Here is a 56,387-nt window from a genome sequence, read left to right as displayed (position 1 = left end):
ACGAGATACGCCCGCGCCGAATAGCGGAAGCCGGACGCCCGCTCGGCGTCGACCGCCAGCGGCCCGGTGCCCTCGCTCAGCGCGGCCGCGGCCTTCGCGACACCCTCCGCGGTGGTCACCACGTCGGGTACGCCGTCCCGGGGTGCGAGCAGGGGTACTACCTGCCTGCCGGGTTCTTCGGCGGGGACGGGTGACGAGGCGTCGTCGGTGACTTCGGACATGACAGCTGACTCTACGTCGCTTCGGGATTCCCGCAGCGCACCGGCGGGTTCACGGCCGGTTCCCCGCTGCTTCGACGAGCTCGTCCAAGGCCGCCGGAAACGCGTCGACGAGGTCCCAGAGGTGGGGCGCGAGTTCGGGGCAGCTCATCAGGCCGACGTCGAGTTGACCGTTCAGCGACATCACCGTCACGTTGAGCCCCGCGCCGTGGAAGATTGGGCCCAGCGGATACATCGCCCGGATCAGGGCGCCCAGGAAGTACAGCGGGACCGCAGGCCCCGGCACATTCGAGATCACCAGGTTGTGGACCACCGGATGCCGTTCCGCCAGGCCGAGGGTCGAATAGAGGCGCATCGCCGTGCCGAACACGGCCTGGCCGGCGAACTGCGACCAGTCCTGCAGCAGGCTCGGGCCGAGCGTCTCGTTATGTTCCTTGGACGTCGAGTTGTGCTCGCCGATCGCCAGCAGGCGTTCGGCGGGATCCTCGATCTGCGTGCCGAGTTGGGTGAACATCCCGGACACCTGGTTGGTGCCGGGCCGGTCCGATTTTCCGTGGACCGACACCGGGACGATCGCGACCAGCGACTTGTCGGGCAGTTCCCTGCGGCTGTGCAGGTACTTCCGCAGTGCGCCCGAGCACAGGGCGAGAACGACGTCGTTGACCTTGACGTCGAACGCGTTCTTGACCGTCTTGACCTTGTCGAGGTCGAGCTGGGTGAACGCGAGATTGCGGTGGCTGGTCAGCGTGCCGTTGAGGGACGTGCGCGGTGCGGTGAACGGCGCAGGCATCGCCTCGCCGCGCCGGGCCCGGCCGATCCAGCGGGGCAGCAGCGTCAGGCTCTGCGGGACGATCCGCAGCAGTTTCGCGGGCCGGGACGCGACGGCGAGCAGCCCGCCCACGGCGATGTCGAGCGTGCTCGCCTGCCCCGCGCTCTCGGCGGAGTCGTCGCGGTCGGGCCGCGGGGCGTCCGGTTCGAGGCCGCACAGCTGGGCCATCATGTTGGCGCCGGTGATCCCGTCGACGCCGGCGTGGTGCATCTTCGACATCACGGCGACGGAACCGTCCTCGAGGCCCTCGATCACCCACATCTCCCACAGCGGCCGGGCGCGGTCGAGGGGGATGCCCGCGATGTTGCCGCACAGTTCGGCCAGCTCGTCGCGGCCGCCGGGGGCGGGAAGGGCGACGCGGTGGCAGTGCCGGTCGATGTCGAAGTCGGTGTCCTCGACCCACACCGGGTGGTCGAGGTTGAACCTGGAGTCCTGCAGCTTGCGCCGGAACGCGGGAATCGCCTCGGTGCGGGCGCCGAGTTCGGCCTTGAGTCCGGCGAACGTGTAGCCGCCGGGAATCGTCGAGACGTCGAGAACGATGACTCCGCAGACGTGGAGGAGTTGCGTCGACGTTTCGAGATAGAGGAAGGACGCGTCGAGACCGCTGAGTCGCTGCATGAACCGATACTAGAACACGTTCTAGAATCTGGTCCAACGAATCGCGGAACCGCGAGGTCCGCGCGACGGTGGGCCGACGAGGCGGCGCTCGGTGCCGTTCTCGATCCGCCCGCGCAGGGGTGTGGGGCGCGCAACCGCCCGATTAGAACATGTTCTACGGTGGGAGGTATGACCCGAGGCTTCGTTCTCCGGCAGGCCGTCGGCGCCGCACTCGCCGCCAACGCCCTGCGTCCCCTGCCCGGTGCGCCCACCTCGGTGGTCGCGTTCTTCTCGGGGTGGCTGACCACCGAACTCGCACCCCACCTCCTCGCCGTGACCGCCGCCGACGCCGCCCAGCACGCGGCCCGTCACGGAACGCGGACCCGCAGCGACCGTGTCGGTCTCGCACTGGCCGCCGCCTCCGCCGCCGGGCTCGCCGCCGTCATCGCGACCGGCCGGGGCGCCGGAGCCGAAGCCGAATCCGCGCTCGTCGAGACGCTCGGCGAGAACTACACCGACCGCGACCACGCCATCGACCATCCCGGGCGACCCGTGTGGCGGCAACTCCTCAACCCGTTCTGGATGCGGAACAAGGCCGTCACCCGGGTCCGCAACCTCGCGTACGGGCCGGGCGGGCGCCGGGCCCGCCTCGACATCTACCACCGGCAGGACCTGCCGTCGAAGAGCCCGGTCCTCCTCCAGATCCACGGCGGAGGCTGGGTGATCGGGAACAAGGACCAGCAGGGTCTGCCGCTGATGCTCGAGATGGCCTCGCGGGGGTGGGTGTGCGCGGCCGTCAACTACCCGCTGTCGCCGAAGGCGAAATGGCCGGAACACCTGATCGCGATCAAGCAGGCCCTGGCCTGGCTCCGGGAGCACGTCGAGGAGTACGGCGGCAACCCCGACTTCATCGCCGTCACCGGCGGTTCCGCGGGCGGCCACCTCGCCGCCATGGTCGGCCTCACCGCGAACGACAGCCGGCTGCAGCCCGGATTCGAGGACGTCGACACGTCGGTCCAGGCGTGTGTGCCCTACTACGGCGTCTACGACTTCGCCGGCGACACCGGAATCAAGGCCGTCCTCCAGCGCGTGCACTCCGGACTGATGCCGATGGTGCTCGGCAAGAACGCCGCGTTCCCCGACGACTACCGGGCCGCGTCGCCGCTCGCGCACCTCCGGGCGGACGCACCGCCGTTCTTCGTGATCCACGGGACGAGTGATTCGCTCATTCCCGTCGCCGAGGCGCGGATCTTCGTCGACGAACTCCGGCAGGTGTCCGGCAACCCCGTCGTCTACGCGGAACTGAAGGGCGCGCAGCACGCGTTCGACGTGTTCCCCTCGATCCGCAGCATCTCGGTCACGCAGGCGGTCGGGCGGTTCCTGGAATGGTCGCGCAGCGCCACCACCGACGTCCCCGCGGCGGGCACGGAATCGGCATGACTACTTGCCGCCGAGCGTCTTCAGCTGCGCCACCCCGGCGGGCGGCAGACCGGCCGCGTACGCCAGCACCTCGCAGAACGCCTCGACGTGCGCGGCCAGTTCGACCGACGTCGCCGTCCACGACGCGCGCAGCTCCAGCTGATGCGCATGCGGGGGACCGGCGATGTCGCCGTACCGCACCGACGTCGTCGCGGTCACGGTCCCGCCGAGCGCGTTGAGGGGTTCGTGGCGCGACTCCAGCGCGTCGACGAGCCAGCTCCACGCCACCTCGGGAAGCAGGGGGTCGGACGCCACGGCGGCGTCCAGGTCGGCCTGAATGTAGGCGACCAGCCGCATCGTGCCGTTCCAGGCCTCGTCGCCCTCGGGGTCGAACAGGAGGATCAATCTGCCGAACGCGTCACCCTCGCTCTGCTCGGCGACGACCCCGGTGTCCTCGTGCACGACCTCGGCGCCGACGGCGTAGCTGAACGGCGCGAGTCGTTGCGGGGGCCGGATGGGACCCAGCTCGATGTCCGCGCGGACCTGCGCGGAATTCATCGCTTCGACGGCGGCGCGGAACTCGGCCGGTTCGGCGGGCGATCCCGAAGTCGTCACAGCCCGGGACGTTAGACCCGGACCCACGCATCTCGTCGGAGGCGCGCCGAGCAGGGCCGATCGGCGGCGGAGCCGCGGCATGGCAGCATGAGAGCTGCCGAAATTCGAGCAGGCAGAGAGCGCGAGGACCGATGAGCGGGTTGGAAAGCACCAATGCAGGCATGAGCGAACGGGCGACGTACGCCGCGAGGCGGGTGCTCCCCGACGCACCCCTCCTGGCGGCCGCGGGAGGCCGCGCTCCCGGCCGACGCCCGGTGTGGTTCATGCGGCAGGCGGGCCGCTCGCTTCCCGAGTACCGCGAGATCCGGTCGGGGATCGGCATGCTCGAGTCGTGCTTCGATCCGGCACTGGTCTGCGAGATCACCATGCAGCCCGTGCGCAGGCACGGGGTCGACGCCGCGATCCTGTTCTCCGACATCGTGGTGCCGCTGAAGGCGGCCGGCATCGATCTCGACATCGTGGCCGGCACCGGTCCCGTCGTCGCGAATCCGGTCCGGTCGATCGCGGACGTCGCAGCCCTGCCCCGGCTCGTGCCCGAGGAGGTCGGTGCCGTCGCGCAGGCCGTGCAGCTGCTCACCGCGGAACTCGGGTCGACGCCGCTGATCGGCTTCGCCGGCGCCCCGTTCACCCTCGCGTCGTACCTGGTCGAGGGCGGACCGAGCCGCAATCACGAGCGCACGAAGGCGCTGATGCACTCCGACCCGAAGACGTGGCACGCGCTGCTCGGCACGCTCGCCGACACCACCATCACGTTCCTGCAGACCCAGCTGCGCGCCGGCGTCGACGCGATCCAGCTGTTCGACTCGTGGGCGGGTGCGCTGTCGCTGGCCGAGTACCGCGAATTCGTGCTGCCGCACTCCGAGCGGGTGTTCGCCGAGGTGGCGAGCGCGAAGGTGCCGCGGATCCACTTCGGTGTCGGAACCGGTGAACTGCTCGGCGCGATGGGCGAGGCGGGCGCCGACGTGGTCGGCGTCGACTGGCGCATCCCCCTGGACGTCGCGGCGCGCCGGGTCGGCCCGGGCAAGGCGCTGCAGGGCAACCTCGACCCCGCGGTGCTGTTCGCGGGACCGGCGGCCGTCGAGAAGCAGGTCCGCCGCATCACCGCGGAGGCCGACGCCGCCCTCGCCGCAGGCGCGACGGGACACATCTTCAACCTCGGGCACGGCGTCCTGCCCGATACCGACCCGGGCGCGCTGACCGCGCTGGTCGAGTTGGTGCATTCCCTGTGACCGGGTCGTCGCCGAACGTACTCGTCGTCGGCGGCGGCATCTCCGGGCTCGTTGCCGCGTACCGCCTGCGGCAACGGCTCGGCGCCGGTGCCCGGATCGTCGTCGCCGACGGCGCGCAGCGGCTCGGGGGCAAGCTGCGCACGGTGGATCTGGCCGGGGAACCCGTCGACGTCGGGGCGGAAGCCTTCATCGCGCGGCGCCCGGAACTGCCTGCCCTGCTCGGCGAACTCGGTCTCGCCGACCAGCTCGTGTATCCGGCGGGGCTGCGTCCGCTCATCTGGTCCGAGAACGCTCTGCACCCGCTGCCCGCCGACACCCTCATGGGGATCCCCGCGGACGAGAACAGCCTCCGGGGCCTCGTCGACGAACGGACCCTCGCGCGGGTGGCGGGGGAGCGGACGGTGCCCCTCGACTGGACGCCGGGTGACGACGTCTCCGTCGGTGCGCTGGTCGGCGACCGGTTCGGTGCGCAGGTGGTCCGGCGGTCGGTGGATCCGCTTCTCGGAGGGGTCTATTCGGGGCTGGCGGACACCATCGGTGTCCGCGCCGCCCTCCCCACCCTCGCGGCCGCCCTCGACCGCGGTGCCACGAGCCTGTCCGCGGCCGTGGCGGAGGCACTTCCCCCTCGCGCTGCAGGACCGGTGTTCGGGGCGCTGCGCGACGGCTACGGCGTCCTGCTGCGCGCCCTGACGGACGCCGCGGGCGCAGAGATCGTGCACGAGCGAATAGAAGCGCTCGACCGCGACGGCGACGGCTGGTCGGCGGACCCGGTGGGCCGGGTGGACGGTGTCGTGCTCGCCGTGCCCGCTCCGCAGCTCGCCGAACTGCTCGCCGGCGTCGCCCCCCGCGCGTCGGCGGCCGCCGCCGACATCCCGCTGGCCTCCTCGGCCGTCGTCGCGCTGGCCCTGCCTGCCGGCACCGACATCCCGCAGAACTCCGGGATCCTGGTCGCCACCGACACGTCGCTCGGCGCGAAGGCGTTCACGCTGTCGAGCCGCAAGTGGCCGCACCTCGCCGAGCGGGAGGTCACCCTCGTGCGGGCATCGTTCGGACGGTTCGGCGACGCCGCCGTCGTCGACGCACCCGACGACGAGCTGATCGCCGCGGCCCGGCGCGACCTCGCGACCGTCACCGGGGTGTCCGCGGAGCCCGTCGCCGCGCACGTCCAGCGCTGGCACGGCGGACTGCCGCAGTACGGTCCCGGCCACCTCGAGCGGGTGGCGGTGATCGAGCAGGAAATCGCAGGTCTGGACGGTGTCGAGGTGTCCGGGGCGCTCCTGCGGGGGGTGGGTGTACCCGCGTGCGTGGCCGCTGCGACGACGGCGGCTGCACGGCTCTCCGGGCGAGTGGCACGATAGACCCATGGCACGCCTCGACTTCGACGCATTGAATTCTGAAATCCGCTACCTCATGTTCTCGGTGTTCCAGGTGGAACCCGGTGTACTCGGGGACGACCGGGAAGCTGTGATCAAGGAGGCACGGATCTTCTTCGAAGCTCAGGCCGAGAAGGGTGTCGTGGTGCGCGGGCTCTACGACGTGGCGGGACTGCGCGCCGACGCCGACTTCATGATCTGGACGCACTCGGCGAGTATCGAGGCCCTGCAGGCGACGTACGCCGACTTCCGCCGCACCACCGCCCTGGGCCGCGTGAGCAAGCCCGTGTGGAGCAACGTCGCGTGCCACCGTCCGGCCGAATTCAACAAGAGCCACATCCCGGCGTTCCTGGCAGGCGAGGATCCGGGCAACTACATCTGCGTGTACCCGTTCGTCCGCTCCTACGAGTGGTACCTGCTGCCCGACGACGAGCGCCGGAAGATGCTCGCCGACCACGGCATGGCGGCCCGCACCTACAAGGACGTGCGCGCCAACACCGTGCCGGCGTTCGCGCTCGGCGACTACGAGTGGATTCTCGCGTTCGAGGCGCCCGAGCTGTACCGCATCGTGGACCTCATGCGCGACCTGCGCGCCACCGAGGCCCGGCTGCACGTCCGCGAGGAGGTGCCGTTCTTCACCGGCCCGCGGGTGGATGTGGAGAAGCTCGTCGCGGCTCTGCCGTGATCTGACGCACGAGAAATGAGTGACGCCGACGGGGCCCACAGGGCGCCCCGCTACCAGCACATGTCGCACTGGGGCATGTTCGAGGCCGAGGTCGCCGACGGCGACGTCGTGGCCGCGCACCCGTACACCGGTGACGCCGACCCGTCACCGGTGCTGGGCAACCTCGCCGGGTCGGTCCGAACCAAGGCGCGGATCACCGGTCCGGTCGTGCGCCGGGGGTGGCTCGAGAACGGCCCGGGACCGAGCACCTCCCGCGGCTCCGACGAGTTCGTGCCGGTCGACTGGGAGGAGCTGACCCAGCGGCTGGCGAACGAACTGCGCAGGGTGGTCGACACCCACGGCAACAGCGCGATCTACGGCGGTTCGTACGGGTGGGCCAGCGCGGGCCGGTTCCACCACGCGCAGAGCCAGGTGCACCGGTTCCTGAACACCCTCGGCGGCTACACCCGTTCGGTGCACAGCTACTCGCTGGGCGCGACGGGCGTCGTCATGCCCCGGGTGGTGGGCACGCACTGGAAGATGTTCGCCCGCTCCACGTCCTGGAGGCTCATCGCCGAGCACACCGACGTCATGGTGTGCTTCGGCGGCGTCCCCCTCAAGAACACCGGCGTCAATCACGGCGGCACCAGCGACCACCCCACCCGTGACGCCCTCGATGCCCTGCGGCGGCGCGGCGGATCCGTCGTGTCGTTCAGTCCGTTGAGCGACGACGTGCACGGCGTCGCCGAACGGCATGCGCCGGTGCCCGGCACCGATGTCGCGATCATGCTGGCCCTCGCATATGTTCTCGCGTCGGAAGGCCTGCACGACACGGCGTTCCTCGCCAGCCACTGCGTCGGCTACGACCGCTTCGAGGACTACCTGCTCGGACGCTCCGACGGTGTCCCGAAGTCGCCGGCCTGGGCGGAGCAGATCTCCGGCATCGCCGCCCCGGACCTGGTGGCCCTCGCCCGGCGGATGGCGGCGGGCCGGACGATGGTGACCGTCACCTGGTCGCTGCAGCGGGTCCGGCACGGCGAGCAGGCCCCGTGGATGGGGGTCACCCTCGCGGCGATGCTGGGCCAGATCGGCCTTCCCGGTGGAGGTTTCGGTCACGGCTACGGTTCCATGAACGAGCCCGGGCTCGCCCCGGTCCCGTACCCGCTGCCCACGCTTCCTCAGGGTCTGAACCCGGTCCGCGACTTCATCCCCGTGGCCGCGGTCTCGGACATGCTCCTGAACCCGGGCGCCCCGTTCGACTACGACGGTCAGCGTCTGACGTACCCGGACATCAAGATGCTGTACTGGGCGGGCGGCAACCCGTTCCACCACCATCAGGACATTCCGCGTCTGCGCCGCGCACTGGCCCGGCCCGACACGATCGTCGTCCACGACCCCTACTGGACGCCGATGGCCCGGCACGCGGACATCGTCGTCCCGTCCACCACGTCGCTCGAGCGGGCCGACATCAGCTGCACCCGCAACGATCCGCTGCTCGTCGCCATGCACGCCGCGGTGACGCCGTACGCCGACGCGCAGGACGACTACGACACGTTCGCCGCCGTCGCCCGGAAACTGGGTGTCGGCGAGAAGTTCACCGAGGGCCGCACGTCCGGGCAGTGGCTCGAGCACTTGTACGGGCAGTGGCGGGACTTCGTCCGGGCGGACGGCGGACCGGCGCCGAGTTTCGACGACTTCTGGACGCAGGGCCACGTGCGGATGCGGACCGAGGACGACCTGATTCTGTTCGGCGACTTCCGGGCGGATCCGGTGAAGTTCCCGCTCGGCACCCCGAGCGGGCGGATCGAGATCTTCTCCGAGGACATCGACGGATTCGGCTACGACGACTGCGCCGGCCACCCCCGCTGGTACGAGCCGGAGGAGTGGCTCGGCGGCCCGCGGGCCCGGCAGTTCCCGCTGCATCTGATCGCCAACCAGCCACGCACCCGCCTGCACAGCCAACTCGATCACGGCGGCACCAGCCAGAAGTCGAAGATCCGGGGCCGCGAACCGCTGCGCATCCATCCGGACGACGCCGCCGACCGCGGACTGACCGGCGGCGACGTCGTCCGCGTGTTCAACGACCGGGGCGCGTGCCTCGCCGGTGTGGTGGTGGACGAGGGTGTCCGCCGCGCGGTGGTGCAGCTGTCGACGGGGGCCTGGTACGACCCGCTGGACGCGACCGACCCGGATTCGCTCTGCGTGCACGGGAACCCGAACGTGCTGACCCCGGACGTGGGGACGTCGTCACTCGCCCACGGCTGCACGGGCCAGCACGTGCTCGTGCAGATCGAACGCTACGACGGCGAGCTGCCGCCGATCCGGGCGTTCGATCCGCCCGCGATCATTCGCCGGCCGGTTCCAGAACCAGCGAGATCGAATTGATGCAGTACCGCTGATCGGTGGGGGTGGGGTAGCCCTCGCCCTCGAAGACGTGGCCGAGGTGGCTGTGGCACGTCGCGCAGACCACCTCGACGCGGCGCATGCCCAGCGAGGTGTCCTCGCGGAGGATGACGGCGTCCGAGTCGGACGGGTCGAAGAACGACGGCCACCCGCAGTGCGATTCGAACTTCTCGGTGCTGCGGAACAGTTCGGCGCCACAGGCCCGGCAGTGGTAGACGCCTTCCGTCTTGGTGTCGGTGTATTCGCCGACGAAGGGGCGCTCGGTGCCGGCCTGGCGCAGCACCGCGTACTCCTCGGGAGTCAGTTTCTCGCGCCACTCGCTGTCGGAGAGAGCAACCTTCGGGGCGGACTGCGTGGGATCCTGCTGCTGCGAACTCATGGCTCCACGCTAATACGTTTCGCCGGTTCCGGCCGTGAGGCCCCGGCGTGTGACAGAGCTACGTCTTGGCGGCGGCCGACTCGATGTGCGGCTGCCGGTCCGGTTCCGGCTCCCGCGGAGTCTCGGGGGCCTTCTCGCCCGGTTCGAGGAGGAACGCCGGATCGATGCCCCGGTCGAGGCGGCCTTCGCGTCGCGCCGTGACGTAGCGGACGGTGAGCACACCGAAGATCACGAGGAGCATCAGACTCCACCCCAGCGTGGTCTTCATGTACTCGGCGGTCCGGCCGGCCTCGATGAACCGGCTCGACAGCCAGCTGTCGTAGCTCATGAAGCCGTACACGGCCAGCCACGCCGGCCAGTTCCGCATCACCGAATTCTTCAGCACCACGGACATCAGGAGCGGGAACAGCATCATCGAGTAGTACATCTGGCCCAGCGAGCCGAGCAGCCACGACGCGGTCAGCAGAACCCCGGACGTGGTGACCACGAAGAACAGTTCGTCGTGGCGGTAGAAGCGGTGGAGCAGCCACAGCGACGAGAGCACGATGGCGGCGAAGACGCCGCGCAGCGCCCAGATCATGCCGGTGGGCAGACCGTAATACTTGCCGTTGCCGACGATCGCGCTGTTGAAGTAGTCGCGCGACTCCATCAGGTACGGCACCGTGTGGTGCACGAAGTCCATCGGGTCCGCGGACAGCGGCCACGCGACGGCGGTGAGGATCAGGGGGATGCCGATCGCGGTGACGAACACCTTCCACTGTCCGCGCACCAGAGGCAGCAGCAGAAGTGGGGCGAGGATCGGTTTGACCGCGAACGTCAACCCGATGGCGACGCCGGACCACATGTCCTTGCGCTTCATGAGCAACACCAGGAACGCGATCTCGCCCAGCAGGACGAGACCGTTGATGTTGGTGAAGACCAGGGTATTGGTGACGGTCTCGGACGAGAACGTGGCGAGCAGCAGGATCGGGGCCGCGATGGAGTTCAATCCCAGGCCGAACAGCCGCAGCAGCAGGTACAGCGCGATCACGATGGCGATCGCGTTCGCGATGATGAACAACCAGCGGGACTTCTCGGGGTCGATCACCGCGATCGGCGCCATCAGCAGCGTCCCGGACGGCGGATACAGGTAGTGCGGATCGACCCAGTTGAAGTTGGCGGTGTAGACGGGACGCCCGTTGAGGAAGGCCAGCGCTGCGTTGTAGACCGGCCGGAAGTCGTCGGTGATGTACCCGTTGACCGCCTTGACGACCACTCGATGCAGCACGGTCATGACGGCGATCGGCCACAGCGCGAAGTTGATTACCTCGTTGGCAGTCCGCCCGGTGCGCGGTTCGAGTTGTCGAAGGAACACCACGGCACGGTACACCGAGATGCCCTGACGTGCGGTCACGCACCCCCTGTGGGTGTCGGGCGGAACACCTCCGCTAAGCGGGGCAGGCGCTGCCGTCCGGCGGCAGCTTCCCGTCCGTGACGTAGGTGACGATCGACTTCTGCGCGCAGTCCGAATGGGTGGCGGGGTGGCCGCTGCCGTGCCACGTCAGCGTCGCCGTCGCGGCGCCGGCACTCGACACGGCCCCCGTCACCGTCCCCACCCCGGCGTTCCCGACGACCGGGTCGGCGGTGCCGCTGAGCACCAGGACCGGCAGTGTCAGCTCGCCGGGCAGGGCGGGGGGCGCGGTCGCGGGCCAGGACGTGCACGTGAGCAGGCCGACGGCGGCGTTCGGGCCGAACAGCGGGAACCGTTCGCCCCACAGCTTCTGCAGTTCCCGGACCCGGTCGGGTGCGGGCCACTGCTGGCCGTCCGTGCAGCGGGTGATGAACTGGCCGTCGCTCTCGTAGGCGGCCTCGGCCTGCGCGATCGCCGCGAGGATCGGCGCCGTGTTCCCGGCGAGGGCGGCGGACACCGCATCCGACAGGGCGCGGACACGGCCCTGCTGGTCGCCGCCTGCCGCGGCGAGCGACCCGGACACCGCGGTGAGGAGGGCGTTCGCGGAGACCCGCGGGATCTGGCCGTTCGCGGCGCGGGTGACGGCGTCTGTCACCGCGGCGCGGGGATCGGCGCCGAGAGAGCAGTTCAGGGCGGTGCACTGGCGGGCGAACGCGTCGAACGCCGCCTCCTGACCCGCCACCTGCTGCTCCGTGACGGTCGCGGCGTCCACCGTGGTGACGGCGGGGGAGTCGAGGACGAGCCGGCCGACCCGGCCGGGGTACTTGGCGGCGTAGCTGAGCGCGACGGCGCTGCCGTTGCCGGTGGCGAGGATCCCGAGCGCGTCGACGTCCCAGGTGCGGCGCAGTTCCTCGATGTCGTCGGCGGCGTGGGTGCTGTCGAACGCGAGTTCCTGCGGCTGCAGGTAGTCGGTGCACGCGATGGTGGCGTCGCGGCCCAGCGCGGTCACCTTGTCGACCTGGTCACCCGTCCCCGGGTCGAACTGCCCGAGATTCGCCAGGCTGCTGCGGAGTTCCGGGGTGAGGCACTCGATCTCCTGCGAGGCGGCGATCCCGCGGCGGTCCACCGCGACCACCGGACGCGTCGACAGCAGCGACGTCAGACCACCGGTGCTCAGCGCCGCGAGCGTCGCGGTCGACGACCGGTCCGATCCCGACGTGAGCACGAGCGGGGCCGCGTTCTCGGGGGTGTCCGCGAGCCGCGCCCGCATCGCGCCCATCGTGAAGGTCCCGGGCAGGGTGCCGCTCTCGTCGACGGCCGCCTCGTAGGAGCCGCATTCGAAGATGAGCCCGGCAGGGGGTGTCGTGCCCGGGCCCAGGGCGCCGAGCGTGCTCTGCGTGCAGTCCGTCCACGCCACGTCGTTCTTCGGGGTCTGCAGCACGGGCGGGGCAGCGTCGGGGTTCTCGCTCTCGGTCGCGGTGGGTTCGCTGCCGCCGCCCTCGCGCTCGACTGCCACGTGCGGACGGTTGGACGGTCCGGCTCCGCACGCGGTGCACACCACGAGAACCATTGCGAGCAACACCGATCTGCGCATGGCGACCACCCTGCCAGGTTCCCCTACGGGCGGGGCATCCGCACCCATCGGGTGAGGACGGTGCCATCGGTGTCGGTGAGGATGTGCGCGGGAGTCATCGAGGTGATCCGGGCATTCGGTGCGGTCGCGACGCGACCGGCGGTTCCCCCGGCGAGCACCGGCGCCGTGGTCAGGCAGACCTCGTCGACGGCGTCGTCCGCGATCAGCTGCCCGAACAGGCTCGGGCCGCCCTCACAGAGCACCCGCCGGAGTCCGAGGTCGTCCAGCGCCGCGAGCAGTCCTTCACTGGTGATCTGCCCGTCGCCGGCGGTGACGATCCGGGCGCCCGCGTCGGTGAGGGCGCGGATCCGCGCCGGGTCCGCGTCCGCGCACGTGACGACGATCGGGGCCACCTCGGTGTCCGTGAACAGGCGGGCCTGCGGGTCGAGGTGGGCGCGGGCGGACAGGACGGCGATCGGCGGGACCTCCGGCATCCCCGAGGCCACCCGGCGACGCCTGCCCTCGGCGCCCACGCGCGCCCCGCCGTAGTTCTCCGCCCGGACGGTTCCGGCCCCGACCAGGACGACGTCGGCCAACTCCCGCAGGGTTGCGAAGACCAGTGCGTCCGCGGGGGTGCCGAGCGCCCCGCTGACCCCGTCGACCGAGACGGCGCCGTCGATGCTGCTCACGAAGTTGACGCGGATCCACGGTCGAGGGGTCTCCGCCGGGTAGGCATACAGTTCGCGCAGCGTGTTCGCGGCCGATTCGCTGGACTCCTCCCGGACGGGCGGGCGGTCCGGTGTGAAAAATGTCGCAATATGTACACGGTGCATGTTGGTGATCACAACACGTGGATACCCTGCTTGTATGCATGCACGTCTTGTCGATCGCAGCCCCGTGGTCCCCGCTGATCAGTTGGTAGCTCAGATGGTGCCCCCGGCCATGTTCGGCGAGGTGAGCTTCGCGTCGTACATTCCCGATCCCGCAGAACCCAGCCAGGCCGCCGCGGTCCAGAAGGCGGAGGAGTTCGCGAAGAAGGTCGTGAAGATCCGCAGCGGCGGTCGACGCGGCCTGTTCGGGAAGAAGACGCCGGCCACCGGTGCCGGTCTCTACCTCGACGGCGGCTTCGGCGTCGGCAAGACCCACCTCCTGGCCTCGATCTTCCACAGCGTCCCGTCGCCCAAGGCGTTCGGCACGTTCGTGGAGTTGACGCACGTCGTCGGCGCCCTCGGCTTCAACAAGGCCGTCGAGCAGCTGTCCGACCACAGCGTCCTGTGCATCGACGAATTCGAACTCGACGACCCGGGCGACACCATGCTGGTCTCCCGCCTGCTGTCGGAGTTGTCGGCTCGCGGCGTGTCCATCGTGGCGACATCGAACACGCTGCCCGGCCAGCTCGGTGAGGGCCGATTCGCTGCACAGGACTTCCTGCGGGAGATCAAGAAGCTCGGCTCCATCTTCGAGACGATCCGCGTCGACGGACCCGACTACCGCCACCGCGACCTGCCGCCGGCCCCGGACCCGATCTCCTCGGAGGAGCTCGCCGAGCGCGCCGAGAGCATCCCCGGCGCCACGCTCGACGACTTCGACGCGCTGTGCAAGCACCTCAGCACGCTGCACCCGTCCCGCTACAACAAGCTGGTCGCGGGTATTCCGGCCGTGTTCCTGGACGGCGTCCACCCCGCCGAGGACCAGTCGGTCGCGCTGCGGCTGGTGGTCCTCGCCGACCGCCTCTACGACGCGAGCATCCCGGTCACCGTGGCCGGGGCCAAGCTCGACGCGATCTTCACCCCCGAGATGCTGGCCGGCGGGTACCGGAAGAAGTATCTGCGTGCCACGTCGCGCCTGCTGGCGCTCTCGCGTTTCGAGGTCGCGGCGAGCTGACCCGGCCGCTACAGCGCCCGCTGCATCACGAAATCGTGGTGCAGCTGGGTGCCGACGACGAACGTCTTCGTTCCGACCTGCGCGAATCCGTGCTTCGCGTAGAAGCGCTGGGCTCGCACGTTCTCCTGGTTCACGCCCAGCCACAGCCCGGCGCACCCCGCCGCGACCGCGCGTTCGACGATCGCATCCATCAGCGCGGACGCGACACCGGTCCCGTGATTGCCGGGCAGCACATACAGCTTGCTGATCTCGGTGGTCGGCCGCAGGGTCACGACCCTGCCGACGTCCGGGTCGGCGGGTTCCCCGTCGATCAGCATCGCGTAGCCGACGATCGCCCCGCCGTGCGTGACCTTGAGGACGGTGCGGTCGGGGTCGGTGAGGTACTCGGAGAACCGCTCGGCGGACAGCACGTCGTCGATGAACGTGGCGATGTCGTCCTGCGTCGCCCCGGGCGGGCACGCGAGGGGGAACGTCGCCGCGGCGACGTCGGCGATCGCTTCGGAATCCCAGATTCCCGCCGGGTCGATTTCGACAGTCACAGCTGATCCACCGCGTCCTTCGCTTCCCGAAGTGTCATCCCCGTACTGTCCCGCAGCAGGCCGGCCGCCGCAACGGTCCGGCCGTACTCGACCGTGGCCTTCGCGTGCCGCACGCCGATTCCGTCCCGTGCGACGAGAAGCTTGATCGCCTCGGTGGTCCGGCCCCGGTCCAGGAGGCACGTCACCTCGTCCCGGGTGGCGTCGTCGAGTTGCCGCCACGTCGATGCGGGGTGCAGGTCGGGTGGGGTGTGCGAGCCGCCACGACAGGACCGCGACGAGACCAGAACCGCGATGTAGACGTTTCCCACCGCGATCACGAACCATCCCCAAGTCGGCATGACCTAAGTAGAACATCTGCTGTCAGTCGCGATCGGGGGCCCACTCGGATTGCTCGTCGCGGTCCCGGTCCGGGGCGAACGCGGGCGCGAGGAGCAGGAGCCCGACCGCGAACAGGAGCGGGACCACGAACCCGATCCGCAGGCTGGTCGCGGCGGCGACGCCGCCGATGATCGCTCCGCCCACGAGGGTTCCCGCGTAGTTGAACAGGTTGATCCGCGCCACGACGTCGTCGACCTGTCCGGCGGGCGCCAGTCGTCCGGCGGCGCTGAAGCACAGGGGAGCGACGACCGGGACACCGAGGCCCACGACGAGGAATCCTCCGATGGCGACGGCCGGGGACCCGGCGAACACGACGACCGCCATTCCGGCGACACCGACCGCCGAACCTGCACGGACGACGGCGATCTCGCCGTACTTCGAGACCCAGAAGTCGCCGCTGAGCCGCGACACCAGGGCCGCGCACTGGTACGCGGCCAGGGCCAGCGCAGCGGTGCCCGCATCCGCGAGCAGCACATTCCTGACGTACAGCGCGGACCAGTTCGCGACACCGAAATCGATGGCATAGAACAACGCCATCGCGGTACCGAGTGCGAGCAGGGCGCGGATCGGAACCGGAACGGCCACAGGGCCGGTCGCCGGTGCGGCGGTGCCCGCCGGTTCCCGGCGGCGGAGGAGCCGGGGCCCGCAACCGGCCAGACCGGCGGTCACGACGAACGCCGCCGTCAGCTGGGCGGCGGCGACACCCACGCCGAGTGCCGACGTCGCGGCGACGAAGAGCGCGCCCGCAATGGCGCCGACACTCCACACCGCGTGGAACGACGACAGGATGAAGCGGCCGTAGGCGTGCTGGATCGTCACCGCCTGCATGTTGGCGGCGGCGTCGACGATGCCGAGTCCGGCCCCGTACGCGGACAGGCAGACGAAGAAGGCGGCGGTGTTCGGGCTGAAACCGAGCACCCCGCCTGCGGCCGCGATCGTCGCGAGCCCGAGTTGCAGTGCCGTCCTGCTGGAGAATCGGCGGGCCAGGTGCTCGGCGAGGATGCTGCCCGCCCCGGCGATGAGGGACACGGTCACGACGGCGACCACGATGACCGTGTCGTCGAACCCGAATCGGTCCTGGTACTGCGGCAGCTGGGTGAGGACGGCTGCGAGGAGAAAACCCTGCAGTCCGAAGGCGGCCGCGGCGGCGATCCGTGCCGATCGGTGGTCGGTGGACACTTCCGCGCGTGGTGGATCCGTCATGGGGCCGGCCTTCGATCGTGGACATCCGATGATTGGACGAGTGTCCAATACTTTGCGGGGATGCGCAGCGTTCTCCGGATCGGCGGGCGATATGTCCGAAAGCGACGGTCGGTGAGGTGCCCGGAACAAGACTGAGCCCCAGCCTTGGATGGGGGGTCATGGCTGGGGCTCATTGCCATCGGGGGGGTGGATGGCAAGTTCGACGATACATGAGGAATTCCTCACGTTCCAGAAGCAGGGGTAACGATTTCGTCACCCGACCGTCGCCGGCACTACCGCACGCACCGGGGTTGTCTCGGCGGACGGTTGTCGCTTACAGTGTCCTCCATGCAGCGCATCCTCGTAGTTCTCCGCCGTAGCGGGGTCTGATACGGACCGACCCCTCGCTGCGGGTCGTTGAGCTACGCGTTGGTCCTCCCTCCTTTCAGGAAGACCACGAGAATGAGCGCCAACACTTCTTTCGCTTCGACCTTTCCCTCGTCGGCACCGGCCGCCGACCCGTTCGCCGCCCGCCACGGCAAGTCGCTGCCGTCGGAACTCCGCACCGAGGCCGCCGGAATGGCCTGGAAGGCGTTCGACACCGTCTACGCGCCGTCCAACGGCCCGTTCCGCCTGGGTAGCTGGTCGGAAACGAAGACCGGACCCGGAATGTGGGATTTCGAAGCTACCCTCGGCATCGGCGAATCGATCTGCAAGACCGGTGCGAGCGCGCCCGGCCCCGTCGCCGCCATGACCTCGATGCTGTACGACGCGGGGTGTGCGATGGAGATCCTGTCTTTCCATCAGCACGAGATCGGGCACCGCACAGCGACCTTCCTGCTGTGTGAGAGTGCCGGCATCCGGCTCTGGGCGATGGGAATCGGGGAGTCCGGCACGGAATCGACTCTGCGGGCGATGATCTCCGGCGCCAACCGGCTCCGGCCCGCCTGACGCACAACGACGTGCGGCCCCGGTCTGTGACCGGGGCCGCACGTCGTGAACTGTTCTGTTGAACGCGAAATGGTGCGCGATACTGGGATTGAACCAGTGACCTCTTCCGTGTCAGGGAAGCGCTCTCCCGCTGAGCTAATCGCGCGGGACGGAAAAAAGAGAGCGGACGACGGGATTCGAACCCGCGACCCCAACCTTGGCAAGGTTGTGCGCTACCAGCTGCGCCACGTCCGCATTCGTGAAGGCCCCTTGCGGGGCCGTCACTGTCGAGCAAGTCAAACATCTAACAGTCGAGCATCTAGCATCTATCTCGGTGCGCGATACTGGGATTGAACCAGTGACCTCTTCCGTGTCAGGGAAGCGCTCTCCCGCTGAGCTAATCGCGCGAGGTGGAGACGGGAATCGAACCCGTGTGCACGGCTTTGCAGGCCGTTGCCTCACCACTCGGCCACTCCACCGTAAAGGTTGAGTCCAACCTCTCGAGCGGACGACGGGATTCGAACCCGCGACCCCAACCTTGGCAAGGTTGTGCGCTACCAGCTGCGCCACGTCCGCATGCACCGTGTAACTCGCGGAGAATGTTCTCCGTGGTGCGGTTGAGAACATTAGCCGACCATCCGCGATAGTTACAAATCTGCAGGTCAAGGCATCAGACGGTGAACTGCGTGTGAACGGGACCGGGTCGCGGGCGCGCCGCATGCGGGGTCCGGCACGAATCCCACACGAATCCCATCGGGGTGATTTTCGTTCGGCCGCCGGGTCTGTTAATGTTCCAACTCGTTCGAGCGCGAGTGTCTGGCGCGCCTCGGTCCCGTGGCTCAGTGGAAGAGCGTCCCGTTCACACCGGGAAGGTCGCTGGTTCGATCCCAGCCGGGACCACCGAGAGAAGAGGTCGTTTCCGAAATCGGAAACGGCCTCTTCTTTTTCGTGTGCGCACTCGGAAAATCGGTTGTTGCCACTCTCCGGCGCGACGGACAATGAACTGAGCCGGCCGAAATTTCCCGGGTGATCCGCTACCGAAGGATTGAAGTCCCATGTTCCCCGTGAGGCTGGAAGGCACCACCGCGCCGACATTGATGTGGGCGGAGGAGCAGACCATCGAGCAGGCGGCGTTGCAGCAGCTGCGGAACATGGCGGACCTGCCGTGGGTGCACGGGGTCCGCGTCATGCCCGACGTCCACGTGGGCAAGGGCGCGACGGTCGGTTCCGTCATCGCGATGCGGGCGGCGGTCGCCCCCGCGGCGGTCGGCGTCGACATCGGCTGCGGAATGACGGCGGTCCGGACCGATGTGACCGCGGGCGACCTGCCCGACAGCCTGCGGTCGATGAGGTCGCACATCGAGCGGGCGGTGCCCGTCGGTTTCGCCATGCACGAGCACTCGGTGAACGTCGGCGCGCTGGGTACGGATGCCGGGGGAGTGAAGAAGGGGTGGCACCGCTTCTGGCAGGAGTTCGGCGACCTGCATTCCGGCGTGCAGTCCCGGGAGTCGCGGGCGATGAAGCAGATCGGCACCCTCGGCGGCGGCAACCACTTCATCGAGGTGTGCCTGTCGGACGCCGACGAGGTCTGGCTGATGCTGCACTCCGGGTCACGCAACATCGGTAAGGAGCTGGCGGAGCGGCACATCGCGGTGGCGCGGGCCCTGCCGCACAACCAGCGGCTGGTCGATCGCGATCTCGCGGTGTTCCTCGCAGGCAGCAAGGAGATGGACGCGTACCGCCACGACCTGACGTGGGCGCAGGAATACGCGGCCCGGAACCGTGCCGTCATGCTCACGTTGGTGATGCAGGCCTTCCGGCAGTCCCTGCCCGGCAGGACGGTGCGCTTCGACGAGCCGATCTCCTGTCACCACAACTATGTGTCGGAGGAGATCGTCGACGGCGAGCCGATGCTCGTCACGCGTAAGGGCGCGATCCGGGCGGGCCGGGGTGATCTCGGACTCATCCCCGGGTCGATGGGCACCGGTTCCTACGTGGTGCGGGGCCTGGGCTCCGAGTTGTCGTTCAATTCGGCGTCGCACGGGGCGGGACGGACGATGAGCCGCACCAAGGCGAAGAAGAGGTTCACCGTCGACGACCTGGTGCGGCAGACGTCCGGCGTCGAGTCGCGCAAGGACGCCGGCGTGATCGACGAGATCCCCGGCGCCTACAAGGACATCGAGCAGGTGATCGAAGCGCAGGCCGATCTCGTCGAGGTCGTGGCACACCTGCGGCAGGTCGTCTGTGTGAAGGGGTGACCGCAGGTCGCGGTCGGTAGGGTGGACTGGTGACCAGCAGAGAAGCTCGACCGGGACCCGCGCCCGAGAACGGGGATGTGGACGACTCGGATCTGTCCCCGTTCCAGGAAGCGGAGAGCCGCTGGCGCCGGTGGCGGGCACACGTCGCCGCGCGCCCGAGCCTCAACCTGGCGTACCGCATCGTGGTGGGGGTGATCGGCGTTCTCGTGCTCGCCGCCGGGATCGTCGCGATCCCGTACCCCGGCCCCGGGTGGCTGATCGTATTCGCGGGGCTCGGAATCCTCGCGTCCGAGTTCGCGTGGGCGCACCGGTTGCTGCACTACGCGCGGCAGCGCTACGACAAGTTCATGGACTGGTTCTCGCGGCAGTCGCTGGTGGTCAAGGGGGCGGGCGCGCTGCTGACGTGTGCCGTCGTCCTCGCCACGCTGTGGTTGCTCGGGACGTTCGGGCTCGTCGGGACGTGGATCGGCCTCGACTACCCGTGGCTGGAGAGCCCGCTCTAGCCGGACGCATGATTGGGTGTCACTGCTGGGCCGATAACATGGGCTGGCACATTCACCATGTCTGCACCGCACACCTCACCTAGGAGAACATCGCCGTGAGCACCCCCGCATCCGCCGCCCCAGCCACCCTCGTCCGGGTGCCCGCGGGGACGACGGCCGGTACAGCGGTTCGGGAGGCCGGCTACCCCAGCAAGGGCCCGGACGTCGTCGTCGTGGTCCGTGACGCCGAGGGCCAGCTCAAGGACCTGTCCTGGGTGCCCGACGCCGACGTCGAGGTCGAACCGGTCGCGGCGAACACCGACGACGGCCGCAGCGTCATCCGCCACTCGGCGGCGCACGTGCTCGCGCAGGCTGTCCAGCAGGAATTCCCCGAGGCCAAACTCGGCATCGGCCCGCCGATCAAGGACGGCTTCTACTACGACTTCGCCGTCGAACGCCCCTTCACTCCCGAGGACCTCGCGAACCTCGAGAAGCGGATGAAGAAGATCGTCAAGGGATCACAGCGGTTCTCGCGCCGCGTCGTCGATTCGCTGGAGGAGGCCCGCGCCGAACTGGCGAACGAGCCCTTCAAGCTCGAACTCATCGACGACAAGTCGGGAATCGACGATCCGGAGATCATGGAGGTGGGCGGCAACGAGCTCACCATCTACGACAACCTGGACCCGCGGACCGGCGAGAAGGTGTGGGGTGACCTGTGCCGCGGCCCGCACATTCCCACCACCAAGCACATCCCCGCGTTCAAGCTCACCCGCAGCTCGGCGGCGTACTGGCGCGGCAACCAGGACAACGCCGACCTCCAGCGCATCTACGGCACCGCGTGGGAGTCGGCGGAGGCGCAGGAGCAGCACCTGGAACTGCTCGCCGAGGCCGAGCGCCGCGACCACCGCAAACTGGGGTCGGAACTCGACCTGTTCAGCTTCCCCGACGAGCTCGGCTCGGGACTGCCCGTGTTCCATCCCCGGGGCGGGATCATCCGCACCGAGATGGAGGACTACTCCCGCAAGCGCCACGTCGAGGAGGGGTACGAGTTCGTCAACACCCCCCACATCACCAAGGGCCACCTCTACGAGGTGTCGGGTCACCTGGACTGGTACCGCGACGGCATGTTCCCCGCGATGCACATCGACGAGGAACTGAACGAGGACGGCACCGTGCGCAAGCCGGGCCAGGACTACTACCTCAAGCCGATGAACTGCCCGATGCACAACCTCATCTTCCGGTCCCGCGGACGGTCGTACCGCGAACTGCCGTTGCGGCTCTTCGAGTTCGGTTCGGTGTACCGGTACGAGAAGTCGGGTGTCGTCCACGGACTGACCCGCGTGCGGGGCATGACGCAGGACGACGCGCACATCTACTGCACCCGCGAGCAGATGCGCGACGAACTGGCGACCACCCTGCAGTTCGTCCTCGGCCTGCTGAAGGACTACGGACTGGACGACTTCTACCTCGAGCTGTCCACCAAGAACCCGGACAAGTTCGTCGGCGACGACGCCGTGTGGGAGGAAGCGACGGCGACGCTGGCCGAGGTCGCGGAGTCGTCGGGGCTGAACCTCGTTCCCGATCCGGGTGGCGCCGCGTTCTACGGCCCGAAGATCTCGGTGCAGGTGCAGGACGCCCTGGGGCGCACCTGGCAGATGTCGACCATTCAGCTCGACTTCAACCTGCCCGAGCGGTTCGACCTCGAATACACCGCCAACGACGGCACCAAGCAGCGGCCGGTGATGATCCACCGGGCCCTGTTCGGCTCCATCGAACGGTTCTTCGGTGTGCTCACCGAGCACTACGCGGGTGCGTTCCCCGCCTGGCTGGCGCCCGTCCAGGTGGTCGGCATCCCGGTGGCCGAGACGTTCGCCGATCACCTCTTCGACGTGGTGAAGCGGCTGAAGGCCGCCGGTGTCCGCGCCGAGGTCGACGCGAGCGACGACCGCATGCAGAAGAAGATCTTCAACCACACGGCGCAGAAGGTGCCGTTCATGCTGCTGGCGGGTGCGCGCGACGTCGAAGCCGGCGCCGTAAGCTTCCGATTCCGCGACGGCACCCAGGTCAACGGGGTGTCCGTGGACGACGCCGTGCGCATCGTCACCGAGTGGATCGGCCGCCGCGAGAACGCCTCGCCGACCGCGGAACTGCTGCAATCCGGTCAGGAAGGGTGACGCACATGACCGGAGGTGACGACCTGACGGCCGACGAGATGCTCGGCGGCCCCGGCCGCCTGGTCGACCGCGGCCCCGGCGAGCCCGATCACCTTCAGCGGATCTGGTCGCCGCACCGCATGTCGTACATCGCCGAGACGCCGAAGTCGCGGGACACCCCGAACGAGCCGTTCATCGACATCCCGAAGATGGACGACGAGGACGGGCTGATCGTCGCCCGCGGGGAGCACGTGTACGCGGTGCTCAACCTGTACCCGTACAACCCGGGGCACCTGATGGTGGTGCCCTACCGCAAGGTCGCGGCGCTCGAGGACCTGACGGAAGAGGAAAGCGCCGAGCTGATGTCGTTCACACAGCAGGCGCTGCGCGTGATCAAGCGGGTGTCGCGGCCGGACGGTTTCAACGTCGGCCTCAATCTCGGTGCGGCGGCGGGTGGTTCGCTCGCCGAGCACCTGCATCAGCACATCGTTCCGCGCTGGGGCGGAGACGCGAACTTCATCACGGTCCTCGCCGGGGTCAAGGTCATGCCGCAATTGCTGCGCGAGACCCGGGGGCTGCTGGCGAAGGCCTGGAATGAATGACGCGATAGATGAATGACGCGCGAGTCGTTGACTCACGCGTTCGGGGTTCCTGTCGGGAAGTGAAGAACGGGGTGGAGAGGTGCTGAGCTTCTTCGGGCGGGCATCGGTGTCCAAGGTGACGGCGCCGCTGGGGAAGGCCCTGGTCAAGACCGGGCTCACCCCCGATTCCGTCACCGTCATCGGCACCGTCGCGACCGTGGCGGGTGCGGTCACACTGTTTCCCAGCGGACATCTGTTCTGGGGAGCGATGTTCATCTGGCTGTTCGTGATGTTCGACATGCTGGACGGCGCGATGGCACGCGCGCGGGGCGGCGGGACCAGGTACGGCGCCGTGCTCGACGCCACCTGCGACCGGGTGGCCGACGGCGCGATCTTCGCCGGCCTCGCCTGGTGGGCCGTCTACCACGAGAACAGCAAGCCGCTGCTGATCGCGACGCTGCTGTGCCTCGTCACGTCGCAGGTGATCTCGTACGCCAAGGCGCGCGCCGAGGCGAGCGGACTGTCCGCCGACGGCGGCCTCATCGAACGGCCCGATCGGCTGATCATCGTGCTCGTCGGCGCCGGCGTCACCGGGCTCGGAGTGCCGTGGGCCGTGCACGTCGCGATGTGGTTGCTGTCGGCGGGCAGCGTGATCACCGTGTTCCAGCGGGTTCTGGCGGTCCGCCGGTCGCCGGGGGCGCGGGACGTGCTGCCCCTGCCGCCCGCAGATCCGACGCCGGAAGACGGACAGGCGACCGCGCAGTGAGCGGCGTGTCCGAACGCCTCAGCGACCTGGGGTACGCGGCAGGCTGGCGGCTGGTGCGTGCCCTGCCCGAGAAGGCCGCGGTCACCCTGTTCGACAGGGGAGCCGACTTCGCCGTCCGGAACGGCGGCCCGGACCAGTTGCGCCGCAACCTCGCCCGGGTGCTGGGGGTGACCCCCGCCGAGGTGCCCGATGCGCTGATGCGGGCGTCGATGCGGTCCTACGCACGGTACTGGCGGGAGGCGTTCCGGCTGCCGTCGATGGACCTGGTGAAGACCGGCGCCGCCCTCGACGAGCTGATCGAGGGACAGAAGCACCTCGACGCCGCGAAGGAAGCCGGCCGGGGCGCGATTCTCGCACTTCCGCACAGCGGCAACTGGGACATGGCCGGTGTGTGGTGCGCCCAGCACTGGGGTGGCCTGTCCACGGTCGCCGAACGGCTGAAACCCGAATCGCTGTACCAGCGGTTCGTCGACTACCGCGAAGGCCTCGGCTTCGAGATCTTCCCGCTCAGCGGCGGTGAGCACCCCCCGTTCGTGGAACTGTCGGAGCGGCTGCGGGACAACGGCATCGTGTGTCTCCTCGGTGAACGCGACCTGGCGAAGAAGGGGGTCCCGGTGACGTTCTTCGGGGAACCGACCCGCATGCCCGCCGGTCCCGCCAAGCTGGCGATCGACACCGGTGCGCCGCTGCTGCCGGTGCACTGCTGGTTCACCGACAGCGGGTGGGGTTTCCGCATCGACCCGCCGATCGACACGACCGCGGGCGTGGCCGCGGCGACCCAGGTCCTGGCGGACCGGTTCGAGGCCAACATCGCCGCACATCCCGAGGACTGGCACATGCTTCAGCCGCTGTGGCTGTCCGACCTGTCGCAGGCGAGGCTCTCCCGTATGGAGAACTCGTGAAGATCGGCATGGTCTGCCCGTACTCGTTCGACGTCCCGGGCGGAGTGCAGGCCCACGTCGTCGACCTCGCGGAGGTCCTGATCGAGCGCGGGCACAAGGTGAGCGTCCTGGCGCCGGCGTCCGACGACGTCGACCTGCCCGGTTTCGTCGTGTCGGCGGGACGCGCCCTCGCGATTCCCTACAACGGTTCGGTGGCCCGGCTGAGTTTCGGCCCCGCCGCGAGTGCCCGGGTCCGGCGCTGGATCTCGGACAACGACTTCGACGTCCTGCACATCCACGAGCCCAACGCGCCGAGCCTGTCGATGCTCGCCATGCGGGTGGCGGAGGGGCCCATCGTGGCGACGTTCCACACCTCGACCACGAAGTCGTTGGTGCTGAGCACGTTTCAGGGTGTGCTCCAGCCGTACCTGGAGAAGATCAGCGGGCGCATCGCGGTATCGGAACTCGCGCGGCGCTGGCAGGTGGAATCGCTCGGCTCCGACGCCGTCGAAATCCCCAACGGCGTCGACGTCCCGGCGTTCGCGCACGCCGAACCGCTGCCCGGCTATCCGCGCCCCGGCAAGACCATCCTCTTCCTCGGCCGCTACGACGAGCCCCGCAAGGGCATGGCCGTGCTCCTGAAGGCGCTGCCCGCGCTGGTGGAGAAGTATCCCGATCTCGAGGTGCTGGTGGTCGGCCGCGGCGACGAGGACAAGTTGCGCCGCGAGGCGGGCCCGGTGTTCGGGCATCTACGTCTGCTCGGCCAGGTCGACGACGCCGAGAAGGCGTCGGCGCTGCGGAGCGCCGACGTGTACTGCGCCCCCAACCTCGGCGGTGAGAGCTTCGGCATCGTGCTGGTGGAGGCGATGGCCGCCGGGGCCGCCGTCGTGGCGAGCGAACTGGACGCATTCCGCCGGGTCCTGCGGGACGGGCAGGCGGGCGTGCTGGTGCCGGTGGGGGATGCGGCGGCGCTCGCCGCCGGGATCGACTCGGTGCTCGGCGACCCCGAGCGCAGCGCCGCGCTCACCGACGTCGGCCGCACGGTGGTCACCGAATACGACTGGCCGGTGGTGGCCGAGCAGATCCTGCGTGTCTACGAGACGGTCACCGTCGGCCGCGACGGCGTGCGGGAGGTCGGCTCGTGACGCTCTCCGCCCTCACGATCCTGGTTCTCGCGCTGGTCGCGGCCGTCGTCCTCGCGATCGGCCTGTGGGCGTACGGCACGGCCAACCGCCTCGACCGCCTGCACGTCCGCTCCGACCTGTCCTGGCAGGCCCTCGACGCTGCCCTCGCCCGCCGGGCGGTGGTCGTCCGTGCGGCGGCCGCGGCGATGGACCCACCCGAGGGCAGGTCGCTGGCCGCGCTGGCGGCCAGGGCCGAACGAGCGGACCGGGCCGACCGGGAGATCGCCGAGAACGCGTTGTCCAGCGCACTCTCGTCGCTCGACCCGGACACCCTGCGCCCCCAGTTGGTGGCGGAACTCGCCGACGCCGAGGCGCGGGTGCTGATCGCCCGCCGATTCCACAACGACGCCGTCCGCGACACGCTCGCCCTGCGCACCCGGCGGCCCGTCCGATGGCTGCACCTCGGGGGCACGGCCCCGCTGCCGACGTACTTCGAGATCACCGAACGTTCGTCCGCCGCCGCGGTCACCGAGGGACTGTCCCTCGACTCGGTCCGGACGTCCGCCCGGGTGGTGCTGCTCGACGGTGACGGCCGGGTGCTGCTGCTGCGTGGACACGACCCCACCGTCCCCGACATCTACTACTGGTTCACGATCGGCGGCGCCGTCGAGAAGGGCGAGAACCTGCGGGCGGCCGCCGTCCGGGAGATCGCCGAGGAAACCGGGCACACCGCATCACCCGAGTCGCTGCGCGGACCGATGTGGCGTCGGGTGGCGATCTTCTCCTGGAACGGGCAGCTCATCCGGTCCGAGGAGCTGTTCTTCGCGTTGCGCACCGACGGGTTCGAGCCGCATCACGGCGGCTTCACCGAACTCGAGAGCCGCACCATCACCGGTCACCGGTGGTGCACCGCGGACACGGTACGGGAACTGGCGGCGGCGGGCGAAGCCGTGTACCCGCACGACCTCGCGGATCTCCTCGACGAGGCCGAAGCGGTCGCCGTTGCCGCCGACGACCCCGAGGTGCGCGCGATCACCTGAGCCGCCCGCAGGTCCGGAGAAAGCCAGCAATCGCGGACTGGCTACGGAAGTGGACTGGCGTTCGTCCTAGAATCGGGTACTGCAGCGTGAACGTCGTCGCTCACGCATGCCGCTATCGCAATCAATCCACGCCACACCTCAGGAGTTCGCTGTGAGCACCCCCGACACCACCCCCACCACCGGTACGGCGCGCGTCAAGCGCGGCATGGCCGAGATGTTGAAGGGCGGGGTCATCATGGACGTCGTCACCCCCGACCAGGCGAAGATCGCCGAGGACGCCGGTGCCGTCGCGGTGATGGCACTCGAGCGGGTGCCCGCGGACATCCGCGCCCAGGGCGGCGTGTCCCGGATGAGCGACCCGGACATGATCGACGGCATCATCTCCGCGGTGTCGATCCCGGTGATGGCCAAGGCCCGGATCGGGCACTTCGTCGAGGCGCAGATCCTGCAGTCGCTCGGTGTCGACTACATCGACGAGTCCGAGGTCCTGACGCCGGCCGACTACGCCAACCACATCGACAAGTGGAAGTTCACCGTTCCGTTCGTCTGTGGTGCCACGAACCTGGGTGAGGCGCTTCGCCGGATCACCGAGGGTGCGGCGATGATCCGCTCGAAGGGTGAGGCCGGCACCGGGGACGTGTCCAACGCGACCACCCACATGCGCACCATCGGCGGGGAGATCCGCAGGCTGACGTCGCTGAGCGAGGACGAGCTGTACGTGGCGGCCAAGGAGCTGCAGGCCCCGTACGACCTGGTCGTCGAGGTCGCCAAGGCCGGTAAGCTGCCGGTCACCATGTTCACCGCCGGCGGCATCGCCACCCCGGCGGACGCGGCGATGATGATGCAGCTCGGCGCGGAGGGTGTGTTCGTCGGTTCCGGCATCTTCAAGTCGGGCAACCCGGCCGAGCGCGCCGCGGCGATCGTCAAGGCGACCACGTTCTTCGACGACCCGGACGTTCTCGCGAAGGTTTCCCGCGGGCTGGGCGAGGCGATGGTCGGCATCAACGTCGACGACATCCCCGTCCCGCACCGGCTCGCCGAGCGCGGCTGGTGACCTCCGCGATCGATCTGTGATCGATCGCTCTCCCTCTGCACTGAGTTCGCCCGCACCGCACGAGGCCCCGACCAGGACCTCGTGCGGTGCGGTGCACCGGTGCCCGGGGCCGTGGGAGAGTGTCAGCGGACGAGCATCGGAAGGGGCCGTGGATGGCGACGATCGAAGAGATCCTGGAAGTGGAACGCCTCGAGGAGAACATCTTCCGGGGCATAGCGACCGAGACCATGCTTCCCCGCACCTTCGGCGGGCAGGTGGCCGGTCAGGCGCTGGTGGCGGCGGTCCGCACCGTCGACCCCCGCTTCGCGGTGCATTCGCTGCACGGATACTTCCTCCGCCCCGGAAATCCCACGATGCCGATCGTGTACCTCGTGGACCGCATCCGGGACGGCCGCTCGTTCGTCACCCGGCGGGTCAGCGCCGTTCAGGACGGCCAGGCCATCTTCACGATGTCGGCGTCCTTCCAGGTCGACGACGTGGGCATCGAGCACCAGGACGAGATGCCCGTGGTCCCGCCGCCCGACAATCTGCCGTTCGCCGGCGAATCCGACGACCCGGAGATCGCCTGGCTGGCCCGGGAGTGGTCCGACTGGGACATCCGGATCGTCGGACACGGCGAGGTCGACCGCATCCGCGGTGCGGCCGCGCAGCAGCAGGCGTGGTTCCGGTCCCGCAGGACGCTGCCCGACGACCCCGTCTTCCATGTCTGCGCGCTGGCGTACATGAGCGACATGACGCTCATCGGTTCCGCGATGACCCCGCATCCCGGTGTCGAGATCGACAGTGCCTCACTCGATCACGCGCTGTGGTTCCTGCGCCCGTTCCGGGCCGACGAATGGCTGCTGTACGACCAGACGTCGCCCGCCGCCGGCTTCGGCCGGGCTCTCGCGCAGGGACGGATCTTCGACCGGAAGGGGAACCTGGTCGCCGCCGTGGTGCAGGAAGGGCTGACCCGGTTCCTGCGCACGACGTGAGCGGCTCAGCGGCCTGCTCGGACCGCGGGTTTCGGCGGATGGTCGTACCGCACCAGCAGGTCGGGTTCGTCGGTGACGTCGGCGGCGCGGCGCAGCAGTGCGGGCACGGTCCATCGTTGATCGTCCGGAGTACGGCGCCGCAGGGCCCCTTCACTCAGGTGGAGTTGCACGGTGACGTCGAAGTCGAGGTCCCGGCCGAGCAGCATCGGGCCTGTCACGAGAAGCACCTGCCCGTCGGCGGCGGGCACGCGGGCGCAGCGGGCGGAGCGATCCTCGGCCTCGTCCCACAGCCGCGGCAACCACCGGCGGTCGGCGCGGACCGACCGCACCACCTCCCGGTTCAGTGCGTCGTAGTCGAACCAGAGCGTGCGGTAGCTGAGTTCGTCGTCGCGTCCGTGCTCGAACCGCAGGGAGGCGGGCCGGACGTAGTCGTGGACGGACACGACGTCGCAGGGCCGGCCCTGTTCGCGCAGCGACGCGCAGATCGCGTCCGAGAGGGGGAGCGGCTGCGCGGCGTCGGGGGCATCGATCGCGACGACGGCGGTGCCGTCCACCGCGAGACAACGCTCGGTGACGAGTGCGACGAGACCGTCCGGGCTCGTCGGTGTGAACATCGTCATGGCACCCATGGTGCCTCGAGCCCGAACCGGGCGGATAACCTTGACCAGGCACAGAAGGAGGGCGGATGGCGAGCATCGAGGACATTCTCGAACTCGAAGCGCTGGAGAAGGACATCTTCCGCGGGTCGGTTCATCCGTCCGTGCTGAAGAGGACGTTCGGCGGGCAGGTCGCCGGTCAGTCGCTCGTCTCCGCCGTCCGCACCGTCGACGAGAGATTCGAGGTGCACTCCCTGCACGGGTACTTTCTGCGCCCCGGAAATCCGGCGGAACCCACCGTCTACCTGGTCGACCGGATCCGGGACGGCCGGTCCTTCTGCACCCGGCGCGTCACGGGCATCCAGGACGGCAAGGCGATCTTCACCATGTCGGCGTCGTTCCACTCGCAGGACGAGGGCATCGAGCACCAGGACACGATGCCGTCGGTCCCCGAGCCCGAAGAGCTCGTCGACGCACAGACCGTCGAGGAGATGGCCGCCACCGATCTCTACCGGGAGTGGAAGGAATGGGACGTCCGTATCGTTCCGGCCGACTGCACCAGGAAGACTCCCGGAATCGCCGCGCAGCAACGCGTGTGGATGCGTTACCGCAACACACTGCCCGACGATCGGGTCTTCCACATCTGCACCCTCGCCTACCTCAGTGACATGACGCTCCTCGGCGCGTCGAAGGTCCCGCACCCCGGAGTGGTCACCCAGACTGCGTCGCTCGACCACGCCATGTGGTTCCTGCGCCCGTTCCGCGCCGACGAGTGGCTGCTCTACGACCAGACCTCACCCTCCGCCGGCTTCGGCCGCGCCCTCACTCAGGGCCGCATGTTCGACCGGAACGGCACCATGGTCGCCGCCGTGGTGCAGGAGGGGTTGACCCGCATCCAGCGCGATCAGGACCTGCGCGACATCGAGACAGGAAACATGGCATGACCCGTCCCCTCGTCGGAGTGCTCGCCCTGCAGGGCGACGTCCGTGAACACCTTGCTGCACTGAATGATTCGGGCGCCGACGCCGTGGGCATCCGTCGCCCGGAGGAGCTCGAGAAGATCGACGGCCTGGTGATCCCGGGCGGTGAGTCGACGACGATGAGCAAGCTGCTGCAGATCTTCGAACTGCTCGAGCCGCTGAAGGCCCGCCTGCGCGACGGGTTGCCCGCCTACGGGTCGTGCGCCGGGATGATCCTCCTCGCGAGCGAGATCCTCGACACCCGGCCCGACGCCCAGCACCTCGGCGCCATCGACATGACCGTGCGCCGCAACGCATTCGGCCGTCAGGTCGATTCCTTCGAGTCCGACCTCGAATTCGAGGGCATCGTCGGCGATCCGATGCGGGCCGTGTTCATCCGGGCCCCGTGGGTGGAGCGCGTCGGCGACGACGTCCAGGTCCTCGCCCGGGTGCCCGAGTCGGGTGGCGCGGCCGCCGGACGCATCGTGGCCGTGCGGCAGGGTTCCGTGGTGGCGACGTCGTTCCACCCGGAGGTCACGGGGGATCGGCGAGTGCACGAGTTGTTCGTCGACATCGTCCGCGGGGTCTAGGGCATCTTCCCCGATCCCCGTTTCGGCGCTCCCGAGAGGGATCGGGAGACACGCCCTAACCCGCCGGACGGGGTGCGGCGAGCGAGTTGAGGAGCGCCGCACCCTGAGCGGCGCCGTCGACGGTGACGGCGAACGGGCGGCCGCCGGCGCGGGTCACCACGATGCCCTCGCCGCCGCGGATCACCACCGCGGTTCCGCGCGGTGAGAAGCGGTATCCCCAGCCGCCCCAGTCCGCGGGGCGGATCTCGGTCACCTGTGCCTCGTCGACCGCGTCGAGTGGGATGTGCCGCCAGCGCACGTTCCACGACGCGAGGCTCAGCCCGGTGCGGTCGACCTGCACGGTCACGGAAGCGAAGGCGCCGCCGGCGACCACCAGGACGAGGAACAGCGCCGCGAGCCAGAGTGCGCCCACCAGCGCGGACACGAGCGCGGCGACGGCCATGGCGAGAGCGAGCACGCCCGCCCAGCGCCCGCGCGCGTATCCGGTCCAGGACGCGCGTTCGCCGGGCGCCAGGGGGACGGGCAGTGTCGGCGCGGGGCCGTTCTCCGTGGCGTGCGACGGCCGGGGGAGCAGGACGAACGTGGCGACCGCCCACAGGATTCCCAGCAGGGGGATCACGATCCACCAGCCCAGCGTCGCCGCGCCGGGCGAGCCCGCACGGACGGTGGCGGCGACGCTGACGATCCACGTCGTGGCCACCGTCCACCCGGTGAACACGGTGGCGGGGAGCCAGAGCGCGGCGTCGGTGCGGATCCGGGCCGCGGCGACGCCGGCGGTGCCCGCGGCGATCGCGCAGACGGCGAGGGCGATCCAGAAGTAGGTGGTCGTGTCGCTGAAACCGTCGGGTCGGGTGCCGGACCAGTGGCTGGCCACCACCGGCGGCAGATCGCCGCCCCACGCGAGTCTCGCGATCACGAGGGCGAGGAGGGGTACCGTCGAGGTCGCGGCGAGGAGGCGCGTGCGGGAGGTCGTCATTGTTCGGAGGTCTCCTTGATCACGTCGAGCATCTGTTCGGTGTCGAGTCCGAGGCGCCGTGCCTCGGCGACGAAAGTGCGTGCGGCTTCGGTCAATCCGGTACGAATCGGGTCCGTGTCGGCGCGGACGACCGCGCCCCGGCCCCGGCGGAGGTCGATCAGCCCCTCGTCGCGGAGGGTGGCGTAGGCGCGCAGCACCGTGTGGAGGTTGACGTCGATGGACTCGGCCAGTGCCCGGGCGGAGGGCAGCCGGTCGCCCGCGCCGATCTCGCCGCGCAGGAACGCGCCGCGCACATTGGCGGCGATCTGTTCGCCCAGTGGGGTGCCGGAGCTGTGGTCGACTCGCATCAACATATTTGCATTCTATGCAAACAATGGTGACTTTTGCGAGTTGTTACCCCGGGATAGCGCAGGGGTGGCCGGGCTGCGGGTAACATCGTCAAAGCTGAAACCGCGCAGTCGGCGTGCCAAAAGCAGCAGGAAAGGGGCTTGAATCGCATGAGCGGCCACTCCAAATGGGCCACCACCAAGCACAAGAAGGCTGTGATCGATGCCAAGCGTGGCAAAGCCTTCGCGAAGCTGATCAAGAACATCGAGGTGGCGGCCCGTACCGGCGGTGGCGACCCTGCGGGAAACCCCACCCTGTACGACGCTATCCAGAAGGCCAAGAAGACGTCGGTCCCCAACGACAACATCGAGCGCGCCCGCAAGCGCGGCGCCGGTGAAGAAGCGGGCGGCGCCGACTGGCAGACCATCATGTACGAGGGCTACGGACCCAACGGCGTCGCCGTCCTCATCGAGTGTCTGACCGACAACCGCAACCGTGCGGCCGGCGAGGTGCGGACCGCGATGACCCGCAACGGCGGAAACATGGCCGACCCGGGTTCGGTGTCCTACCTGTTCGCCCGCAAGGGCGTCGTCACCCTGGAGAAGGGCGACCAGACCGAGGACGACGTGCTCATGGCGGTCCTCGACGCGGGCGCCGAAGAGGTCACCGACCTGGGCGAGACGTTCGAGATCGTGAGCGAGCCCACCGACCTCGTGGCCGTGCGCAGCGCTCTGCAGGAGGCGGGCATCGACTACGACTCCGCCGAGGCCGACTTCCGCGCATCCGTCGAGGTCCCGGTCGACGCGGACGGGGCCCGCAAGGTGTTCAAGCTCGTCGACGCACTCGAGGAGTCCGACGACGTGCAGAACGTCTACACCAACGTCGACCTCTCCGACGAGGTGCTCGCCGAACTCGACGACTGATCGCACGGCGCGGGGCGGGGGAGCGGTGCTCGCCCGCCCCGCGCCGTCCTGCGTGTTGGTGCGCCGCCACGTCCGACCCCACGGCTAAGCTATCGAACAGCTGTTCGGCGTGGGAGAGGTGGCTTTGCGTGCGTGTGCTGGGTGTGGATCCCGGTCTGACCCGGTGCGGATTCGGAGTGGTGGACGGCGGCAACGGCCGCACCGTCACCCCGGTGGCCGTCGGCGTGGTCCGAACCCCGGCAGACCTCGAATTGTCGTCACGACTGCTGCGGATCTCCGAGGCCGCCGAATCGTGGATCGATCTGCACCGGCCGGAGGTCGTGGCGATCGAGCGGGTGTTCTCCCAGCACAACGTGCGCACCGCGATGGGTACCGCGCAGGCGGGCGGCGTCGTCGCCCTCGCCGCCGCGCGCCGCGGCATCGGCGTGTGTTTCCATACCCCCAGTGAGGTCAAGGCGGCCGTCACCGGAAGCGGATCGGCCGACAAAGCTCAGGTGACGGCGATGGTGACACGCATCCTCAAGCTGGCGGCCGCGCCCAAACCGGCCGACGCCGCGGACGCGCTGGCCCTGGCGATCTGCCATTGCTGGCGGGCGCCGATGATCGAACGCATGGCCCGCGCCGAGGCCGCGGCCGCTGAACAGAAACGTCGCTACCAGGCCCGGCTGGCCGAAGTGAAGAAGGCAGGTACACGATGATCGCGTCCGTCCGCGGCGAGGTGCTCGAGATCGCCCTCGACCATGCGGTGATCGAATCCGCGGGAGTGGGATATCGCGTGAACGCGACCCCGGCCACCCTCGGCGGGCTGCAGCGGGGAACCGAGGCCCGGTTGGTCACGGCGATGATCGTCCGCGAGGACTCGATGACGCTGTACGGGTTCCCCGACTCTGAGTCCAAGGAGTTGTTCGGGCTGCTCCAGACGGTGTCGGGTGTCGGTCCACGCCTGGCGATGGCGACACTCGCCGTCCTCGAACCCGAGGCGTTGCGGGCCGCGCTCGCCGAGGGCAACGTCACGGCACTCACCCGGGTGCCCGGCATCGGCAAGCGCGGGGCCGAGCGGATGGTCGTCGAACTGCGCGACAAGGTCGACGCGGTCGCGTCCACGTCCGGGGCGGTGCCGCTCGGCGCGGGCGGCGGCGGATCGATCCGCGATCAGATCGTCGAGGCGCTCGTCGGGCTCGGCTTCCCGGCCAAGCAGGCCGAACAGGCCACCGACTCCGTCCTCGCCGAGGCCCCCGAGTCGACCACCTCGTCCGCGCTGCGCTCCGCCCTGTCCCTGCTCGGGAAGACCAGATGAATCCGGAACCCGGCGGCGACTACGACGACGAGTCCCCGGTTTCGGCCGATCTCGTCGCCGGCGACGGCGACATCGAGGCCAGCCTGCGGCCGAAGAACCTGCACGATTTCATCGGGCAGCCGCGGGTCCGGGAGCAGTTGCAACTCGTCCTGACCGGCGCCAAGATGCGCGGCGGCACCCCCGACCACATCCTGCTCTCCGGACCTCCCGGGCTGGGAAAGACCAGCATGGCGATGATCATCGCCGCCGAACTGGGTTCCTCGCTGAGACTGACGTCGGGTCCGGCGCTCGAGCGCGCCGGCGACCTGGCAGCCATGCTGAGCAATCTCGTCGAGGGCGACGTGCTGTTCATCGACGAGATCCACCGCATCGCCCGTCCGGCGGAGGAGATGCTCTACCTCGCGATGGAGGACTTCCGGGTCGACGTCGTGGTCGGCAAGGGTCCCGGCGCCACCTCCATACCCCTGGAGGTCGCGCCGTTCACCCTGGTCGGGGCCACCACCCGCTCGGGGGCGCTCACCGGGCCGCTGCGCGACCGGTTCGGGTTCACCGCCCACATGGACTTCTACGAACCGGCGGAGCTGCAGCAGATCCTCATGCGATCGGCGGGCATCCTCGGGGTGCAACTCGGCGAGGAGGCCGGCGCCGAGATCGCGAGCCGGTCCCGGGGCACACCCCGCATCGCGAACCGCCTGCTCCGCCGCGTCCGCGACTACGCCGAGGTCCGCGCGGACGGCGTCGTCACCCGCGAGATCGCGCACGCCGCCCTCGCCGTGTACGACGTCGACCAGCTGGGACTCGACCGCCTCGACCGTTCCGTCCTCAGCGCCCTGGTGCGCAGCTTCGGCGGCGGCCCGGTCGGGGTGTCCACCCTGGCGGTCGCGGTGGGTGAGGAGCCCGCCACCGTCGAGGAGGTGTGTGAGCCGTTCCTCGTCCGCGCCGGAATGATCGCGCGCACACCCCGCGGCCGTGTCGCCACCGCGGCCGCGTGGATACAACTGGGCCTGACCCCGCCGCCGGACGCCGTGACCGGCGGAATCGAGGTTCGCGTCAACGAACCGCAGGCCTCCCTGTTCGATCCGGAAGACCCCTGATCGACTCCCGGAGAAACGCCCGCCTCGTGCCGACCGAACCGGTGTCCGGGCCGGTGATGGCACACTGGTGTATTGCATCGGTCCAACCGGGACCAGTGCTTCGGACCGTGCGACATACCTCGAGGTTGACTTACAGATGGATTTTCTCTTCCCGCTCCTGATTCTGGCGCTGCTCGTCCCGATGTTCCTGGGGATCCGCCGGCAGAAGAAGGAGGCGGCCAAGGTGACTGTTCTGCAGGACTCGCTCTCGGTGGGCGACCGCATCCTCACGACCGCCGGTCTGCACGGCACCGTCGTCGCGCTCGGCGACGACACGATCGACCTCGAGATCGCTCCCGGCGTGGTCACCACGTGGTCGCGTCTCGTCGTCCGCGAGCAGATCGTCGACGCCCCGCTGCAGGGTGACGGTGCCATCGACCACGAGTCGATCAGCACCGAGGCCCCCGCCACCGACATCGTGCGCGAGGATCGTGAGAACGGCGGCGACACCACGCCGCGGCTGAACAAGGATTGACCGGCGCTTCCGCGCGGCACCCGCGCAACCGTCGTGTCGCAGGCGCCCCGGGCGCGGTGACCGGGGCACAGCCCTGCGTCCGCCGGTCCCGTGCGCTGTGAGCGTTCCCACCCGAACTGCACGTACTGAGGAGACATAGAGATCGTGGCACCTTCCACAGGATCGGTGCATCCCGTCCGCTACCTCACCGTTTTCGCGGTGCTCGTGGCGGTTCTGTATGCCCTGGTGTTCTTCACCGGCGACAAGTCCGCGACACCCAAGCTGGGCATCGACCTGCAAGGTGGGACCCGAGTCACCCTCACCGCACGCACCCCGGACGGCAGCAAGCCGACGCCGGACAGCCTGCGGCAGGCGCAGGAGATCATCGAGACCCGTGTGAACGGACTCGGCGTGTCCGGCTCCGAGGTGGTCATCGACGGCGACAACCTGGTCATCACCGTCCCCGGCGATGACAGCGCCCAGGCCCGGTCGCTCGGCCAGACGGCGCGGTTGTACGTCCGCCCCGTCCAGACGTCGCAGGCCGCGGCCGCTCCAGGCACGCAGGCGCCCGCCGCCGGTGAGACGCCGGCCCAGGCGCCCGCAGGAACCGAGACTCCCGCGCCGCAGAACCGGCCGTTCCCGGCACAGGACCCGTCCACGTCACCCGCGCCCGCCCCCACGGCGGAACCGGCGCCCACCGACGAGTCCGGGACCGAAACCGCCGAGGCGGCTGACGAGATCGCGGCCGCCCGGGCCACGCGCCAGAGCACCGACCCCGCCGTACAGCAGCAGGCCATGGCGACCCTCGACTGCAGCGTGCCCGACCCGTTGCGCGGCAACGACGACCCGGCTCTGCCGCTGGTTGCGTGCTCCACCGACGGTCAGGCCGTGTATCTGCTCGAACCGGCGATCATCGACGGCCAGGAGATCGCCGACGCGACGTCCGGGTACAACTCCCAGCAGTCGCGGCACGAGGTGAGCCTGACGTTCAAGTCCGAGGGCAGCAACACCTGGGCCACGTTCACGTCGCAGAACATCGGCAAGCAGGCCGCGTTCACACTCGACTCCAAGGTGGTGAGCGCGCCGGTCGTCCAGGGCGCGACACCCGCAGGCAGTTCGACGTCGATCACCGGTTCGTTCACCGCGGACAGCGCGAAGGAACTCGCGAACACCCTGAAGTACGGTTCGCTGCCGCTGTCGTTCGCGGCGTCGGAGGCCGAGACGGTGTCCGCGACCCTGGGTCTCGCCTCGCTGCAGGCCGGTCTCATCGCCGGTCTGGTGGGTCTGGTCCTGGTGCTGCTCTACTGCCTGCTCTACTACCGCATGCTCGGAGTGCTCACGGCGCTGTCCCTGGTCCTGTCCGGTGTGATGGTCTACGCGATCATGGTGCTGCTCGGCCGGTACATCAACTTCACCCTCGATCTCGCCGGCATCGCCGGTCTGATCATCGGCATCGGCATGACGGCCGACTCGTTCGTGGTGTTCTTCGAGAGAATCAAGGACGAGATGAGAGAGGGACGCAGTTTCCGGTCCGCGGTTCCGCGCGGCTGGGCGCGTGCGCGCCGGACCATCCTGTCCGGTAACGCGGTCAGCTTCATCGCCGCCGCGGTGCTGTACATCCTCGCGATCGGCCAGGTGCGCGGGTTCGCGTTCACCCTCGGCCTGACCACCATTCTCGACGTCGTCGTCGTGTTCCTGGTGACGTGGCCGCTGGTCCACCTGGCCTCGAAGTCGCCGTTCTGGTCGAGGCCGGGCGTCAACGGACTGGGTGCCGTGCAGCAGATCGCCAAGGAACGCAAGGCTGCCGCAGCGTCGGCGAAGGAGTCACGAGTATGAGCGAATCGACCACGTCGTCCAAGTCTGCGTCGCAGACGGACCCCGAGTCTTCGCTGTCCGATTCGGGCGTCAACCAGACATCGATGCCCCGGCACAGCTGGCTGTCCCGGCTGTACACCGGAACCGGCGCCTTCGAGGTGGTCGGCCGCCGCCGCTTCTACTACATCCTGACCGGCACGATCGTGCTGATCTCGCTGCTGAGCATCCTCGTCCGTGGATTCACCCTCGGTATCGACTTCGAGGGTGGATCGCGGATCCAGTTCCCCGCGGGCGACGGGGTCGACACCACACAGGTGGAGAACGTCTACTCCGACGCGCTGGGAATGGACCCCGTCTCGGTGCAGACCGTCGGCTCGGGTTCGAGTGCGACCGTGCAGATCCGCTCGGAGGCGCTCGACGCGGCCCAGGTGGTGAAGCTGCAGAACGCGCTGTACGACGAGTTCCAGCCGAAGGACAGTGACGGCACCGTCAACGAGAACGTGATCAGCGTCGCCGACGTCAGCGAGACGTGGGGCGGGCAGATCACCCAGAAGGCGCTGATCGCGCTGCTTGTGTTCCTCGTGATCGTCAGCGTGTACATCGCCGTCCGGTTCGAGCGCGACATGGCGATCGCCGCGATCGTCGCATTGTTCTTCGACATCGCCGTCACCGCCGGTGTGTATTCGCTCGTCGGCTTCGAGGTGACCCCGGCGACCGTCATCGGCCTGTTGACGATTCTCGGATTCTCGCTCTACGACTCGGTGGTGGTGTTCGACAAGGTCGAGGAGAACACCCGGGGAATTCTGCATCTGACCCGACGCACGTACGCCGAGCAGGCGAACCTCGCGGTCAACCAGACGTTAATGCGCTCCATCAACACCACCCTGATCAGCGTGCTGCCGGTGCTCGCGCTGATGGTGGTCGCGGTGTGGATGCTCGGTGTCGGAACGCTGAAGGACCTGGCGCTGGTGCAGCTCGTCGGCATCATCGTCGGTGCGTACTCGTCGATCTTCTTCGCGACACCGTTGCTGGTCACCCTGAAGGAGCGGTGGGGTCCGGTGGCCGCGCACACGCGGAAGGTCCTCGCCCGACGGGCGACCCTGGCCGAAGGCGGAGCGCAGAAGGCCGGCGCGCCGGCGACCGCATCCACCCCGGAGGCGGCCGTGCCGCGTTCCCGAACCGCGTCGACCGCACCTGCTCCGGGCTCACGTCCCACCGGGAAGCGCAACAAGAAGAGGCACTGACATGCCCGCATCGCACAGCACCCGGCGCGGTGCGCCCACCCGACGCGGCCGGACGGCGGCCGTGTCGGGTGCCGGTCTCCTCACGGCCGTGCTCCTCGCAGGCACCCTCGTCGGATGCGCCGAGGAGGGCGAGCAGATCCCGTCGATCGGCTACGCCATCGACAACACCGTCACCACCTACAACGCGAACAGCGTCGCGGGTGCGGTGTCGGGGGCGCGTCAGGCGTTCGCGCGGGTCCTGCCCGGGTTCAACTACACCGGGCCCGAAGGCGGACCGGTGGCCGACACGGACATCGGCACCGCCAACGCGATGCCCGGGGACGCCCTCACCATCCAGTACAAGCTGAACCCCAACTCCGTCTACTCCGACGGCGTCCCGATGTCCTGCGACGACCTGGTGCTCACCTGGGCGGCGAACAGCGGCCGCTTCACCCGCCGGAACGACCAGGGCGCGACCGTCCCGATGTTCGATGCGGCGAGTACCGCCGGCTACACGGACATCGACCGGATCGACTGCCAGACCGGTGCGAAGGATGCCGTCGTCACGTTCAAGGCGGGACGGAACGTCACCGACTGGAAGTCGCTGTTCGGTGCGACGTCGATGATGCCGGCGCACGTCGTCGCCACTGCCACCGGCGTCCCCGACATCGTGTCCGCCGTGCAGAATTCGGACACCGCGGCCCTCACGCGCGTCGCGGACTTCTGGAACTCCGGATGGACGATGACACCGGGCGACCTCGATCTCACGCTGTTCCCGGCATCCGGCCCCTACAAGGTCGAATCGTTCTCCGCGGACGAGGGTCTGGTGCTGGTGGCCAACGACCGCTGGTGGGGGAACCGTCCCGCCACGTCCCGGATCGTGGTGTGGCCCAAGTCTTCCGACATCAGCGCGCGGATCGGTGACGGTGCGGTCGAGGTCGTCGACGTCGCCGCGGGATCGACGCCGGACCTGGACCTCGGCGGGTTCGAGGTGACCGAGGTGGCCTCCCGCAGCGTCGAGCAGTTCGTCCTGTCCACCTCGGGGCTGTTCGAGAACGCGGCGGGACGGCGGGCGTTCGCGGCCTGCCTGCCCCGCGACGAGCTGGCGACGAAATTCGGGCTCGCCGCGGAACCGGACGCGGACGGCGCCGGCTCCGGCGGTCCGGTCGGCACGCGGGTCACCGCACCCGACAGTCTCGTCCACCAGTCGGTGGCCGGCGCTGTCGGCGGCCGGTACGAGACGGCGGACACGGCGGCGGCCACCGCCGCGCTCGCCGACACCGACAACACGTCGGCGACCGTCCGGATCGGATACCTGGGCCCGAACCCGCGGCGCGCCGACATCGTGTCCGCGGTCGCGGCGGCATGCGCCCCGGCCGGGATCACCGTGCAGGACGTCGCCTCGCCGGAGTTCACACCGTCGATGCTGCGCGGCGGGCAGGTGGACGTGGTGCTCGCGGGGACGGCGTCCGCCCCCGGTGCGGCAGGCACCGCCGCGGCCACCACCGCGATGTACGCCCTCCGCAGTGGAAACGGATCGAACTTCGGCGACTACAGCAACAGTCGCGTCGACCGGATCGTCGATCAGCTCGCCGTCGACGACTCGACCGCCACCCAGCTGTCGCTGTCGACGGAGGCGGAGAACATCCTGTGGTCGGACGTGCCGACGGTGCCGCTGTTCGACCAGCCGCGAACCGTCGCGTTCGCGTCGGGTCTGCAGGCGGGAACGGTCAATCCGACTGTTTCGGGCGCCGGGTGGAACATGGACAGGTGGGTTCTGCGCCGGTGATCGATCATTCCGCGGCCCGTGACGCCGTCACCCGGCTCACCCGGTGGGCCGACGACTTCCCGCAACCCGGCGTGCGGTTCGCCGATCTGACGCCCGTCTTCTCCGACGCCGACGGTTTCCGTGTCGTCGTCGACGCCCTGGCCGCGTGCGCGCCGGCGGCGGAGGTGATCGCCGCCGTCGACGCGCGGGGGTTCCTCCTCGGCGGCGGCGTGGCCCGGGAGCTGGGATCCGGTGTGGTGGCCGTGCGGAAGTCGGGCAAACTGCCGCCGCCCGTGCTGTCGCAGTCGTACACCCTCGAGTACGGAACGGCCACGCTGGAGATCCCGGACGGATCGATCGGCCTGGAGGGGTGTTCGGTTCTCGTCGTCGACGACGTCCTCGCCACCGGCGGCACCCTCGACGCGACGGCGCGGCTCGTGGAATCCGCAGGTGCCCGCGTGATCGGCATCGCCGTGGTCCTGGAGATCGCCGCGCTGGGCGGCCGGGAGCGCCTCGGAAAGTACCCGCTCACGTCCCTCGTCACGGTCTGAGTACTAAAGTTGGGCCTGGTGGTCGTCACGGCCACCGGGGCGCATGCCCGAGACCAGCCAGGGCCCCAGAGCCCGAGCCATTTCAGTGGTAGGAGGTGACGGCATGACTTCGAATCTTGATCGGTCGCAGAACACGGGAACACCCGCGTCTGCGCAATCCGATGCCGAGTCACCTGCAGCGAACCCGGCTTCCGGTAACAACCGTGGAGCACAGGGATTCGCCGTTCCGGCGTCCGCATCGCGCCGGGTACGAGCGCGACTCGCCAGGCGCATCACAGGTCAGCGGAACACGACCATCCGGCCGGTTCTCGAACCCCTCGTCAGTCTGCATCGCGAGCTCTACCCCAAGGCGGACCTGGCGCTCCTGCAGCGCGCCTACGACGTGGCCGAGGAACGGCACGCCAGCCAGCGCCGCAAGTCGGGCGACCCGTACATCACGCATCCGCTCGCCGTCGCCAGCATCCTCGCCGAACTGGGGATGGACACGACCACCCTGGTCGCGGCCCTGCTCCACGACACCGTCGAAGACACCGGCTACTCCCTCGACCAGCTGACCGACGAGTTCGGCGAAGAAGTCGCGCACCTCGTCGACGGCGTCACCAAACTCGACAAGGTGGTGCTCGGCAACGCCGCCGAGGGCGAGACCATCCGCAAGATGATCATCGCGATGGCCCGCGATCCGCGCGTGCTGGTGATCAAGGTGGCCGACCGGCTCCACAACATGCGGACCATGCGGTTCCTGCCACCCGAGAAGCAGGCCCGCAAGGCCCGCGAAACGCTCGAGGTGATCGCGCCGCTGGCCCACCGGCTCGGCATGGCCACCGTGAAATGGGAACTCGAGGACCTGTCCTTCGCGATCCTCCATCCCAAGAAGTACGACGAGATCGTGCGGCTCGTCGCCGACCGGGCGCCGTCCCGCGACACCTACTTGGCGAAGGTGCGCGCGGAGATCAACGCGACCCTGACCGCGTCGCGGATCAACGCGGTCGTCGAGGGCAGGCCCAAGCACTACTGGTCGATCTACCAGAAGATGATCGTCAAAGGCCGCGACTTCGACGACATCCACGACCTGGTCGGGGTGCGGATCCTGTGCGATGAGGTCCGCGACTGTTACGCGGCCGTCGGTGTCGTCCACTCGCTGTGGCAGCCGATGGCCGGCCGGTTCAAGGACTACATCGCGCAGCCGCGCTACGGCGTCTACCAGTCGCTGCACACCACCGTCGTCGGACCCGAGGGCAAACCCCTCGAGGTGCAGATCCGCACCCACGACATGCACCGGACCGCGGAGTTCGGCATCGCTGCGCACTGGCGGTACAAGGAGACCAAGGGCAGGCACTCCGGTGACGTCGCCGAGGTCGACGACATGGCGTGGATGCGTCAGCTCCTCGACTGGCAGCGTGAGGCCGCCGACCCGGGTGAGTTCCTGGAGTCGCTGCGCTACGACCTCGCGGTCAAGGAGATCTTCGTCTTCACCCCCAAGGGCGACGTGGTGACCCTGCCCGCCGGGTCGACGCCCGTCGACTTCGCGTATGCGGTGCACACGGAGGTCGGGCACCGCTGTATCGGCGCCCGGGTCAACGGCAGGCTGGTGGCGCTCGAACGCAAGCTCGAGAACGGCGAGGTGGTGGAGGTCTTCACCTCCAAGGCCGTCAACGCCGGTCCGAGCCGCGACTGGCAGACGTTCGCCGTGTCGCCGCGCGCCAAGACGAAGATCCGGCAGTGGTTCGCCAAGGAACGCCGCGAAGAGGCGCTCGAGGCGGGCAAGGACGCTATCGCGAAGGAGGTGCGGCGGGTCGGCCTGCCGCTGCAGCGCCTGATGAACGCCGAGTCGATGGCGTCCATCGCACACGAACTGCACTACACCGACGTGTCGATGCTGTATACGGCGGTCGGCGAGAGTCACGTGTCGGCGCAGCACGTCGTCCAGCGTCTGGTGGCCCATCTGGGCGGGGTCGGCGACGTCGAGGAGGAGCTGGCCGAGCGGTCCACCCCGTCGACCATGCCGATGCGTCCGCGGAGCACCGGCGACGCGGGTGTGCTGGTTCCCGGCGCGGAGGGCACGGTCGCCAAACTCGCCAAGTGCTGCACACCCGTTCCCGGCGACGAGATCATGGGCTTCGTGACCCGGGGCGGCGCGGTCAGCGTCCACCGGACCGACTGCACCAACGCCGGCTCCCTGCAGGAGCAGTCGGAGCGGATCATCGAGGTCAAGTGGGCGCCGTCCCCGTCGTCGGTGTTCCTGGTGGCCATTCAGATCGAGGCGCTCGATCGGCACCGGTTGCTGTCGGACGTGACGAAGGCGCTCGCGGACGAGAAGGTCAACATCCTGTCGGCGTCGGTGACGACGTCCGGCGACCGGGTGGCGATCAGTAAGTTCACGTTCGAGATGGGCGACCCGAAGCACCTCGGGCACGTGCTGAACGTGGTCCGCAACGTCGAGGGCGTGTACGACGTGTACCGGGTGACGTCCGCCGCCTAGCGCTTGTTCCCGGCGACGAACGGGACGGTCGTTCGAGCAGATCGAACGACCGTCCCGTTCGTGCGGTCGGGTGCGGGGTCAGCCGACCTTCGCGGTCTCGATCTGTACCGGGGTGTTGGGCTTGCCGCCGCCTGCGGACATGGATCCGTCGTCGCCGTCGGCCGCGATCTTCTCGACGGTCGCGAGGCCCTCCTCGGAGATCGAACCGAAGACGGTGTAGTTGGGCGGGAGCACCGAGTCGGCGTAGACGAGGAAGAACTGGCTGCCGTTGCTGCCGGGCTGCCCGCTGTTGGCCATCGCGACGGTGCCGCGGGGGTAGACCACCGGATTCGCGAGTGCCGGATCGTTCGGCGCGAACGCGGTCTCGGGGTACTCCGTGTCGAATCCGTAGCCCGGGCCGCCGGTGCCCGCCCCGCTCGGGTCGCCGCACTGCAGCACCTGCAGACCCACTTCGGTCGTCAGCCGGTGGCAGGGGGTGTCGTCGAAGTACCCCTGCTGGGCCAGGCTCGTGAAGCTGTTCACCGTGCACGGGGCCTCGGCGCGGTCCAGGACCAGGCCGATCGGTCCGGCGCTGGTCTGGAGATCGACGGGAACCGTGCCCACGGTGGACACACCGGACGTGGGCGGCGGGGTGACGTCCTTGACGGCGGGCCGCCCCGCCGGGTACGTGCAGTCCACGGTGGCCCCGGCGGGAGCCGGGACCGCGGGGAGCGTGCCGAACTTGGACAGGTCGAGCGACTGCTCCGCCGCGCTCGTGGCGGCCGCCTTCGACGAGGTGCTGGTCGACGAGCCGCCGGAGTCGGACGAATCCGAACAGCCGGCGAGGAGGACCGCGAGGCTCACGCCTGCGACGAGAATCGAGGTGCGTTTCATCGGTCCATCCTCACACGTGACGTCAGTCCATCCGGACGGACGTGATGTCGATGGGCAGGTTCGGCTTGCCGCCGCCGGCCTGCATCGATCCGTCGTCACCGGCCGCCGCCACCTTCTCGATGGTCGCGAGACCGGTCTCGTCGACCTTCCCGAACGCGGTGTACTGCGGGGGGAGCTGCGAATCCGCGTAGACGAGGAAGAACTGGCTGCCGTTGCTGTCGGGCTGACCGCTGTTGGCCATCGCGATCGTGCCGCGCGGGTAGGTCACCGGAACCTGCAGCGCCGGATCCGACGCCTCGTACTGGTCGGTGGGGAATTCGTTGGCGAACCCGTAGCCCGGACCGCCGGTGCCCGCGCCGGTGGGATCACCGCACTGCAGGACCTTCAGTCCCTCGGACGTGACGAGCCGGTGGCAAGGGGTGTTGTCGAAGTAGTTCTGGCTCGCCAGGCTCAGGAAGTTGTTGACCGTGCACGGGGAGTCGGCGTTGTCCAGGACCAGACCGATGTTTCCCTGCGTCGTCTGCATGCTGACGCTGACTTCCCGGAGCGTGGTGTCGATCTCGTCGGTGCGCGGCGGGTTAACCTGCTTCGCCGGCGGCTGACTGTCGGGGGTGTACGTGCAGGACACCTTCTCGGGCAGCGGTTCGGACCGGCCTGCGGGCATCACACCGGGCGACTGCGGTGACGCCGACACCGACTCCGCCGCCGATGCCTCCGTCGCCTCGTCGTCGCCGCGGGTGAGGGAGAAGACGACGGCGCCGGCGGCCACCACGAGCACGACACCGAGCACCGAACCGGCGATGGTCAGCTGCTTACGCTTGCGTGCTCTGTCGGCGCGGCGTTCGAGCTGACGCTCGAGCTTTCGTTTCGCTGCTTCCCGGCGCTGCTCGTTGCTCGGCACTGCGGTGGTCCTCCCGTGTCGGTCTGGCTGGAAGTCGGTCGATAGGGCCGTTGGCCGGTGCGAACTGCCCCCGGCACACGACCTCCAGAGTCTGCCATCCGAACCTGAGAACATCCTGGCGGGGCGGCGGCTTAGGCTGTAGCGACTGCAATGACCACTCGAACAGGAGCGTCGCGCGTGCTCGTCACAGGATTCCCGGCCGGGATGTTTCAGACCAACTGCTACATCCTCGCGCAGGACGATGCCCCGGAGTGCGTCGTCGTCGACCCAGGGCAGGATGCCGCCGAACCGTTGTTCGAGTTCCTGGACCAGTCGAATCTGACCGCGACGGCGGTGCTGCTGACCCACGGACACCTCGACCACGTCTGGAACGCCTACGACGTCTGCGAGAAGTTCGGGATCCCCGCGTACATCCACCCCGAGGACCGCTACATGCTGTCGGACCCCGGCCGCGGCATCGGCCCGACGATGAAGCCGTTCATCGAGGGCATGACGTTCGTCGAGCCCGGTGAGGTGATCGAACTGGCCGACGGCGACGTGATCGAGCAGGCCGGGATGTCGTTCGCCGTCGACCACACCCCCGGGCACACGCAGGGGTCCGTGGTGTTCCGCACCCGGGTCGTCACCGAGAACGGCCCCGTCGAGATCGCCCTCACCGGTGACACACTGTTCCAGGGATCGATCGGCCGGAGCGACCTGCCCGGCGGCAACCACGAACAGTTGCTGCAGTCCATCGCCGACAAGCTTCTGGTCCTGGCCGACGACACGGCGGTCCTCCCAGGGCACGGCGGTTCGAGCACCGTCGGCGCCGAACGTGGGTCGAACCCGTTTCTCGTTGGACTCCCGGGATCGAAATAAGGAAAAGTAACGACAGTGAGCAAAGCCAGCACCTTCTCCGCCCCCAAGGGCGTCCCCGATTACGTCCCGCCGCAGTCGTCCGAGTTCGTCGCGGTCCGTGACGGACTCACGCGCGCTGCGCGTCTGGCCGGATACGGCCACATCGAACTTCCCATCTTCGAGGACACCGGGCTGTTCGCCCGCGGTGTCGGCGAGTCCACCGACGTCGTCAGCAAGGAGATGTACACGTTCGCCGACCGCGGTGACCGTTCGGTGACACTGCGGCCCGAGGGCACCGCGGGTGTCATGCGGGCCGTGATCGAGCACGGCCTGGACCGCGGCCAGTTGCCGGTCAAGCTGAGCTACGCCGGCCCGTTCTTCCGTTACGAGCGACCGCAGGCCGGCCGGTACCGCCAGTTGCAGCAGGTCGGGGTCGAGGCCATCGGCGTCGACGACCCGGCACTTGACGCCGAGGTCATCGCCGTCGCCGACGCGGGTTTCCGCGGCCTCGGTCTCGAGGGTTTCCGGTTGGAGGTCACGTCCCTCGGCGACGACACGTGCCGTCCGCAGTACCGGGAACGGTTGCAGGAGTTCCTGTTCGCGCTTCCCCTCGACGAGGAGACCCGTCGGCGGGCGGAGATCAACCCGCTGCGGGTGCTCGACGACAAGCGCAAGGAGGTGCGCGAGATGACGGCGGACGCCCCGCTCATGCTCGATCACCTCTCGGACACGGCGAAGGCGCACTTCGACGAGGTGCTCGCGCACCTCGACGCGCTGGGGGTGCCGTACGTGGTCAACCCGCGGATGGTCCGCGGCCTCGACTACTACACGAAGACGACGTTCGAGTTCGTCCACGACGGTCTCGGCGCGCAGTCGGGAATCGGCGGCGGCGGACGTTACGACGGTCTGATGGCCCAGCTGGGTGGTCAGCCGTTGTCCGGAATCGGTTTCGGGCTCGGCGTCGACCGCACCGTCCTGGCGCTCGCCGCCGAGGGCAAGACCGCGGGCTCGACGGCCCGCTGCGAGGTCTTCGGCGTCCCGCTGGGCGAGGAGGCGAAGGCGAAGCTGGTGGTGATCGCGCAGCAGTTGCGCGCCCAGGGAATTCGAGTCGATCTCGCGTACGGCAACCGCGGCGTGAAGAGCGCGATGAAGGCTGCAGACCGGTCCGGCGCCGCGCTGGCGCTGGTGCTCGGCGACCGCGACATCGCCGAGGACACGGTGGGAATCAAGAATCTCGCCACCGGCGATCAGGAATCGGTGTCGTCGGCGGATGTTTTCGCGCGCGTCGGAGCCATCCTTGGCGCCTGACGACACCGCGCCGGTGTCGCTCGACCTCGTCCCGATCGCGTTGATCGCGCCGCGGCTCAAGAAGGTCGCGGCGATCGCCGTGCTGATCGGTGTCGTGGTCGGCGTCGTCGCCGGGTTCTTCGGCCCGGTGTGGGTCGGCGTGACGGTCGGGGCCGTGATCGCAGTCCCGACCGCCGCGTCCGCGCTCCTCACGTTGCGGCGTCGCATCACGCTGCAGGCCGGGCGGATCCGGTCGACGGGGGGACTGCGCAGCCGGCACGTCGACGTCACCCGCGCGGTGGCCGCGGAACTGGTGGTCCGTTCGGCTCGGGTCAGCGAGGTGAGTGTCCGGATCACGGATCCCGACGGGAGCCTCGCGATTCCGCTCGCCCTCTACACGACGGACGGCGGCCGGGAACTCGAGATCCTCGGGCTCCGCAGGCTGGCGGACGCCCTGACGACCAGTGAGCTGGTACCGGCTGCGGCGATCGCGTCGGTCCTCATCGAGCAACTCCGTGCGGAAGCGCGCGGCGCGGCCCTCCCCGAACGCGCGTTGTTCCGGGCCGTGGAGCTGGTGCGTTCGGAGGGCCGCGTGCCCACCACCACGCTCACCGATCACGAGGTGGCGGCACTGCTCGACTGAGCGATCAGCCCCGATCGCCGAACGCGGCGTCGTCGAGATCCTCGCCGCCGATCACGGCGGGCGCGACCATCGGCAGGTCGCCGACGAACGCGTTGTTCTCGCCGGCGTTGACGAGGTAGCTCGGTGTGGACCGGCCGCTCAGCTGTTCGTCGCCGCCGCGCCCCGCGCCCGCCATGCCGGCGCCGCCCATTGCCCCGCCCGGTGCGAGAGGGGACGAGGCGGCCGGAGTGGCGCCGGGTGCCGGAGCGGTGCCCGGTGTAGTCGGGGTCGCAGTCGCCGGGGGCACGACCGCCCCGGAAACCGCTCCTCGGGGTACCGAACTGCTTCCCGCCGAGGCGTTTCCGCCCGCGCCGCCGCCGTGCATGCCGATGCCCGCGCCGCCGGCCGTGCCCACCGCGCCGGGTACTCCGCCGACGGCACCGTGTGCCGGGGTGACGGCGGATTTCGCCGCGACGGTGTCGGCGGGCAGATCGGACGAGGAGACACTGGCCGCCTGGGTACTCGCCGACACCAGGTCTCCGACGCCGTCGGTAACGGTGGAGATCATCGGCTTGCCCACGCCCTCGATGACGGTGGACGCGAAAGCGAACGGTGACGTCGGTGCCGCTCCCGCCACGGCTCCGGGTGCCGGGGGCGGCGGTACCGGGACCGGCGCGGCGAGACCGTTCATCGTGAGGGTCTGCTCGTTCAGTTCGGTGCGGGTCTGCGTCACCACTCCGATGGCCGCCTTGATGTGCTCGGCCGCGGACGCGAGAAGCATCGCCTGCCCGGGCGGAGTCATCACCATCGGCGCGGCGGCGACCGCGGTGGCCGCGAACGACTCCGAGATCGTCATCAGGTTCGCGTTGCCCCGCGCCACGGACGCGGCGGCGGTCTGGGTGGTGGTCGCGATCTCCGTGCCACGTTCGCTCAGTTCGGTGCCGCTCGCCTGGGCCTGCACACCCTGGGACTGCGCCGCCTGCGCCGCCTGGCTCTGCCAGATCTGGTCGAGGACCTTCAGACCCGACAGGCTCATCGACATGGCCTGGTCGATCAGGCCCGAGGACATGTCGAGGACGGACGTCGGGTCGAACGAGCCGAACGTGCCGGTGCCGAAGCTCCCGGCGAGATCGGTGAGCGGCTTGAACAATTCGTCCACACCCGGCAGTGCGGGCAGAGCGTGCCCCTGCAGCAGTGCCTCGACCGGGTTCGGCGGCAGGGGCGGCAACAACGGCAGGGCCGGCAACGGTGGCAGCTCACCGAGCGGCGCATCCAGCAACGGGCCGAGCGGGGAATTCTGCAGGGCCTCGAGCGGGGTGCTCGGCAGTGGTGTGGCGAGGGCGTCGCCGACGGGCGAGCCCTGGATCAGGTCGAGAACAGATCCGGGCTCGGCGGGATGACCGGCGGCTTCGGGGGAGGTCATGCGAGGCCCCCGAGTCCGTCGCCGACGGCGCCGAGCGCTGCGCCGTTGGCGCCGTCGACGGAGTCGTAGGACCGGGCGGTGGCGTCGGCCGCGATCGCGGTCTGCGCGTAGTGCGTTGCGAGTTCGGCGACCGATGTGGCGTGACGTGCCTGCGCGGCAGCGAAGGACGCGAGAAAGTCGGCTCCGATCGGGCCGAACACGGGCGCGAGGGCCGCGAGATTTGCGCCGAGATCGAGTGCGGCGGCGCTGCTGATCTGTTCGGCGGCCTGCGCAGCGGTGGCGCCGTATTTCCTGATGCCGTCCGTGACGACGAAGACTTCGCTCAAGATTGCCCCCCAGTGTTAAGCGTTCGCCAGACTTTATCGCACGGGAACGACATGCCCGGCTAGAGGTGAAGGGGTGTTCCGCGCTCGGTCTCGGCGAGCAGTGCGCGCGACTTCGCCCGGATTTCGTCCAGCGGTTCCGTCCATCCGAGGGTGCGGAGGCAGGCGTCGGCGAGGAGTCCGGCAGCGCCCTCGTTCTCGGGCCCGGGCAGCAGTCCGCGTTCGATGTCGGCGCGGGTTGCGATGGCGCTCTCGACGATTCGGAACGGCAGGTCGGCCAGGGCGGGGGAGGTGCTGCCGGAATCGCCGGTGATTTCCGTGAGCGCCCGGTCCGCCAGCAGCCGGTAGTGCCCGCGGAGCAGGGTGCGCTGGGTGCGGAACGGCTCGAATCGATCGGTCAGCAGTTCCGGGAGAAGGTACAGCGCACCGAGATTCCATCTGGTGGCCGTGAGTTGTGTGACGTCGTAGGTGGCCAGCGCGTGCAGGCGCACCGTGGCGGGGGCGTCGGCGCCGGTGAGCCGCTCGGCGGCGGCGAGCGCGGGGGAGACCGTTTCCTCGAGCAGCGCCGCCAGGATCTCCTCCTTGTTGGGAAAGTGGTGGTAGAGCGACGCCTGCCGGATGCCGACCATCTCCGCGATCCGCCGGGTCGAGGTGGCGGCGAAACCCTTGGTGGTGAACAACTCTCCGGCGGCGTCGAGGATCTCCTCGGGAGTGGTCTGCCCTGGTCTGCGCTGACTGGTCAGTCGGGGTCGTCCCGGCCCTGTGGTCACCGCTCCATGATGTCAGGTCGTGTCCGGAGCCGACCCCGACCACCCTCCGTGAGGGTTTCGTCACGCGACCGAAACGTAGGCAACGATGCTGTTACGGCCGACCGCGATCTGGATACGCGGGCGTCACCCATCGAGGCCTCTCCGCGAGAAAACTATCGACCGACAGATATTGCCCTCGCCGAAGGAGTACGCCCTTGAGTACACCCACAAGGACTGCGCAGGTGCCGACCGCGCCGGCTCCCGCACCTCTCCGCCCGTCCGGCGTCGACGACACGGGCGACCTCGGCGAATTCGGCTACGAGCAGCAACTCCACCGCTCCCTGGGCAAGTTCGCGTCGTTCGCCGCCGGCTTCTCGTTCGTCTCCATCCTCACCACCATCTTCCAGCTCTTCGGGCTCGGATTCGGGTTTGCCGGGCCTGCCTTCTTCTGGACGTGGCCGGTGGTGTTCGCCGGCCAGTTCATGGTGGCGCTCAACTTCGCCGAACTCGCCGCCCGGTACCCCATCTCGGGGGCGATCTACCAGTGGTCACGCCGGATGGGCGGCGAGGTGGTCGGCTGGTTCGCCGGATGGTTCATGATCCTCGCGCAGATGGTGACGGCGTCCGCCGCGGCCATCGCCCTGCAGGTCGTTCTCCCCAACGTGTGGAGCGGATTCCAGATCATCGGGGAGGACAGCACACTGACGTCCGCGAGCGGTGCCGCCAACGCGGTGCTCCTCGGCTCCGTCCTGCTCGTGCTGACCACGTTCATCAACTGCATCGGCGTCAACTGGATGTCCCGGATCAACAACATCGGTGTGACCTGCGAGATCGTCGGGGTCATCGCGGTGGTCGGGATGTTCCTCACTCACGCCCGGCGCGGACCGGACGTCGTGTTCGACACCGGCACGGCGGGCGCGTCGCCCGGCTACGGATGGGCGTGGATCGTGTCGGGGCTGATGGCGGCATACGTGATGGTCGGGTTCGGTTCGGCGGGCGAACTCGCCGAGGAGACGAGGAACCCGCGCCGGGTCGCACCGCGCACGATCCGCCTCGCGCTGTCCGTGTCGGCGCTCGGCGGCGGGCTGATGATCATCGGCGCCCTGATGGCCGCGCCGAGCCTGACGGACGGCCGTCTCGCCGCCGAGGGACTGCCGTACGTGCTCTCGTCGATCCTCAGCTCCCCGTGGGGAACCCTGCTCCTCGTCGACGTCGCGATCGCCGTCTTCGTCTGCACGCTCGCCATCCAGACGGCGGCATCACGGCTGGTGTTCTCGATGGCCCGGGACGGCCGGCTGCCGGCCTCGCGGATTCTGTCGACGGTGAACCCCCGCACCGGAACACCCATCGCGCCGTCCGTGCTGATCGGCCTCGTGTGCATCGGCATCCTCGCCGTCAACGTCGGGAACTCCGCGATCTTCGCGACCCTCTCGAGCGTCTGCATCATCCTGATCTACCTCGCCTACCTGATGGTCACGGTGCCGCTCCTGCTGCGCAGGCTGAAGGGCTGGCCGCACGGGGGACCGCAGGTCGACGTGGACGGTCGGACGCTGTTCTCGCTCGGACGGTTCGGACTGCCCGTGAACATCCTGGCCGTCGGCTACGGCGCGCTGATGGTTGTCAACCTGTCCTGGCCGCGCGCCGAGATCTTCGACCCCAGCGGCGACTACCCCCTCCTGCGGTGGGCCGCCCCGGTCACCGTCGCCGCCGTGGTCGCGCTCGGGATCGCGTGCTTCCCGCGCGGCCGCACGACCCCCAACCCCGTCACGATCGGAGCCTGACATGACCTCAGTGGACACCTCGACCACCAGTGCCGCGAAGGAACACGCGCGTGCCCAGTCGGGCGTGGTCACCGACTCGATGCCGGTGGTCCCCGCGTCGTCCTGGCCCACCCCTCCGTCCGGTGTCGATCCGGCGCTGCTCACGTGGGCGGAGACCGTTCCCGGCGGCCGGTACACCACGAAAGTGCTGGGCCGCGGCACCCGACTGCGACTGCGGGACCTCGACGGCCGGGCCTGCGCCCACCTGCTGCTGTACCGGGCGGACGCGCCGTGGGAGCGGCTCAACGTCGCCGACACGGTGAAGGTGCCGTGGCAGGCGTACACGGGGACCGGGCATCCGCTGCTCTCCGATCAGGGGCGCGTCCTCGCGACCGTGGTGTCGGACGGGTCCGGCCGGCACGACGCCCTCTGCGGCACCACCTCGGTCGCCACGAACACTGCGAAATACGGTGACGGCAGCCTGCATTCGGGGTCTCCGGCCGGCCGTGAGCTCTTCACCGTGGCGGCCGCGAAGCACGGGCTCGAGCGTCGCGACCTCCCGCCCTCGCTGTCGTTCTTCCACGGGGTGCGGGTGGGCGCGGACGGATCGCTGAGCAGCATCGGATCCGCCGGCGCGGACACCGCCGTCGAACTCGTGAGTCACCTCCCGGTGATCGTCCTGATCGCCAACACGGCGCACCCCCTGGATCCGTCGCCGACGTACGACACGACCGCGCTCGAGGTGCTCGCCTGGACCGGCGCCGACGTGGCCGAGCCCGTCGACGCCGACCCGGAGTACCGGCGCGCCTTCCTCAACACCGAAGACGTCTGGGCTGCAGCGCAGCGCCAGGGACGGGAGCAGGCATGACCACCACCATCGAGACCGCGCCGCTGGTACCGGGAACGGTGATCCTGGACGAGGAGGTCGGCGCCCGCGGACCCTGGTCCGCCGTCGTCGCGGCCGGCGACGTCCTGACCGTCGTGGATCTGTACGGCAACCAGGCCGTCGACACCCTGATCTACGCGGCCGGCGACCACCGGCAGCGCTACTCGGCCGCCGCGACGGTGTCGGCGCGGCGAAATCTGTTCCTGACCACGGGAAGTGTGCTCCGCACCGACGATCACGACGCGCTGATGACACTCGTCGCCGACGAGGTCGGCTCCCACGACACGGTGGGCGGCGCCTGCTCCCAGGAGTCGAACACCCTGCGGTACGGCCACCACACCAAGCATCAGCACGCCTGCGTCGAGAACTTTCTCGCGGAAGGGTCGCGGTGGGGAATCGGCAAGCGGGATCTGGTGTCGAACATCAACTTCTTCATGAACGTCCCCGTCGACGCCGACGGCACACTCGGCATCGTCGACGGCCTGTCCGCACCCGGCCGCCGGCTCGCACTCCGCGCGGACCGCGACGTTCTGGTACTGGTGTCCAATTGCCCGCAGATCAACAACCCCTGCAACGGGTTCGACCCGACGCCGGTGCGGATGATCGTGACCCGGCCGGCGGGAGCACCCGCATGAGCGCCAAGATCACGGTTCAGCGGCCCGGCATGCTCACCACGGTCCAGGACTTCCCGGGCCGGACCGGGTACTGGCACGTCGGGGTGCCGCCGTCAGGTCCGATGGACGACCTGTCGTTCCGGCTCGGGAACACCGCGCTCGGCAACGACGAGGGCGCCGCCGGAATCGAATGCGCCATGTCCGGCCCCGCGTTGCAGTTCGACGAGGAGACGGTGGTCTGCGTGACCGGTGCGCCCGCCCCGGTCACCGTCGACGGCGTGCTGCACGCGCAGTGGCGACCGGTACGGGTTCCGGCGGGCGGGACCCTGGATGTCGGCGCGGTCGCCGGACCAGGGCTGCGCATCTACCTCCTCGTCCAGGGCGGGCTCGACGTCGACGACTTCCTCGGCAGCGCCTCGACTTTCACACTGGGCAAGTTCGGCGGTCATCAGGGCCGCACGCTGCGGCAGGGCGATGTTCTCGCGGTCGGTGAGCACACCGGCGCCCGCGCGGCCGCCGTTCCCGCCGAATACGTCCCGGCCCTGTGCCGTCGCTGGGAGATCGCGGTCACCGAGGGCCCGCACGGCGCACCCGAATTCTTCACCCGCGCCGACATCGACACGCTGTACCGGACCGACTACGAGGTGCATTTCAACTCGGACCGTACCGGGGTGCGGCTGATCGGGCCCAAACCCGACTGGGCTCGCACGGACGGCGGCGAGGCAGGCCTGCATCCGTCCAACATCCACGACAACGCGTATTCGGTCGGCGCCCTGGACTTCACGGGAGACACTCCGATCCTCCTGGGCCCGGACGGGCCGAGCCTCGGCGGGTTCGTGTGCCCCGTCACGGTCGTCTCCGCGGAACGCTGGAAGCTCGGACAACTGGCCCCCGGCGACACGGTGCGTTTCGTGCCGATCCGGGCCGACCGGGCCGCGTCCACGCGTGCGCTGGGGCCTGCCCGGCGGGCGGCGTTCTCGACGGTCTTCTCCACCACCGGTGACCGGGACGACGGCGTGATCGCCCGGCGCGACGGTGAGACCGCCGTGACGTACCGGCGGTCCGGCGACGACAATGTGCTGGTCGAATACGGCGACATGAGCCTCGACCTCGCACTGCGGGCCCGCGCACACGCGCTGCACCAGCGGCTCGAGGTCGAGAAACCGGCCGGGCTCCTCGACCTGACACCGGGCATCCGGTCGCTGCAGGTGCGGGTCGACCCCGACGTGCTGCCGATCCCGAAGCTGATGGGGCTGCTCGCCGAGGCGGAGGACGCGCTGCCCGCGGCGAACGAACTCGTGGTGCCGAGCCGGTCCGTGCGGATGCCGCTGTCGTGGGACGACCCCTCGACGCGTGAGGCGATCCAGCGGTACATGCACGGTGTCCGCGCCGACGCGCCGTGGTGCCCGTGGAACATCGAGTTCATTCGTCGTATGAACGGCCTCGGCAGTGTCGACGACGTCTTCGACACCGTCTTCGGGGCGGAGTACATGGTGCTCGGACTCGGCGACGTCTACCTCGGCGCGCCCGTCGCGACACCCCTGGACCCGCGGCATCGGCTGGTCACCACGAAATATAACCCCGCCCGCACGTGGACGCCGGAGAACGCGGTCGGCATCGGTGGGGCGTACCTCTGCATCTACGGGATGGAGGGCCCCGGCGGCTACCAGTTCGTCGGCCGCACCACCCAGGTGTGGAACCATCGGCACCCCGAGAAGTCCGGACCGTTCGAGGACGGCACCCCCTGGCTGCTGCGCTTCTTCGACCGGATCTCCTGGTACCCCGTGGAACCGGACGAGCTGGTGGACCTGCGATCCGACGTCGCCGCCGGCCGCGGCGGCGGAATCGAGATCACGGAGGGCACGTTCTCGCTCGCCGAGCACCAGCAGTTCCTCGCGGCCAATGCCGAATCGATCGGCAGATTCCGAGCCGAACAGGCCGTCGCGTTCGCCGCTGAGCGGCAACGATGGTCCGCAGCAGGGGAATTCGCGACGGTGAACTGATCGCTCGTCACGCGAGCAGGTCGGTGAAGCTCTCCGGCCGCGGTGCGTCGTCGTGTTCGCGGGGCACGTAGTGGACTTCGACCACCCCGTTGCCGAACGACTC

Annotated in this window: 55 protein-coding genes and 6 tRNA genes (2 of these 61 cut by a window edge); 37 read left to right on the top strand and 24 right to left on the bottom strand. The window is 69.4% G+C overall.

Translation table 11 applies throughout. From position 1 onward, the window contains the following. Positions 1-221 carry the start of a ribonuclease D gene (locus CJ179_RS02985; protein ID WP_072942299.1) on the bottom strand. It extends 1,066 nt beyond the left edge of the window, so the window shows 221 of its 1,287 coding nt (coding positions 1-221); it begins with the start codon at positions 219-221; its stop codon lies off the left edge, out of view. A gap of 49 nt (positions 222-270) precedes the next feature. Continuing rightward, positions 271-1,665, bottom strand: a complete 1,395-nt coding sequence (locus CJ179_RS02980; protein WP_095860667.1) for a wax ester/triacylglycerol synthase family O-acyltransferase — start codon at positions 1,663-1,665, stop codon at positions 271-273. A 168-nt stretch (positions 1,666-1,833) separates the two neighbouring features. Between CJ179_RS02980 and CJ179_RS02975 the strand changes: the two genes are divergently transcribed. Beyond that, entirely contained in the window at positions 1,834-3,084 is a 1,251-nt protein-coding gene (locus tag CJ179_RS02975; RefSeq protein WP_072942296.1) for an alpha/beta hydrolase, read from the top strand. Here CJ179_RS02975 and CJ179_RS02970 read toward each other — a convergent pair whose 3' ends face one another. Beyond that, a complete protein-coding gene (locus CJ179_RS02970) occupies positions 3,085-3,678 on the bottom strand; it encodes a DUF3000 domain-containing protein (RefSeq protein WP_072942294.1) in 594 nt (197 codons plus the stop codon). It abuts the gene before it with no gap. A gap of 161 nt (positions 3,679-3,839) precedes the next feature. On the opposite strand from CJ179_RS02970, the gene hemE reads away from it, so the two are divergent. Genes hemE through CJ179_RS02950 form a run of 4 tightly spaced genes read left to right on the top strand, consistent with a single transcriptional unit; the run spans position 3,840 to position 9,329 of the window. Beyond that, positions 3,840-4,907, top strand: coding sequence for a uroporphyrinogen decarboxylase (gene hemE, locus CJ179_RS02965; RefSeq protein ID WP_174705497.1), 1,068 nt, complete (start codon positions 3,840-3,842; stop codon positions 4,905-4,907). Next, a complete protein-coding gene (locus CJ179_RS02960; protein WP_072942291.1) occupies positions 4,904-6,265 on the top strand; it encodes a protoporphyrinogen oxidase in 1,362 nt (453 codons plus the stop codon). Before hemE ends, CJ179_RS02960 begins: the two co-directional genes overlap by 4 nt. Positions 6,266-6,269: 4 nt before the next feature. After that, a complete protein-coding gene (hemQ, locus tag CJ179_RS02955; protein ID WP_072942290.1) occupies positions 6,270-6,965 on the top strand; it encodes a hydrogen peroxide-dependent heme synthase in 696 nt (231 codons plus the stop codon). Between the two features lie 15 nt (positions 6,966-6,980). After that, positions 6,981-9,329, top strand: a complete 2,349-nt coding sequence (locus CJ179_RS02950; protein WP_095860666.1) for a molybdopterin-dependent oxidoreductase — start codon at positions 6,981-6,983, stop codon at positions 9,327-9,329. Here the strand turns inward: CJ179_RS02950 and msrB are convergent. From msrB to CJ179_RS02930, 4 genes are read right to left on the bottom strand one after another with little or no spacing between them, the layout of a single operon-like run. Then, complete coding sequence (gene msrB, locus CJ179_RS02945) at positions 9,289-9,726, bottom strand: peptide-methionine (R)-S-oxide reductase MsrB (protein WP_072942286.1); 438 nt, start codon at positions 9,724-9,726, stop codon at positions 9,289-9,291. The genes CJ179_RS02950 and msrB overlap by 41 nt on opposite strands. A gap of 58 nt (positions 9,727-9,784) precedes the next feature. After that, on the bottom strand, positions 9,785-11,119 hold the full coding sequence (locus tag CJ179_RS02940; protein WP_095860665.1) for a glycosyltransferase family 87 protein: 1,335 nt from the start codon (positions 11,117-11,119) through the stop codon (positions 9,785-9,787). A 34-nt stretch (positions 11,120-11,153) separates the two neighbouring features. Further along, a complete protein-coding gene (locus CJ179_RS02935) occupies positions 11,154-12,719 on the bottom strand; it encodes an alpha/beta hydrolase (protein WP_083395547.1) in 1,566 nt (521 codons plus the stop codon). 14 nt (positions 12,720-12,733) lie between these two features. Further along, positions 12,734-13,522, bottom strand: coding sequence for a pyrimidine reductase family protein (locus tag CJ179_RS02930; RefSeq protein ID WP_072942455.1), 789 nt, complete (start codon positions 13,520-13,522; stop codon positions 12,734-12,736). A 34-nt stretch (positions 13,523-13,556) separates the two neighbouring features. On the opposite strand from CJ179_RS02930, the gene zapE reads away from it, so the two are divergent. Further along, positions 13,557-14,573 (top strand): cell division protein ZapE, encoded by a 1,017-nt coding sequence (gene zapE, locus CJ179_RS02925; RefSeq protein WP_095860664.1) that lies wholly within the window; start codon positions 13,557-13,559, stop codon positions 14,571-14,573. 8 nt (positions 14,574-14,581) lie between these two features. Here the strand turns inward: zapE and CJ179_RS02920 are convergent, their stop codons facing one another. The 3 genes from CJ179_RS02920 to CJ179_RS02910 are packed head-to-tail and all read right to left on the bottom strand — an operon-like array spanning position 14,582 to position 16,693. Further along, positions 14,582-15,112: a GNAT family N-acetyltransferase gene (locus CJ179_RS02920; RefSeq protein ID WP_072942281.1), complete on the bottom strand. Its 531-nt coding sequence runs from the start codon at positions 15,110-15,112 to the stop codon at positions 14,582-14,584. After that, the gene (locus tag CJ179_RS02915; RefSeq protein ID WP_072942280.1) at positions 15,109-15,450 is read right to left on the bottom strand and encodes a hypothetical protein; all 342 of its coding nucleotides are present in this window, start codon (positions 15,448-15,450) and stop codon (positions 15,109-15,111) included. Before CJ179_RS02915 ends, CJ179_RS02920 begins: the two co-directional genes overlap by 4 nt. A 22-nt stretch (positions 15,451-15,472) precedes the next feature. Beyond that, positions 15,473-16,693: an MFS transporter gene (locus CJ179_RS02910; RefSeq protein ID WP_095860663.1), complete on the bottom strand. Its 1,221-nt coding sequence runs from the start codon at positions 16,691-16,693 to the stop codon at positions 15,473-15,475. Between the two features lie 441 nt (positions 16,694-17,134). Here CJ179_RS02910 and CJ179_RS02905 point away from each other — a divergent pair, with 441 nt between their 5' ends. Then, positions 17,135-17,623, top strand: a complete 489-nt coding sequence (locus tag CJ179_RS02905; RefSeq protein WP_072942277.1) for a 2-isopropylmalate synthase — start codon at positions 17,135-17,137, stop codon at positions 17,621-17,623. A gap of 70 nt (positions 17,624-17,693) precedes the next feature. Here the strand turns inward: CJ179_RS02905 and CJ179_RS02900 are convergent. The 5 genes from CJ179_RS02900 to CJ179_RS02880 all read right to left on the bottom strand — a co-directional run bounded on the left by CJ179_RS02900 (position 17,694) and on the right by CJ179_RS02880 (position 18,178). Beyond that, a tRNA-Val gene (locus tag CJ179_RS02900) sits at positions 17,694-17,768 on the bottom strand. Positions 17,769-17,784: 16 nt separating this feature from the next. After that, positions 17,785-17,857: transfer RNA gene (locus CJ179_RS02895), tRNA-Gly, on the bottom strand. Between the two features lie 80 nt (positions 17,858-17,937). Then, positions 17,938-18,009 (bottom strand) — tRNA-Val (locus tag CJ179_RS02890). A gap of 1 nt (position 18,010) precedes the next feature. Continuing rightward, positions 18,011-18,081 (bottom strand) — tRNA-Cys (locus tag CJ179_RS02885). 24 nt (positions 18,082-18,105) lie between these two features. Beyond that, positions 18,106-18,178, bottom strand: a tRNA-Gly gene (locus tag CJ179_RS02880). Positions 18,179-18,430: 252 nt separating this feature from the next. On the opposite strand from CJ179_RS02880, the gene CJ179_RS02875 reads away from it, so the two are divergent. The 11 genes from CJ179_RS02875 to CJ179_RS02825 all read left to right on the top strand — a co-directional run bounded on the left by CJ179_RS02875 (position 18,431) and on the right by CJ179_RS02825 (position 28,915). Next, a tRNA-Val gene (locus CJ179_RS02875) sits at positions 18,431-18,502 on the top strand. Positions 18,503-18,657: 155 nt separating this feature from the next. Then, positions 18,658-19,860 (top strand): RtcB family protein, encoded by a 1,203-nt coding sequence (locus CJ179_RS02870; RefSeq protein WP_072942275.1) that lies wholly within the window; start codon positions 18,658-18,660, stop codon positions 19,858-19,860. Positions 19,861-19,937: 77 nt separating this feature from the next. Beyond that, positions 19,938-20,363 (top strand): TIGR02611 family protein, encoded by a 426-nt coding sequence (locus CJ179_RS02865; RefSeq protein WP_072942273.1) that lies wholly within the window; start codon positions 19,938-19,940, stop codon positions 20,361-20,363. A 95-nt stretch (positions 20,364-20,458) separates the two neighbouring features. Continuing rightward, the gene (gene thrS, locus CJ179_RS02860; protein ID WP_072942271.1) at positions 20,459-22,516 is read left to right on the top strand and encodes a threonine--tRNA ligase; all 2,058 of its coding nucleotides are present in this window, start codon (positions 20,459-20,461) and stop codon (positions 22,514-22,516) included. 5 nt (positions 22,517-22,521) lie between these two features. Further along, complete coding sequence (locus CJ179_RS02855) at positions 22,522-23,097, top strand: HIT domain-containing protein (protein WP_072942269.1); 576 nt, start codon at positions 22,522-22,524, stop codon at positions 23,095-23,097. A 79-nt stretch (positions 23,098-23,176) separates the two neighbouring features. Then, positions 23,177-23,842, top strand: coding sequence for a phosphatidylinositol phosphate synthase (pgsA, locus tag CJ179_RS02850; protein ID WP_072942268.1), 666 nt, complete (start codon positions 23,177-23,179; stop codon positions 23,840-23,842). Further along, the gene (locus CJ179_RS02845) at positions 23,839-24,744 is read left to right on the top strand and encodes a phosphatidylinositol mannoside acyltransferase (protein WP_072942266.1); all 906 of its coding nucleotides are present in this window, start codon (positions 23,839-23,841) and stop codon (positions 24,742-24,744) included. Before pgsA ends, CJ179_RS02845 begins: the two co-directional genes overlap by 4 nt. Continuing rightward, the gene (locus CJ179_RS02840) at positions 24,741-25,868 is read left to right on the top strand and encodes a glycosyltransferase family 4 protein (protein ID WP_095860662.1); all 1,128 of its coding nucleotides are present in this window, start codon (positions 24,741-24,743) and stop codon (positions 25,866-25,868) included. Before CJ179_RS02845 ends, CJ179_RS02840 begins: the two co-directional genes overlap by 4 nt. Next, on the top strand, positions 25,865-26,887 hold the full coding sequence (locus tag CJ179_RS02835; RefSeq protein ID WP_072942263.1) for an NUDIX domain-containing protein: 1,023 nt from the start codon (positions 25,865-25,867) through the stop codon (positions 26,885-26,887). The genes CJ179_RS02840 and CJ179_RS02835 overlap by 4 nt, the downstream gene beginning before the upstream one ends. A gap of 151 nt (positions 26,888-27,038) precedes the next feature. Beyond that, positions 27,039-27,941 carry a pyridoxal 5'-phosphate synthase lyase subunit PdxS gene (gene pdxS, locus CJ179_RS02830; protein ID WP_015890540.1) on the top strand — a complete coding sequence of 301 codons (903 nt, stop codon included), beginning with the start codon at positions 27,039-27,041 and terminating at the stop codon, positions 27,939-27,941. Positions 27,942-28,093: 152 nt separating this feature from the next. Further along, positions 28,094-28,915 carry an acyl-CoA thioesterase II gene (locus CJ179_RS02825; RefSeq protein WP_095860661.1) on the top strand — a complete coding sequence of 274 codons (822 nt, stop codon included), beginning with the start codon at positions 28,094-28,096 and terminating at the stop codon, positions 28,913-28,915. Between the two features lie 5 nt (positions 28,916-28,920). Here the strand turns inward: CJ179_RS02825 and CJ179_RS02820 are convergent, their stop codons facing one another. Beyond that, positions 28,921-29,544 (bottom strand): hypothetical protein, encoded by a 624-nt coding sequence (locus tag CJ179_RS02820; protein WP_095860660.1) that lies wholly within the window; start codon positions 29,542-29,544, stop codon positions 28,921-28,923. Positions 29,545-29,600: 56 nt separating this feature from the next. Here CJ179_RS02820 and CJ179_RS02815 point away from each other — a divergent pair, with 56 nt between their 5' ends. Beyond that, positions 29,601-30,455 carry an acyl-CoA thioesterase II gene (locus CJ179_RS02815; RefSeq protein ID WP_072942259.1) on the top strand — a complete coding sequence of 285 codons (855 nt, stop codon included), beginning with the start codon at positions 29,601-29,603 and terminating at the stop codon, positions 30,453-30,455. Continuing rightward, positions 30,452-31,060 (top strand): pyridoxal 5'-phosphate synthase glutaminase subunit PdxT, encoded by a 609-nt coding sequence (gene pdxT / locus CJ179_RS02810; protein ID WP_087555886.1) that lies wholly within the window; start codon positions 30,452-30,454, stop codon positions 31,058-31,060. Before CJ179_RS02815 ends, pdxT begins: the two co-directional genes overlap by 4 nt. Before the next feature lie 55 nt (positions 31,061-31,115). On the opposite strand, the gene CJ179_RS02805 is transcribed toward pdxT, so the two are convergent. Further along, a complete protein-coding gene (locus CJ179_RS02805) occupies positions 31,116-32,036 on the bottom strand; it encodes a hypothetical protein (protein ID WP_095860659.1) in 921 nt (306 codons plus the stop codon). After that, positions 32,033-32,389, bottom strand: coding sequence for a GntR family transcriptional regulator (locus tag CJ179_RS02800; protein ID WP_095860658.1), 357 nt, complete (start codon positions 32,387-32,389; stop codon positions 32,033-32,035). The genes CJ179_RS02805 and CJ179_RS02800 overlap by 4 nt, the downstream gene beginning before the upstream one ends. 144 nt (positions 32,390-32,533) lie before the next feature. Here CJ179_RS02800 and CJ179_RS02795 point away from each other — a divergent pair, with 144 nt between their 5' ends. The 10 genes from CJ179_RS02795 to CJ179_RS02750 all read left to right on the top strand — a co-directional run bounded on the left by CJ179_RS02795 (position 32,534) and on the right by CJ179_RS02750 (position 44,006). After that, positions 32,534-33,286, top strand: coding sequence for a YebC/PmpR family DNA-binding transcriptional regulator (locus CJ179_RS02795; RefSeq protein WP_072942248.1), 753 nt, complete (start codon positions 32,534-32,536; stop codon positions 33,284-33,286). A 128-nt stretch (positions 33,287-33,414) separates the two neighbouring features. Then, the gene (ruvC, locus tag CJ179_RS02790; RefSeq protein WP_072942246.1) at positions 33,415-33,984 is read left to right on the top strand and encodes a crossover junction endodeoxyribonuclease RuvC; all 570 of its coding nucleotides are present in this window, start codon (positions 33,415-33,417) and stop codon (positions 33,982-33,984) included. Then, positions 33,981-34,583, top strand: a complete 603-nt coding sequence (ruvA, locus tag CJ179_RS02785; protein ID WP_072942244.1) for a Holliday junction branch migration protein RuvA — start codon at positions 33,981-33,983, stop codon at positions 34,581-34,583. Before ruvC ends, ruvA begins: the two co-directional genes overlap by 4 nt. Then, positions 34,580-35,677: a Holliday junction branch migration DNA helicase RuvB gene (gene ruvB, locus CJ179_RS02780; RefSeq protein ID WP_072942242.1), complete on the top strand. Its 1,098-nt coding sequence runs from the start codon at positions 34,580-34,582 to the stop codon at positions 35,675-35,677. The genes ruvA and ruvB overlap by 4 nt, the downstream gene beginning before the upstream one ends. A 136-nt stretch (positions 35,678-35,813) precedes the next feature. Further along, positions 35,814-36,191, top strand: coding sequence for a preprotein translocase subunit YajC (gene yajC / locus CJ179_RS02775; protein ID WP_095860657.1), 378 nt, complete (start codon positions 35,814-35,816; stop codon positions 36,189-36,191). A gap of 144 nt (positions 36,192-36,335) precedes the next feature. Next, on the top strand, positions 36,336-38,006 hold the full coding sequence (gene secD, locus CJ179_RS02770) for a protein translocase subunit SecD (protein ID WP_072942238.1): 1,671 nt from the start codon (positions 36,336-36,338) through the stop codon (positions 38,004-38,006). Beyond that, positions 38,003-39,229: a protein translocase subunit SecF gene (gene secF, locus CJ179_RS02765; RefSeq protein WP_072942236.1), complete on the top strand. Its 1,227-nt coding sequence runs from the start codon at positions 38,003-38,005 to the stop codon at positions 39,227-39,229. Before secD ends, secF begins: the two co-directional genes overlap by 4 nt. A gap of 1 nt (position 39,230) precedes the next feature. Then, on the top strand, positions 39,231-40,997 hold the full coding sequence (locus tag CJ179_RS02760) for an ABC transporter substrate-binding protein (RefSeq protein ID WP_095860656.1): 1,767 nt from the start codon (positions 39,231-39,233) through the stop codon (positions 40,995-40,997). After that, entirely contained in the window at positions 40,994-41,527 is a 534-nt protein-coding gene (locus tag CJ179_RS02755; protein WP_095861043.1) for an adenine phosphoribosyltransferase, read from the top strand. The genes CJ179_RS02760 and CJ179_RS02755 overlap by 4 nt, the downstream gene beginning before the upstream one ends. 103 nt (positions 41,528-41,630) lie before the next feature. Further along, positions 41,631-44,006, top strand: coding sequence for a bifunctional (p)ppGpp synthetase/guanosine-3',5'-bis(diphosphate) 3'-pyrophosphohydrolase (locus tag CJ179_RS02750; protein WP_072942231.1), 2,376 nt, complete (start codon positions 41,631-41,633; stop codon positions 44,004-44,006). A 78-nt stretch (positions 44,007-44,084) separates the two neighbouring features. Here the strand turns inward: CJ179_RS02750 and CJ179_RS02745 are convergent, their stop codons facing one another. Both CJ179_RS02745 and CJ179_RS02740 read right to left on the bottom strand, forming a co-directional pair. Beyond that, positions 44,085-44,879 (bottom strand): peptidylprolyl isomerase, encoded by a 795-nt coding sequence (locus CJ179_RS02745; protein ID WP_072942230.1) that lies wholly within the window; start codon positions 44,877-44,879, stop codon positions 44,085-44,087. 22 nt (positions 44,880-44,901) lie between these two features. After that, positions 44,902-45,780, bottom strand: coding sequence for a peptidylprolyl isomerase (locus tag CJ179_RS02740; protein ID WP_072942228.1), 879 nt, complete (start codon positions 45,778-45,780; stop codon positions 44,902-44,904). 177 nt (positions 45,781-45,957) lie between these two features. Between CJ179_RS02740 and CJ179_RS02735 the strand changes: the two genes are divergently transcribed. Genes CJ179_RS02735 through CJ179_RS02725 form a run of 3 tightly spaced genes read left to right on the top strand, consistent with a single transcriptional unit; the run spans position 45,958 to position 48,547 of the window. Then, a complete protein-coding gene (locus tag CJ179_RS02735; RefSeq protein ID WP_179377516.1) occupies positions 45,958-46,638 on the top strand; it encodes an MBL fold metallo-hydrolase in 681 nt (226 codons plus the stop codon). Between the two features lie 15 nt (positions 46,639-46,653). Then, positions 46,654-47,925, top strand: a complete 1,272-nt coding sequence (hisS, locus tag CJ179_RS02730; RefSeq protein WP_095860654.1) for a histidine--tRNA ligase — start codon at positions 46,654-46,656, stop codon at positions 47,923-47,925. Beyond that, positions 47,888-48,547 carry a hypothetical protein gene (locus CJ179_RS02725; RefSeq protein ID WP_179377515.1) on the top strand — a complete coding sequence of 220 codons (660 nt, stop codon included), beginning with the start codon at positions 47,888-47,890 and terminating at the stop codon, positions 48,545-48,547. Before hisS ends, CJ179_RS02725 begins: the two co-directional genes overlap by 38 nt. 4 nt (positions 48,548-48,551) lie before the next feature. Here the strand turns inward: CJ179_RS02725 and CJ179_RS02720 are convergent, their stop codons facing one another. The 3 genes from CJ179_RS02720 to CJ179_RS02710 are packed head-to-tail and all read right to left on the bottom strand — an operon-like array spanning position 48,552 to position 51,042. After that, positions 48,552-49,949 (bottom strand): hypothetical protein, encoded by a 1,398-nt coding sequence (locus CJ179_RS02720; RefSeq protein WP_095860652.1) that lies wholly within the window; start codon positions 49,947-49,949, stop codon positions 48,552-48,554. Then, positions 49,946-50,275, bottom strand: a complete 330-nt coding sequence (locus CJ179_RS02715; RefSeq protein WP_095860651.1) for a type VII secretion target — start codon at positions 50,273-50,275, stop codon at positions 49,946-49,948. Before CJ179_RS02715 ends, CJ179_RS02720 begins: the two co-directional genes overlap by 4 nt. A 59-nt stretch (positions 50,276-50,334) precedes the next feature. Next, complete coding sequence (locus CJ179_RS02710; RefSeq protein WP_095860650.1) at positions 50,335-51,042, bottom strand: TetR/AcrR family transcriptional regulator; 708 nt, start codon at positions 51,040-51,042, stop codon at positions 50,335-50,337. A 221-nt stretch (positions 51,043-51,263) separates the two neighbouring features. Between CJ179_RS02710 and CJ179_RS02705 the strand changes: the two genes are divergently transcribed. The 4 genes from CJ179_RS02705 to CJ179_RS02690 are packed head-to-tail and all read left to right on the top strand — an operon-like array spanning position 51,264 to position 56,284. Beyond that, on the top strand, positions 51,264-52,802 hold the full coding sequence (locus CJ179_RS02705; RefSeq protein ID WP_095860649.1) for an amino acid permease: 1,539 nt from the start codon (positions 51,264-51,266) through the stop codon (positions 52,800-52,802). 1 nt (position 52,803) lies between these two features. Continuing rightward, positions 52,804-53,649: an urea amidolyase associated protein UAAP1 gene (locus CJ179_RS02700; RefSeq protein ID WP_095860648.1), complete on the top strand. Its 846-nt coding sequence runs from the start codon at positions 52,804-52,806 to the stop codon at positions 53,647-53,649. Further along, positions 53,646-54,302 (top strand): urea amidolyase associated protein UAAP2, encoded by a 657-nt coding sequence (locus tag CJ179_RS02695; protein WP_095860647.1) that lies wholly within the window; start codon positions 53,646-53,648, stop codon positions 54,300-54,302. Before CJ179_RS02700 ends, CJ179_RS02695 begins: the two co-directional genes overlap by 4 nt. After that, complete coding sequence (locus tag CJ179_RS02690) at positions 54,299-56,284, top strand: 5-oxoprolinase/urea amidolyase family protein (RefSeq protein WP_095860646.1); 1,986 nt, start codon at positions 54,299-54,301, stop codon at positions 56,282-56,284. The genes CJ179_RS02695 and CJ179_RS02690 overlap by 4 nt, the downstream gene beginning before the upstream one ends. A 7-nt stretch (positions 56,285-56,291) precedes the next feature. Here CJ179_RS02690 and CJ179_RS02685 read toward each other — a convergent pair whose 3' ends face one another. Further along, positions 56,292-56,387 carry the 3' end of a dihydrofolate reductase family protein gene (locus tag CJ179_RS02685; RefSeq protein ID WP_095860645.1) on the bottom strand. The gene runs 528 nt beyond the window's last position, so the window shows 96 of its 624 coding nt (coding positions 529-624); its start codon lies off the right edge, out of view; the stop codon is at positions 56,292-56,294.

Source organism: Rhodococcus sp. ACS1, from assembly GCF_002300155.1.
Classification (GTDB): Bacteria; Actinomycetota; Actinomycetes; order Mycobacteriales; family Mycobacteriaceae; genus Rhodococcus_F; species Rhodococcus_F koreensis.
Note: the sequence above shows the minus strand (reverse complement) of the source record. Positions and strands in the feature narration are given on the sequence as shown.

What these genes read in the sequence shown, in the direction of transcription:
- CJ179_RS02980 (WP_095860667.1), bottom strand. Translation starts at nt 1,665, where the DNA reads ATGCAGCGACTCAGCGGTCTCGACGCGTCCTTCCTCTATCTCGAAACG.
- CJ179_RS02975 (WP_072942296.1), top strand. Translation starts at nt 1,834, where the DNA reads ATGACCCGAGGCTTCGTTCTCCGGCAGGCCGTCGGCGCCGCACTCGCC.
- hemE (WP_174705497.1), top strand. Translation starts at nt 3,840, where the DNA reads ATGAGCGAACGGGCGACGTACGCCGCGAGGCGGGTGCTCCCCGACGCA.
- hemQ (WP_072942290.1), top strand. Translation starts at nt 6,270, where the DNA reads ATGGCACGCCTCGACTTCGACGCATTGAATTCTGAAATCCGCTACCTC.
- CJ179_RS02950 (WP_095860666.1), top strand. Translation starts at nt 6,981, where the DNA reads ATGAGTGACGCCGACGGGGCCCACAGGGCGCCCCGCTACCAGCACATG.
- msrB (WP_072942286.1), bottom strand. Translation starts at nt 9,726, where the DNA reads ATGAGTTCGCAGCAGCAGGATCCCACGCAGTCCGCCCCGAAGGTTGCT.
- CJ179_RS02930 (WP_072942455.1), bottom strand. Translation starts at nt 13,522, where the DNA reads ATGCACCGTGTACATATTGCGACATTTTTCACACCGGACCGCCCGCCC.
- zapE (WP_095860664.1), top strand. Translation starts at nt 13,557, where the DNA reads ATGCATGCACGTCTTGTCGATCGCAGCCCCGTGGTCCCCGCTGATCAG.
- CJ179_RS02915 (WP_072942280.1), bottom strand. Translation starts at nt 15,450, where the DNA reads ATGCCGACTTGGGGATGGTTCGTGATCGCGGTGGGAAACGTCTACATC.
- CJ179_RS02910 (WP_095860663.1), bottom strand. Translation starts at nt 16,693, where the DNA reads ATGACGGATCCACCACGCGCGGAAGTGTCCACCGACCACCGATCGGCA.
- CJ179_RS02905 (WP_072942277.1), top strand. Translation starts at nt 17,135, where the DNA reads ATGAGCGCCAACACTTCTTTCGCTTCGACCTTTCCCTCGTCGGCACCG.
- CJ179_RS02870 (WP_072942275.1), top strand. Translation starts at nt 18,658, where the DNA reads ATGTTCCCCGTGAGGCTGGAAGGCACCACCGCGCCGACATTGATGTGG.
- CJ179_RS02855 (WP_072942269.1), top strand. Translation starts at nt 22,522, where the DNA reads ATGACCGGAGGTGACGACCTGACGGCCGACGAGATGCTCGGCGGCCCC.
- CJ179_RS02825 (WP_095860661.1), top strand. Translation starts at nt 28,094, where the DNA reads ATGGCGACGATCGAAGAGATCCTGGAAGTGGAACGCCTCGAGGAGAAC.
- CJ179_RS02820 (WP_095860660.1), bottom strand. Translation starts at nt 29,544, where the DNA reads ATGGGTGCCATGACGATGTTCACACCGACGAGCCCGGACGGTCTCGTC.
- CJ179_RS02815 (WP_072942259.1), top strand. Translation starts at nt 29,601, where the DNA reads ATGGCGAGCATCGAGGACATTCTCGAACTCGAAGCGCTGGAGAAGGAC.
- pdxT (WP_087555886.1), top strand. Translation starts at nt 30,452, where the DNA reads ATGACCCGTCCCCTCGTCGGAGTGCTCGCCCTGCAGGGCGACGTCCGT.
- CJ179_RS02805 (WP_095860659.1), bottom strand. Translation starts at nt 32,036, where the DNA reads ATGACGACCTCCCGCACGCGCCTCCTCGCCGCGACCTCGACGGTACCC.
- CJ179_RS02800 (WP_095860658.1), bottom strand. Translation starts at nt 32,389, where the DNA reads ATGTTGATGCGAGTCGACCACAGCTCCGGCACCCCACTGGGCGAACAG.
- CJ179_RS02795 (WP_072942248.1), top strand. Translation starts at nt 32,534, where the DNA reads ATGAGCGGCCACTCCAAATGGGCCACCACCAAGCACAAGAAGGCTGTG.
- ruvA (WP_072942244.1), top strand. Translation starts at nt 33,981, where the DNA reads ATGATCGCGTCCGTCCGCGGCGAGGTGCTCGAGATCGCCCTCGACCAT.
- ruvB (WP_072942242.1), top strand. Translation starts at nt 34,580, where the DNA reads ATGAATCCGGAACCCGGCGGCGACTACGACGACGAGTCCCCGGTTTCG.
- yajC (WP_095860657.1), top strand. Translation starts at nt 35,814, where the DNA reads ATGGATTTTCTCTTCCCGCTCCTGATTCTGGCGCTGCTCGTCCCGATG.
- secF (WP_072942236.1), top strand. Translation starts at nt 38,003, where the DNA reads ATGAGCGAATCGACCACGTCGTCCAAGTCTGCGTCGCAGACGGACCCC.
- CJ179_RS02760 (WP_095860656.1), top strand. Translation starts at nt 39,231, where the DNA reads ATGCCCGCATCGCACAGCACCCGGCGCGGTGCGCCCACCCGACGCGGC.
- CJ179_RS02750 (WP_072942231.1), top strand. Translation starts at nt 41,631, where the DNA reads ATGACTTCGAATCTTGATCGGTCGCAGAACACGGGAACACCCGCGTCT.
- CJ179_RS02745 (WP_072942230.1), bottom strand. Translation starts at nt 44,879, where the DNA reads ATGAAACGCACCTCGATTCTCGTCGCAGGCGTGAGCCTCGCGGTCCTC.
- CJ179_RS02725 (WP_179377515.1), top strand. Translation starts at nt 47,888, where the DNA reads ATGTTTTCGCGCGCGTCGGAGCCATCCTTGGCGCCTGACGACACCGCG.
- CJ179_RS02720 (WP_095860652.1), bottom strand. Translation starts at nt 49,949, where the DNA reads ATGACCTCCCCCGAAGCCGCCGGTCATCCCGCCGAGCCCGGATCTGTT.
- CJ179_RS02700 (WP_095860648.1), top strand. Translation starts at nt 52,804, where the DNA reads ATGACCTCAGTGGACACCTCGACCACCAGTGCCGCGAAGGAACACGCG.
- CJ179_RS02695 (WP_095860647.1), top strand. Translation starts at nt 53,646, where the DNA reads ATGACCACCACCATCGAGACCGCGCCGCTGGTACCGGGAACGGTGATC.
- CJ179_RS02690 (WP_095860646.1), top strand. Translation starts at nt 54,299, where the DNA reads ATGAGCGCCAAGATCACGGTTCAGCGGCCCGGCATGCTCACCACGGTC.